Raw genomic sequence first — 55558 nt, forward strand, 5'->3', positions numbered from 1 at the left:
GGCGAGGGCGGCGGCGATGCCGGACAGTGTGGCACCCCCGGCGCGTAACGCTTCGATCCGCGGGAGGACGCGATGGGCCGCGTGGTCCGCGTTCCGCTGGCGCACCGCTGCGCCAGCCGTCGCGCCGCGCTTGCCGTCCTCCGCGGTGAGGACCCGCTGACCGGGACGGACGCCGCCCAGGACCTTCCCGCGCGCCTTGGCGGCGGCGAGGGCGGCCTTCGTGCGGGCGCTAATGGCGCGCGCCTCCTCCTCCGCGACCATCGCCAGGATGCCGATGGTCAGCCGGTTGGCGTTCGGCAGGTCGCACGCGATGAACTCCACGCCGGATTTCTGAAGGCCCAGCAGGAAATGCGCGTCGCGAGCCAAGCGGTCCAGCTTCGCGATCAGCAGGGTTGCTCCCGTGGCGCGGCACCGGGCCAGGGCCTTCGCCAGTTCCGGCCGGTCGTCCTTCCGCCCGCTCTCGACTTCCTCATGGCGCGCCAAGATGTGGTCGCCGGGCCGCAGGAAGGCGGTGATGGCCGCGTCCTGCGCCTCCATGCCGAGGCCGCTGCGACCCTGCCGCGCCGTCGACACGCGGACATAGGCCACGAAGTGGCGGGGTGCGGCGGTCATCGTGCTGCGCGGCTCCGGTCAGGTGCGAGCGCATCCAACGCGGTGCCGCTGCAATTGTCAATATCCGTCAACGAGCGTCGGCGGAAAACGACAAGGCGCTATGCTGCCTTTGAGCGCTTCCGCAGCCGGCGAATGAGGAAGCCAAAAGCCACCGCGGCGCCCCACGCAACGGGCGTGGTAAGCAGCGCTTCGCCCGACACATCGCGCGGCCGAATGGTCTCCGCCAGGATAACCAACGCCACGGGCACGCCGACAATGAACGAGAGCGCCAAGGCGCGAGTGGAGCCGATAATGCCGCCCACTATCCCGGCGACGGCGGTCAGGCTGAGAAGCCGAGCAATGAAGCTGCCAAGCAGTATCCCTGGGTCCATGCCGTCATCCTCCTAGCCTCGCGGGGCCATGGTCGTCGCAGCGCGCGTCGGTTGCCAAGGGGCGGCAGGGTGCGCGCCTCGCGGGGAGTGACCGGGGGCACATGGGCCGGGGTACGGGGGGAGCTTCGCGCGCACGGCGCCCCAAAATCCCACTGCGCATCCCTCGCCGATTTTTGGAACCGGCGCTAGGCGTGAGCACTTTCGAGGCGACAACGCCGCAGCAACAGCGCCACCGGCAAACTACCTGCGAAAAACCTTGTTGAAGTCGATCGACAAGCCGGCTGCCTGCATTTCCTGAGCAAGTTTTAGCTGCCAACCATCCCCATCATCCATGAGCGTGTAAACGACCCCTCGGAAATCAGACGGGACCTCGACATCGCCCTTCTTCAACGCGCAGACATTCGCGCGCCCAAGTCTGCCAATGAAGTAAAATAACTCAGCGACCACATTCTGTCTTGCGCGCTTCCGCAGTTGGTCCGGCGGGGTGCCTTTCGGCCCACCAATGTCGTCGGGCGTCAAAAGGACAACTGCAAAGGCCGCCGACTCGCCGTGCTTCTCGAACTTCTCGATGATCGTGCGGCCTTCGTTCGGCTGCTCATGGAGGATAACGGCATGATACCCGAGTTTCTCGACGAAGCGCGCGACCGCCTCCCGAGCCGCATCGTCGTGGCCATGCACGACAAACACGCGGTTGCTCAATACAACCGGCACACCCATGGGCAGAAGCTTTGGCTCCGGTTCAGCACCCGGAGCGTGTTCGATCTCTTCAGCGAATGTTCGAATTATGCCGCCTAGAATTTCCCTCGCCCTAACAATATTGATCTTAATTTCCTGCCGTATTTCCGAAATCGGCGTTGGCGGCGCCCCTCCAATCAAGAATACTCGCCTATAATCGAGATTAGCGGCCCCAATATATCTATTGAATTCAATTGTGTCGGGTTCAAATATTCTCCCAATAGTATCCTGTATAGATTTCTCCAGCGCCTCTAGTTTTGGATCGTCAGAATCTTTGACGTCGTCCACGTTGAACGCATCGAGGTCCGCCAACCTCCGCTCTAGTCTCGATATCGCAATCCGAATTTCGCTTGCATCAAGGCTAGCACTGCGTCGAGGGGGTGTTGCAGCAGGACGTTTGGCCACGAATCGTCTCTTCGGCTTATCAGGTTAGAGGCGCCCGCCACTATCCTTGAACTTGGCCGCAACGGGAAGTGTCGTGCCGATCCTCAGGGAAGACACCGACCGCCGCTGGACAGCGAACCGCCGCGCTCCCACCATGCTCCCCCAGCCCTCATCCCGCGACGGGGAAAGGCGCTAAGCGGCTGCTTTGGCTGACGGTTCGGCGGTCCTCCAGGTCCCCCAGCCAAAGCATCCCAAGCACCTGACATCGCAGCGACTTTCAGGACGAGCGGTTCGATGGCGCCGGGCTTGTCCGACCCGCTCCGTCCGCCGTCATCGCCCAGGCCGAAAACTCGCGGTCAGCGCATGGGCCGCGCCCGGATAGGTCAGGCGCACGAAGGTCACCGGCTTCTCCTCCAGGCGCGTTCGCCGCTCGACAACCAGACACGCAGCGCCAGGCGCGACAAGGAGTGTCGAAGCCATCTCCTCGTCGGCCTCGCTCGCGCGGATCGTGTGCTCGGCGATGCTCCACGGCACGCGCTCAAGCAGCCATCGCCCGGGCGGCCGCTCCGCGAAGGATTCGCCCGACGCCGTCGGCACGGTGAGGAGGTCGATCAGCCTCTCCTCGCGGCAGAAGGGCCTTGCTCCGGCAAAGTGCAGGCAATCCAGTGCAAGCACAGGCCCGGCGACCTGCGCGCCGAGCAACCGCTGGTCCTGAGCGCTGCTGGTGCGACGGCGGGCCTTGAGCAAGACATAGCGGTAGGCCACGCCGAGCCCCGTCACTTCCTCGCGGATGTCCGATATCTCGAGTATGGCCGACTGCGCCTGTGGCAGACGCACATAAGTCCCTGACTTGCGCCGGCGCTCGATCAGCCCTGCGGCGGCAAGCTGCGTCATCGCCTTGTTCACCGTCATGCGCGAACAGCCGTATTGCGCGGCCAGGTCGGTCTCGATGGGCAGGCGATGCCCCGGCGGCCAGGACCCGGACAGGATCGCCGTTTCCACATCGGCGACGATGCGCGCATGCAAGGAGAGCCGGTCGCCGCCGTCCTCGACCCACGCCGCATGGTTGCCTGCGCCGCTCATCCGCAACGTCCCTCCAATCTCAGCCCAGGCTGTCATGGTCGCACGGAAACCGGCCAAGCCCGCCGGAGCAGCAACGCCCCCGGCCGCGCCCATCACCTTGACGCAACCTCCGCAGAATACGCTTGCGAGGGCACCATTATGTATATACTTAATCGCCAGACGCAAACGGAAACCGCTCCATGCGCGCCAGCCTCCTTACGAATGCCCGCTTGGCCACGCTGGATCCGGCACGCCCCGGTCTCAGCATCGTGGAGAAGGCCGCCATCGCCATCCGCGATGGGCGGATCGCCTTCGCGGGTGCCGCGGCTGACCTCCCGGCCGAGCTTCGCGACGGCGACCGGCTCGACTGCGAGGGCCGCTGGATCACGCCGGGCCTCATCGACTGCCACACTCATCTCGTGCACGCCGGCAACCGCGCGCGGGAATTCGAGATGCGCCTGAACGGCGCCAGCTACGAAGAAGTGGCGCGTGCCGGCGGCGGCATCGTCTCCTCCGTGCGCATGCTGCGCGCGGCGAGCGAAGATGACCTCGTGGCGCAATCGCTGCCGCGGCTCGATGCGCTGATCGCCGAGGGCGCCACCACGGTCGAGATCAAGTCGGGCTACGGCCTCGATGAGGAGAACGAGCTGAAATCGCTGCGCGCCGCCCGTCGGCTCGGCACATTGCGGCCCGTGGGCATCCGCACCTCCTTCCTCGGCGCCCACGCCCTGCCGCCCGAAGCTCAGGGCGACAAGGATGCCTTCGTCGAGAAGCTGGTGACGCGCATCCTGCCCGCCGTCGCCGCGGCGGGTCTTGCAGATGCGGTGGATGGCTTCTGCGAGGGCATCGCCTTCTCCCCCGCGCAGATCGCACGCGTCTTCGACGCGGCACGCGCACTCGGCCTGCCGGTGAAGCTGCACGCCGACCAGCTGTCAAACCTGCATGGCGCGAAGCTGGCGGCCGAGCACGGCGCGCTCTCCGCCGACCACCTCGAATACTGCGACGCGGACGGTGCCGCGGCGCTCGCGCGCGCCGGGACGGTCGCGGTGCTGCTGCCCGGCGCCTATTACTTCATCCGCGAGACCCAGGCGCCACCGGTCGCGCTGTTCCGCCAGGCCGGGACGCATATGGCGCTCGCCACTGACAACAATCCCGGCACCTCGCCGCTCACCTCCCTGCTGCTCGCGATGAACATGGGCGCGACGCTGTTCCGCATGACGGTGGAAGAATGCCTTGCCGGCGTAACACGGGAGGCGGCGCGCGCCCTCGGCCTGCTCGGCGGGACCGGCACGCTGGAACGCGGCAAGGCGGCCGACCTTGCCATCTGGGACGTCGAGCACCCCGCCGAGCTTGTCTATCGCATCGGCTTCAACCCGCTCCATGCCCGCATCTACAGGGGAGCACGCGCATGAGCCTCGTCCTGCTACCCGGCCAGACCACGCTCGCCACGCTCGAACGCCTTTACGACGGCGGCGCGCCGGTATCGCTCGACCCGTCCTGTCGCGATGCGATCGCGCGCTCCGCCACACGCGTGGCCGAGATCGCGGCGGGCGACGCGCCGATCTACGGCGTGAACACCGGCTTCGGGAAGCTCGCCAGCATCCGCATCGACGCCGCCGACCTGGCGACGTTGCAGCGCAACCTCATCCTCTCCCATTGCAGCGGCACCGGGGCACCGCTGCCGGAGCCGGTCGTGCGGCTCGTCATGGCGCTGAAGCTGCTCTCCCTCGGCCGCGGCGCATCGGGCGTGCGGCTCGACACCGTCGCCCTGCTGGAAGGGATGCTGGTGCGCGGCGTGGTGCCGGTGATTCCAGGACAGGGTTCGGTCGGCGCGTCCGGTGATCTCGCACCGCTGGCGCACATGACGGCCGTGATGATCGGTGAGGGCGAGGCACAATTCGGCGGACAGCGCCTGCCGGGCGCCGAGGCGCTGAAGCGCGCCGGCCTCGAACCCGTCGTGCTGGCCGCGAAGGAAGGCCTGGCGCTGATCAACGGCACGCAGGTCTCGACCGCTCTCGCCCTGGCCGGCCTGTTTCGCGCGCATCGCGCACTGCGCGCCGCGCTGGTGACGGGCGCGCTCGCCACCGATGCCGCCATGGGCTCCACCGCGCCTTTCCACCCCGAGATACACGAGTTGCGCGGCCATCGCGGCCAGATCGACACGGCGGCGGCGCTGCGCGGGCTGCTCGGCGGCTCCGAGATCCGTGCCAGCCATGTGGAGGGCGACACGCGCGTGCAGGATCCCTACTGCATCCGCTGCCAGCCGCAGGTGGACGGCGCCTGCCTCGACCTGCTGCGCCAGGTGGCGGCGACGCTGGAACGCGAAGCCAATGCCGTCACCGACAACCCGCTGATCCTGAGCGACGGCAGCGCCGTCTCAGGTGGCAATTTCCACGCCGAGCCGGTGGCCTTCGCCGCCGACCAGATCGCGCTCGCGGTGTGCGAGATCGGCGCCATCGCCCAGCGCCGCATCGCGCTGCTGGTGGATCCCGCGCTCTCCTTCGGCCTGCCGGCCTTCCTCGCGCGCAAGCCGGGACTGAATTCGGGGCTGATGATCGCCGAGGTCACCTCCGCTGCGCTGATGTCCGAGAACAAGCAGATGGCGCATCCGGCCTCGGTCGATTCCACGCCGACTTCGGCGAACCAGGAAGACCATGTCTCCATGGCCTGCCACGGCGCGCGCCGGCTGCTGCCAATGACCGAAAACCTCTTCGCCATCCTGGGCATCGAGGCACTGGCCGCGGCGTTGGGCGTCGAGCTGCGCGCGCCGCTCGTGACCTCGCCGGAGTTGCGGCGCGCCATCGCCGTGCTGCGCGCCGCCGTACCGACGCTGGAGGAGGATCGCTACATGGCGACTGACATTGCCGCAGCCACCGCGTTGGTTGCTGACGGGCGCCTCGCTGCCTCCGTCTCGCCCACCATCCTGCCCGACCTTCGCTGACACATCGCGTCCGCTGACGGAGGATCCCGCCATGACCAACCCACGCCACAATGTCCGTGAGGTCCGCGCCGCCCGCGGCACCGAGCTCACCGCCAAGAGCTGGGTCACCGAGGCGCCGCTGCGCATGCTGATGAACAACCTCGACCCCGAGGTGGCCGAGCATCCGCACGAACTGGTGGTCTATGGTGGCATCGGTCGCGCCGCGCGCAGCTGGGCTGATTTCGACCGCATCGCGGCGACGTTGCGCGACCTCGAGGAAGACGAGACGCTGCTCGTCCAGTCGGGCAAGCCCGTCGGCGTCTTCCGCACGCACAAGGATGCGCCGCGCGTGCTGATCGCCAATTCCAACCTCGTGCCGCACTGGGCCACCTGGGAGCATTTCAACGAGCTCGACCGCAAGGGTCTCGCCATGTACGGCCAGATGACGGCAGGTTCCTGGATCTACATCGGCGCCCAGGGCATTGTGCAGGGCACCTACGAGACCTTCGCCGAGGCCGGGCGCCAGCACTATGGCGGCGCCCTCAAGGGACGCTGGATCCTCACCGGCGGGCTCGGCGGCATGGGCGGCGCGCAGCCACTCGCCGCGGTGATGGCTGGCGCCTGCTGTCTCGCCGTGGAATGCGACGAGAGCCGCGCCGATTTCCGCCTGCGCACGCGCTACCTGGATGAGAAGACCCACAGCGTGGACGAGGCGCTGGCCCGCATCGAACATTGGACGACGAAGGGCGAGGCCCGCTCGATCGCGCTGATCGGCAATGCCGCCGAGATCTTCCCCGAGCTGTTCCGCCGCGGCGTGCGACCCGACATCGTGACGGACCAGACCTCAGCGCATGATCCCGTGCACGGGTACCTGCCGGTCGGCTGGAGCGTGGCGGAATGGCGCGCGAAGCAGGAAAGCGATCCGGCAGCCGTGGAAAAGGCCGCACGTGCCTCTATGCGCAAGCACGTCGCGGCGATGGTGGATTTCTGGAATGCCGGCGTGCCGACGCTCGACTACGGCAACAACATCCGCCAGGTGGCGAAGGATGAGGGGCTGGAGAACGCCTTCGCCTTTCCAGGCTTCGTGCCGGCCTATATCCGCCCGCTCTTTTGTCGCGGCGTCGGCCCCTTCCGCTGGGCCGCCCTGTCCGGCGACCCGGAGGACATCTACCGCACCGACGCCAAGGTGAAGGAACTGCTGCCGGACAACGCGCATCTGCACAACTGGCTCGACATGGCGCGCGAGCGCATTGCCTTCCAGGGCCTGCCCGCGCGCATCTGCTGGGTGGGGCTTGGCGACCGGCACCGGCTCGGCCTCGCCTTCAACGAAATGGTCGCGAAGGGCGAGTTGAAGGCGCCGATCGTGATCGGCCGCGACCACCTGGATTCAGGATCCGTGGCGAGCCCGAACCGCGAGACGGAGGCAATGAGGGACGGCTCGGATGCCGTTTCCGACTGGCCGCTGCTCAATGCACTGCTCAATACCGCCTCGGGCGCGACCTGGGTGTCCATCCATCATGGCGGCGGCGTCGGCATGGGCTTCAGCCAGCATGCCGGGATGGTGGTCTGCTGCGACGGCACCGAGGATGCCGCGCGGCGCATCGGCCGTGTGCTGTGGAACGATCCCGCCAGCGGCGTCATGCGCCATGCGGATGCAGGCTACGACGTCGCGCTCGACTGCGCTCGGGAGCACGGGTTGCGCCTTCCCGCCATCCTCGACAACTGACAGGAGTCGGCAGGGCGGCGCGGAGAAGCGCCCGCCCTGCCCCGTTCCTCAGGCTCCGAACACGTCCTGGTACACGCGCAGCCAGTTGCCATGCGTGATCTTGGCGACTTCCTCCGCGGTGAAACCCACCGCGGCGAGGCCGCCCGCGATCTTCCCGATGTCCTCGACGCGCGGGAACCAGTCCGGCGGCGCGGCCTTGCCGGGCTTGGCCGCCGAAGCAGCGCCGTAATCCACCCCGCGCGTCCAGCGCCCCATGCGCATCCAGTCGTAGTCCGGCTTGGTGAAATTGTGGCTGCGGTCGGTGCCGACGCCGACATGGTCGATGCCGGCGATCTCCACCGTGCGCATCACCATGGTGCACCAGTTCTCGATCGTGGAGCAGTAGTGGTCGCCGGTGATGTTGCGATAGGTCGCGCAGCCGATGATGCCGCCATTGTCGCGCAGCGCATGCAGCACATCGTCCGTCTTGTTCCGCTTGTGCGGGAACAAGCTGTCGGCATTGGCATGCGTGACCGCCACTGGCTTCTTCGAGAACTTCACCGCATCCAGCGTGGAGCCGTTGCCGACATGGCTGAGGTCCACCAGGATGCCGGCGCGGCTCATCTCGGTGATCAGTTCCCGTCCGAAGCGGGAGAGGCCGCTGTCCTCGGCCTCATAGCAGCTGCCGGCGTAGCAGTTCTGGTTGTTGTAGGTGAGCTGGACGGAGCGCACGCCGAGCTCGGCGAAGAGCTCCACGAGGCGGATGCGGTTGCCGAACAGCTCGGTGTTCTGGAAGCCGATGATGATGGCGAGCTTGCCGGCGGCGGTGATGCGGCGGATGTCCGCGGCGCTGCGCGCGATCTCGACAATATCGGCGTTCGCGGCGCAGAGGTCGCGCCAGCGTCCGATGGAATCGAGCGATTCCGTCACGTCCTCCCAGAAGCCGGCAGTGATTGTCACCGCGCCGACATTGCCACGGCGCAGCGCCTCGAAGGCGTCACGGTCGAAATGGCCGCATTGCAGGCCGTCGATGAGCATATGCGCGTTCCTTCCTATTGCGCGGCGGGGACGGCGCGCATGGCGAGCGTCCCCTCGTCGAAACCCGGGGTGAAGGCGATGCCGCGGCGCGCGGCCCAGATCCAGGCGGCCGTGTAGAGCGGGATCAGCGCACCATCGCGCATCGCCGCCTCCATCGCCTGCTGCTGCAGCGCCTCACGCTGGCGGTCGTCGAAGGTGGCGGCCGCTGTCTCGATCAGCCGATCCACCTCGGCATTGGCGTAGCGGCCGCGGTTGAAGCCGCCATAGCCGCGCGATGGATCGACCGAATGCAGCGCCTGGCGCAGCACGATCAGGTTGTCGCCGTAGCTGCCCCAGCCGTTGAGCAACAGGGAGGCATTGAAGGCCGTCATGCGCGTCATGAAGACGGTCTGCGGTTCCGCCTCGGCCGAGGCCTCCACGCCGATGCGCGTGAGCATCTGCGCCGCCGCGAGGCAGGTCTGCCGGTCATTGACGTAGCGGCCGTTGGAACAATGCAGGACCAGCCGGAAACCCTGCGGATAGCCGGCCTCGGCGAGCAGGCGGCGCGCCGCGGCGGGATCGTAGGTGGTCACCGGCAGGCCCGGAGCCCAGCCGAACATGCCCTCTGGCGCAGCCTGGTTCGCAGGCGTGGCAAGCCCTTCCATCGCGCGTTCCGTCAGCGCCTGGCGGTTGATGGCGAGCGCCAGCGCTTGCCGCACCCGCACGTCGCGCAACGGATTCGGATTGAGCGGCTGTCCCTGGCGATCCGTGACGAAGGGCGAGACCTCCCGCGCCGTGTCGGGCACCAGGAACATCGTGCGGTTGCCGTCATGCTGGAAGATCGCGATACGGCCATCGCCGCGCAGGCGCGCGACGTCGTTCATCGGCACCTTGTCGATCAGGTCGACGGTGCCGCTCAGCAGCGCGGCGAGCCGCGCCGCGTCGTTCGCGATCGGACGGAAGGTGACGTTCGCCCAGGCCGGCTCCTGCCCCCAATAGGTCGGGTTGCGCGCGAGTTCCAACCGCTCGCCCGGCGTCCAGCGCGTCAGGCGATAGGGCCCGGTGCCGATCGCCGCGCGGCCCTGGTTGAAGTCGGCCGTCGTGGCCTCCCTCGCCGCCGTTGCGGAGACCATGCGCAGCCGCGAGACGTCGAGCAGCAATTGCGGATAAGGTGTCGATGTCTCCAGCCGCAGGCGGTGCGGCCCCATCACCGTCACCGCACTGATCGGCCGCGCATAGGGGGCATAGGTGCCGGCGCCATGGCGCACGGACTGCACCCGTGCCAGCGAGAAGGCGACGTCATCGGCGGTGAAAGGTGTGCCGTCGGAGAAAGTGACGCCCTGGCGCAGATCGAATTCCCAGGCCGTCTCGCTGACCGCGCGCCAGGATACGGCGAGGTCAGGTTGGATGGTAAGTTTCGGATCCACCGCGACCAGCGTGTCGAAGACATGCTGGTGCAGCGCCGAGCTGGTGAAGGTCGGCGCCACATGCGGGTCCATCGAGGTCGCATCGGTCTGCAGCGCGACGTTGAGGTCCTGCGCACGCGCGATACTCGTGAGCAGCGCGATGCTCGCGGCGAGTGCCGCCAAGCCTGTGGTCCTGCCTGACATGTTGTGTCTTCCCCTCAGGCGGCCCGGGCCGCTTCCTGCGTAATAAGGTGCGCGGCCTCGGGCGCCCAGGCCATCGGCACGACGCTGCCCTGAGTGATGCCGAAGGCAGCACGGCCGGGAATGCGCGCGCGCAGCACGGCCCCGCCGGCGCGGCCGATCACCAGCGCGCTGTCGCCGAACTGCACCACTTCCTCGACGCTGAGCATCAGGCGGTTGGTGGCGCCGTCCTCAGCGGGGATAAGGACCTCCGGGCGCAGAAGCAGCAGCGTCTCGTCCCCAACGCCGGCAAGCCCCGGGGCAACGCGCACGCGGCCAAGGCCCTCGGCATCCAGCAGACCGGCGGCGGCATCGATCACGCGCGCCCGCAGCAGGTTGCTGTCCCCCACGAAGCGCGCGACGAATTCGGTGCGCGGCTGCTGGTAGACCTCCATCGGCGCGCCATTCTGGCGGATGCGGCCGCTCTCGAAGACGATGATGCGGTCGGACATCGCCATCGCCTCGGACTGGTCATGGGTGACGAAAATGGTCGTCACCCGCAGCGTGCGCTGGATGCGCTTGATCTCGAGCTGCATCTGCTCGCGCAGGTTCTTGTCCAGCGCCCCGAGCGGTTCGTCCAGCAGCAGCAGGGACGGATCGAAGACCAGCGCGCGGGCGAGTGCCACGCGCTGCTGCTGCCCGCCCGACAGCGCGCGCGGGTGCCGTGCGCCGAAATCAGCGAGTCCGACCAGGTCCAGCATCTCCTGCGCACGGCGCGCCGCCGTGGGTTTCGGGACGCTGCGCATCAGCAGTGGGAACATCACGTTCTGCAGCGCGGTGCGATGGGGGAACAGCGCGTAGTTCTGGAACACCACGCCGATACCGCGCTTGTGCGGTGGCACGCCATCCATCGCCGCGCCATCCACCGTGATGCTACCGCCATCGGCGGCCTCAAAGCCGGCGATGACCATTAGCGTCGTCGTCTTGCCGGAGCCGCTGGGGCCGAGGAAGGTGACGAACTCCCCCCGCTGCGCCGTCAGCGATACGCGATCGAGCGCAAGCGTCTTTCCATCATAGGACTTCGTCAGGTCGCGGATCTGGAGATGGGCGGCGTCCATGGTTCAGCCCCTTGGGCCCAAGGCAGCGCGGCGGCGCAGCATGGCGGCCAGCGCCAGCAGCAGCACCACGCCAAACAGAAGAGTGGAGACGACGGCGATGACCGGGTCGGCCTGCATGCGGATGCTGTCGAACATCCGCCGCGGCAGGGTCTCGCTGCCGCTGCCGGAGACGAAGATCGCGACCACCGTCTCGTCGAAGGATTGCACGAAGGCGAACAACGTCGCCGCCGCGAAGCCGGGCCAAAGCACCGGCACGGTCACATGCAGGAACACCTTCCAAGGCGGCGCACCGAGGCTCATCGCCGCGCGTTCCAGCGACCGGTCGAACCCCTTGAGGCTGGCCGAGAGCACCAGAAAGGCGACCGGCACTGACAGTGCAGTATGCGCCAGAACGACGCCGGCGAAGCTGTGCAGCAACCCGACATCGGACAGGAAGGCGTAGTAGCCGATCGCCATGACGATATGCGGCACCACCAGCGGCAGCATCAGCAGCAGGTTCACCGCGCCCTTGGCGCCGAAGCGATGGCGTACGACGGCGAAGGTCGCCGGCGTCACCAGCGCCATCGTCACCACTGCGACGGTCGTCGCGATCAGCAGGGAGTTGATGGTGGGCTGGATCCAGCGCGGATCACTGAAGAAGGCGGCATAGTAGCGCAGGCCCCAGGAGGGCGGCGGGAATTCCAGCGACGGCGCGTCGCTGAAGGAGATCGGCACCACGATCAGCAGCGGCGCGGCGACGAAGGCGGCAACGATCCAACCCAGGATGCGCATCACGCCTCAGCCCCAGAGCCGGTCGAGGCCGAAGCGGCGGTGATAGAGGCCAAGCACCAGCATCGTGCTGGCGAGCAGCACGACGGACAGCGCCGATGCCTCCCCGAAGGCGAGGAACTCCTCGACCTGATGCCCGATCACGCCGGCCAGCATCTGTTGCCGCGGGCTGCCGAGCAGCACCGGCGTGACGTAGAAGCCAAGGCACAGGACGAAGACCAGCGTCAACCCGTTCACCACGCCCGGTGCCACCAGCGGCAGCGTCACATGACGGAACACCGACCATGGCGCCGCACCCAGGCTCGCCGCCGATTTCTGCAACGCCGGATCGATCCGCCGCAGCGCCGCATAGAGGCTCAGCACCATGTAGGGGATCAGGATGTGCACCATCGCGACCGTGGCGCTGAAGCGCGTGAACAGCAGTTGCGGCGGTTCTCCAGGCAGGACCAGCCGCAGCAGCCAGGCGATCGGCCCCGCAGTGCCAAGGATGACCATCCAGGCATAGGTGCGCACCAGGAAGCTGGTCCAGAAGGACATGGTGACCAGCACCATCAGCAGGGCCGCGGTGCGCGGGCTTGCCTCCGCCATCGCCTGCGCCAGCGGGAAGCCGAGCAGCAGGCAGCAGGCGGCGACGAGCAGTGCCGTCAGGAAAGTGTCCGCCAGCACACGCAGGAAGAAGCTGTCCGTCACGATGGCGGCGAAGTGGCCGAGACCGGGTTCAGGATCGGTCACGCTCATCAGCAGCACCTGGCCCAGCGGGGCCAGGAAGAAGGCCGCGAGGAAGACCAGCAGCGGCAGCAGCATCAGCCAGGGCCGCATGGTGGCCTTCGCAGTCATCAGGCGCCGACCCAGCGTTCGAAGCGCTGCGTCACCTGCGCGACGTCGCCGCCGAAATTGACGATGTCCTGTTCGAACACCTTGTCGCGGTTCTGCGGCGAGGTCGGCATGCGCAGCGCGTCGGTCTCGCTGATGAAGTCGAAGGCACGGGGGTTGAGCGGACCGTAGCCCGCCTCGACGCAGAAGCCGGCGAGGCGGCGCGGTTCGACCGCAGCCTCAACGAAGCGTCGCGCGAGGTCGCGGCGCGGCGTGCCGCGCGCCACCACCCAGTAGGCGCGATCGACCTCGCCATCCTGCCAGGTCATGCGCACCGGCTTGTTGTCGTCGATCAGTTCCAGCACGCGGCCGTGCCAGATGGCGATCATGTCCACCTCGCCATCGCGCAGCAGCTGGGCGGATTGCTGGCCCTGCGTCCACCACACGCGCAGCGACGGCTTGATGCGGTCGAGCGCACCAAACGCACGGTCAATATTCATCGGATAGAGCCGGTCGCGCGGCACACCATCCCCCAGCAGCGCGATGGGCAGCACGCGGGCGGCATAGCGCTGCATGCAGCGCGTGCCGGGGAAACGCTGCAGGTTCCAGAAATCCTGCCAATTCACCGGCGCATCGCCATACTTCTCGGCGCGCCAGGCGAGCACGGTGGCGAAGGCGTGGCTCGCGACACCGTTCTGGAACGCCGCACCGTCATAGAGCGACAGCCCATCCAGCCCATCGAGCAGCCGCGCCTGCTGTGCGCGGACCAGTTCTGCGAGGCCGAGCGTGGTAACGTCGAATTCATAGGCACCGCTGCGCACCTGCGCCGCGAGCTTGGCGAAGGAGACGGGGGAGACCGGGCGGATCTCGATGCCGGTGTCGCGGGTGAACGGTTCGAACAAATGCTTCGCCGCGGCACGTTCCCAGGGTCCGCCCCAGGTGTTGACGAACAGCGTCTCGGCCGCGCGCAGCCGCCGGAAGGGTGGCGCGGCAAGCGCGGCGACGGTGCCGAGCGCAAGCGCGCCGCGTCGCGTGAGAGGGGTCCCGGTCCTCGTCATATGCGCCTCCGTTCCTTGCTATGCGCCGCGGGTCAGCAGCGAGAAATCGGTGTCGTCGTCATTGTCCTTGCGGCCGACCACCGTGCCGTCCGGCAGCACGATCACCGGGCCGGCATGGCGGCGGGATTCGACGCTGTCCGGTGCGAGCGCAGTGTTCGAAAGATGATGCGCGCGCCACCAGAGATCCGAAGGCACGGTGAGGCCCTCCCGCAAGGCGCGGGCCAGCAGCGGTTCTTCCGCGCTGCCGGCCGGCAGAGGCGCGGCGAAGATCGTCGCGGTCGCGCGAGCGCCGCGTAGCAGGCCCGGTGCGCTACGCTCGGCACAAGGGGCGGCGATGGCCGCCTGCCCCACCGCGGCAAAGACGAGCATGCCCTGGCGCCGCCCGAGCGCGGCGGCCACCAGCAATTCCTCGGGGTCCTCGATGTGGCTGACGGTGACGACGCCGCTGCCATGGCGTGCCACCGCCTCCCCCGCCAGGTCGAGCAGCGAGGGCAGCACTACCCATGCATGCTGCCCGCCGCCATCCACAGCGAAGCGGCCGGGTTCCGGTTCCTCGATGCGCAGCGCGGTCGGTGCCGCCGCCTTCAGGGCGTCAAGCCGGTCCATCAGCAGCGCGATGCCCCCGAATCCCGCGATGGCGGAATGGAAGGCCACGTCGCGCACGGCGGGGACCAGCCCGGCCGGCAGCGAGGTCAGCAGCAGCAGCCGTTCGGCGACCAGGCGGATCTCGCGCGGCAGTAGCACCACGCTCGCCTCGGCCGCGCTCATGCCACGGGCTCCTCGGGGTAGAACCAGGGTTGCGACACGCCGGCGGCGAGGTCGGCGGCGGTCGGCGCGCCATGCAGCAACACGCCGCGCAGGTTGCGGCCGAGGAAGTCGCGCGTCTTGTCCACGCCATGGATCGCCGCGTTCAGCAGCCTCACGATCCGGGCCGGGACGAAATCCGCATCCATGATGTTGGCGTGCGGCGCGTGGTAGCCGAGGCCGCGCAGCCCCTGCACCCGCGCCACCATCTGGCGGAGGTCCGGTCGGTCCACCAGCAGCCGCGACACCGGCTGGTCCGCCGGGCGCGCGGCCAGCGCGGCATCGAGCGCCTGGATCAGGCCCGGCAGGTCGAGGCCGAGATTATGCGTGCCCTCCGGCAGTTCATCGACCGGGCCGCGACGCGGCTCCTCGGCGGTGGCCGATTTGTACCAGGCGTAGCGGCGCGCGCCCGGCGCCGTCAGGTCGATCGCGAAGGCCCAGCCATGGTCGGCCTTCAGCAGCGCGCGCAGCGTGCCGCAGCCCATGGCGGGATCGACGGAGAGTTCCTCGCTGACGATCAGGTCGCCGGCGAGGCGGTCCGCTTCCTCCGGCACCAGGTCGAGCATCAGGGAGAGCAGCGTCTCGATCGTCTCGGGATGCATCTGCCCCTCGTAGCCGTCGGCCAGGGCGGCGAGCGGCCAGGCCTCACTGCGGCCCTGCACCAGGCCGGTGTCGTGCAGCGAGGTCAGCGCTTCGGCCACCTCACCGAGTTCACGGCCCACCAGGGCCGATTCCGCAAAGCCTTCGTAGTGCATGCGGTCCTGGGCACGGAAACGCGCGGCACGCAGCACGGCATCGCGCAGCGACAGGATGCGCGCATCGCCCGCGCGCAACGGCAAGGCCTTGGCGAGCGCGATCGCTTCCTCTCGCGCCGCGATCCAGGCATGGATCAGCCGCGGGTGGTTGTTCACGAAGAACATCAGCCCGAGCGCCGAACCATTGCCGACACCAAGGAAGCGCCGGATCGTCGGTGACAGCGCCACGGCGCGGCCGGGCGCGCGATGCCGGGCGAGGCATTCCACCAAATCGGCGGCGAATTCGCGCATCAGCACCGCGGTCAGCATCTGCGCCGCCAGCGCGCCGCGCAGCGGATGATCCGCTTCGAGCGCCAGGAAGGACCGCGTGCCGAAGGTGCCGTTGCCGTCCAGCCCAGTGTTGCGCATCAGGTAGCAGGCGCTGGCGAGCGTCGCGATATCCGGCTGATGGCCCTCGGCGAGGGCTGCGACAGTCGTCTCGAAGGCGCGCATGCTGCGGTTGGACCGGCACCAGACCAGCGCGCCGGGCGTGGCGCGGCCCTGGTAGAGCTTCGGCAACTCGGTGCGCGTCGCCTCGATCGCCGCCTCGTCCGGCGCGCCTTCGATCAGTGCGCCCTGCATGTCCCAGGCGCGGCCGATGATGCGCCCGGTGCGGCCGGTACGCTGCGGCGACACCGAGAAGGCGCAGAAGGTGAAGGACCGGCCCGGCGTGATGATCTCATAGACCGCGGTGCCGCGCGCCTCGGCATCAACGTCGAAACGACGCATCTCGATCCGCCAATGCTCGCGCAGCGCCTTCAGCACCAGGGCACGGGACAGGCTCAGCCGGCTCGGCTGCATGGCGCCCAGGCGCTCGGGGCGCATGACGAATTCCGGCGGGCGCGGGCGCGGCGCCCCTTGCGTCGCAATGGCGAGAGACGTGCTCATCGGCCCTCCAGCATGGCGCTCAGGCGCAAGGCGGCAGCGCGGATCGGCGGGACACAGGCGGCCGCGTCGAAACGCTCGCTCGGCCCGACCACGGACAGGGCGGCGACGCAGCGGCCATCGGCGTCGAAGACCGGGACAGCAGCGGCGCGGATGCCCTGGATGCTGCGGCCCGAGGAAACGGCATGCCCCTCCTCCCGCACCCGCGCCAGGATGGAGGGGTCGGGCAGTTCGGCGTCGCTGTGGCGAAGTCGGTCGAGCAGCGACGCATCGGCAAAGGCCACAAGCACGCGACCCGAAGCGGATTCCGGCAGGGACATGGTCGCGCCGACGCGCATCTCGACGCGCAGCACGCCCTCCGGTTCCACGCGCTGGATGATGCAGGGCTCGGTGCCATCCAGCACGGCCAGCGAGGCAGACATATGCGTCTCCCCCACCAGCCCTTCGAGGATGCGCATGGCGCGGTCGCCGATGCCGGCCTGTTCGGCGGCGGCCTTGGCCAGCCGCGTGGCGCGCAGGGTCAGGCGATAGCGGCCATCGGGAAGCGATTCCACCCAACCGGCCTCAACCAGGGTGATGAGGCGCTGGTAAACGGTCGCGCGGCCCTCGCCGAGTTCGCGGGCCAGTTCAGCCGGCCGGGCGCTGTCACGGCGTGCCGCCAGGTGGTCGAGCAGAGCCAGCACCTTCATGGCCGATGCCAGAGGGCGCACCGGCGAACCGGCTGGCTGATGTATTCTATCAGAATACGTCGTATCCATCACGAATACATGCTGATCGGCCGCCGCGGTGCTGTCAATCCGGTTTGATCTGAATCAAAGACGAGTGCCGCGGACGGTCCGTGGCACGGGCTGCATGCGGCACAGCGTGGACGCGCAGCGCCGCGGCGCCGGCCATCAGGCCGGCGCCGTTCCACGCTGCATGCGGACGATCAGTCGATCCGTCGCAACCCGCCCGCGAAGCGGCGAGCATTGGCGACATAGTTTCGCGCCGAAGCGAGCAGCCCTTCCGCCGCCGACGGATCGAGGGCGCGAACCACCTTGGCGGGGCTGCCGACGATCAGCGAGAAATCCGGGAAGACCTTCCCTTCCGTGACCAGCGCATTGGCTCCGACGATGCAGTGCCGTCCGATCACGGCGCGGTTCAGGACCGTTGATCCCATGCCGATCAGCGACCCGTCGCCGACGGTGCAGCCATGCAGGATGGCACGGTGCCCAACCGTGACGTCGGCGCCCACCGTCAGCGGTGCGCCCGGGTCGGAATGCAGGACGGCACCTTCCTGGATGTTGGTGCGCGCACCGATCGTCATCGGCTCATTGTCCGCGCGCAGCACGGCGCCGAACCATACGCCGACATCCTCACCGAGCAGGATGCGACCGATGACATGCGCGTCAGGCGCGATCCATAGCCGGTCGGCCTCCGGCAGGGTCGGCATCAGGTCCCCGAGGGCATAGATCGGCATGGTGCGCGCTTCCTCATCCGTGGTGTCTCGCGCGCCATCCAGGCCCAGCTTGCCACTTCGCGCAACCCTTCGCTGGCGGCGTGCCGCTAGGTCAGCGCCAGTTCGCGATACCCGCTATCCGCGATCTCCTCGCATCGCGCACGGTAGTCCGGCGCGCTGCCGCTATACCGCGCGATGGTGCGGGCCTGCTTGCCCTCGACATTGCTGTTCACGCCGGTGAACCAGGAATCCACCTGGTTCGACAGCAGCCCTTCGCCGATCTCCATCACATGGTCCATCCAGGCGGCGACCGCGTCCGGCCTCGCCGCCACATGGGTCAGGTCGTGCTGCTGCATGTGCTGCAGCAGCCGCGTTACCCAATCCACATTGTATTCGATACTGCGGGGGATATTCCCCAGCGCCGTATGCGGGCCGAGCAGCATCAGCAGGTTGGGAAAGTCGCCATCCGCCAGCATGCCCACCAGCGTGCGTGCCCCGCCCGCCCAGGCTTCCTTTAGGCTGCGCCCGTCCCTGCCGCGGATGTCGATCCGGTCGAAGGACCCGGTCAGCGCGTCGAAGCCGGTGGCGAAGACGATGATGTCGAAGGCGTACTCGGCGTCGGAGGTGCGGATGCCGGTCGGCGTGATGCGCGCGATCGGCGTCGCCCTGATATCCACCAGCGTGACGTTGGGCTGGTTGTAGACCTCGTAGTAGCGCGTCTCGAGCGGCACGCGGCGGGTGCCAAAGCCGTGGTTCTTCGGAATCAGCTTCTCGGCAACGGTTTGATCCTTCACGCGGGCGCGGATCTTGCGCGCGATGAAGTCGGACACGATGGCATTCGCGGCCGGGTCGGTCAGCATGTCGCGGAACAGGCCGACCCAGATGCCGAAGCCGGGCTCGCCATACAGCTTCTCGAGGAAAACCTCTCGCTCCTCCGCGCTGACCTCGAAGGTTCCGCGCGGATCGGGCGTGTGCAGAAAACAGGAGAAGGTCTCCTCGCAGCGGCGGAAGATCTCCGGGTAGGACGCCTTGATCCGCGCCTGTTCCTCATCCGTGATCGGGCGGTTGTGCAGCGGCGCACACCAGTTTGGCGTGCGTTGGAACACGGTCAGGCTCGCGGCGGTCTTCGCCACTTCCTGGATGGTCTGCACGCCGGTCGCGCCCGTGCCGATGACCGCGACGCGCTTGCCGGTGAAATCCACCTTCTCATGCGGCCAGTGGTAGGTATGGAAAGACCGGCCCTGGAAACTGTCACGCCCTTCGATCCGCGGCAGCGTCGCCGCCGAGAGCGGACCGACCGCGGTGATCAGGAAGCGCGCAGTGTGGGTGCTGCCATCGTCGAGCGTCACCTCCCAATCCTGCGTCGCCTCGCGATACCGCGCGCTTGCGACACGGCTGCGGAACTGAATGTCGCGACGCAGGTCGAAGCGGTCCGCGACATGATTCAGGTAGCGCAGCGTCTCCGGCTGCGGGGCGAAATGCTCCGACCAGTTCCATTCCTGCAGCAATTCGGGGGAGAAGGAGAAGCCGTAGGAATAGCTCTCGGAATCGAAGCGCGCACCGGGGTAGCGGTTCCAATACCAGGTACCGCCGACGCCGGTGCCGGTCTCAAACACCCGCACGCGCATGCCAAGCTCGCGCAGGCGCAGCAGCTGGTACATGCCGGACATGCCGGCGCCGATGATGATGGCGTCGAAATCCTGGCTCATGGCTGTGTCACACCCACTCGCCGCGGCGCATCAGCGGCTCGGCGCGGCCATCGTCATACAGGCCGTCCACATCCGTCTCGGCCGAACCGATCATCCAATCCACATGGATCAGGCTGCGGTTCGCGCCGGCGGCGTCGAGTTCTGCATCCGACAGGTCGTCCCGCACGAAGCATTTGGAATAGGCCTGGCCGAGCGCGATGTGGCTCGCCGCGTTCTCGTCGAACAGGGTGTTGAAGAACAGCAGACCGGACTGCGAGATCGGATTGGAATGCGGCACCAGCGCAACCTCGCCCAGCCGCCGCGCGCCGTCATCGGTGCCAATCATGCGTTCCAGCACGGCAGCACCGCTGCTGGCGGAGCTCTCGACGATGCGCCCGCCCTCGAAGCGCACCGAGATGTCGCGGATCAATGTGCCCTGGTAGGATAGCGGCTTTGTCGCGCGCACCACACCATCGGTCATCGCGGCGTGCGGCGTGGTGAAGACCTCCTCGGTCGGGATGTTAGGGTTGCCGCTGATGCCGTTCTTGGCAGGGCTGGCGCCGCCCATCCACGCGTGGCCATCGGCCAGGCCGACGCGCAGGTCGGTGCCCGGCCCGCGGAAGCGCAGCGCGCGATACCGCTTCGCATTCAGCATGTCGCGCCGGCGCAGCAGTGCGGCGTTGTGGTCGCGCCAGGCAGCGACCGGGTCCGGCGCATCGACGCGGGATGCCTTGAAGATCGCATCCCACAGCTTCGCCAGCGCGACATCTGGCGCGTCATCGGGAAAGACCGTCGCCGCCCAGGCCGGCGTCGCCGATGCGACCAGCGTCCAGTTGATCGCCGAGGTGACGATCAGTTCCAGCGCCGGCTGATACGCCTTCGACCGCGCCCGATTGGCGCGCGCCACCTTCTCCGGATCTTCCTGCGCCAGCAGGGACGGATCATCGCCAACGACCGCAAGCCGCGCCGCGCCGCCGCGGAAGGCCGCGGCCATGCCGTCGAACAGCCAGCCCGGTGCGGTGTCGAAGCTCTCGTCGCGCGCGAAGCGATACCGCGCCAGCGCCGAGCGATCATCCGACAGCAGCGTCGTCACCAGCGACGCGCCGGCCTTGTAGGCCTGCTCGGTGATGCGGCGCGATAGATCGAGCGCCTCGACCGAAGCCGTCATCACCAGTTCCTGCCCCGGCGCGAGGTTCAGGCCGACGCGCACGGCGAGTTCAGCCAGGCGATCGAGCCGCGCCTCGAAGGTCAGCGCCGCGCCGGTGGCCACGTCATCGTTCATCGATCGTCTCCAAAGCCCCGCGCGCAGGCGCGCCGAGGACGAAACCGTCATAGCCGCGCGCTGCGACATCGGCGCAGATCGCGCGATAGCGCGCCATGCCGCCGGCATAGGGCATGAAGACCCGCGGCTTGCCCGGCACATTCGCGCCGAGATACCAGGAATGGCCGGCCTGCGGCAGCAGCGTCGCGTTCGCCGCGTCGTTCACATGCGCCACCCAGCGTTCGACGGCCTCGGGCGAGGGTTCGATCACCGGAATGCCCTGTTCGCGCAGATGCGCGATGCAGGCGGTGATCCATTCGACATGCTGTTCGATGGCGACGGGCATGTTGGTCAGCACCGAGGGGCTGCCCGGCCCGGTGATGGTGAACAGGTTCGGGAAGCCCGCCACCTGCAGGCCGAGATAGGTCTGCGGCCCGGCATGCCAGGCTTCCTTCAGCGCCAGCCCGTCGCGCCCGGTGATGTCCATGCGCAGCAGTGGCCCGGTCATGGCATCGAAGCCCGTGGCGAAGACGATGATGTCGAGCGGATGCTCGACGCCATCCTTCGTCAGGATGCCGCGAGGCGTGATGCGCTCGATCGGGCTCGCGCGCAGATCCACCAGCGAGACGTTGTCGCGGTTGAAGGCCTCGAAATAGCCGGTGTCGATCGGCGGGCGCTTGGTGGCGAAGGGATGGTCGATATTCGCCAGGATCGCCGCCGTCCCGGGGTCCTGCACCACCTTGCCGATCTGCGCGCGGAGGAAGTCGGCGGCGGTGTCGTTCGCCGCCTTGTCGGTCAACAGATCGCGGAAGGATGCGCGGAACTGCAGCCCACCCTTGTCCCAGGCAGCCTGGTAGATCGCCTCGCGCTCTTCCGGGCTGACATCGTGCGCGGAGCGATCCTGCATCAGGAAGGGGTGGCCATTGGCCGAGGCGTGCATCATCGAGCGGAGCTCGGCCGTGTGGGTTTTCGCCCAGGCCTTGAACTCCCCGGTCAGCGGGGCGTTGCGGGCCGGGATGGAGTAGTTGGCGGTGCGCTGGAAGACGGTCAGGTGCCCGGCCGTCTCGGCGATGGCAGGCGCGGCCTGGATGCCGGTGGACCCGGTGCCGATCATGCCGACGCGCTTGCCGCGGAAATCCACGCCTTCGTGCGGCCATTGGCCGGTGTGGAACCACCGCCCGTCGAAATTCTCGCGCCCCGGAATATTCGGCACATTCGCGGCCGAGAGACAGCCGACGGCGGTGATGAGATAGGTCGCGACGTAGCGCTCCCCGCTCTCGGTGCGCACATGCCAGCGATTGCCTGCTGCGTCGTATTCCGCGCCGGCGACGCGGGCGTTGAACCGAATGTCGCGACGCAGGTCGAAGCGATCCGCGACATGGTTGAGGTAGCGCATGATCTCGGCCTGGCCGGGATAGCGTTCCGACCATTCCCAGTCCTGCAGCAGCGCGTCGTCGAAATAGAAGGCGTAGGAATGGCTCTCGGAATCGCAGCGCGCGCCCGGATAGCGGTTCCAGTACCAGGTGCCCCCCACCCCATCGCCCGCTTCCAGGACCTGCACCGAAAGACCGAGCCGGTCGCGCAGGCAGAGCAGCTGGTACAGCCCGGCGAAGCCGGCGCCGATCACCACGGCATCGACGGTCTTCGCGGGTGACTGGTCCATGGCATCGGGCATGGCTGACACTTCCTTGTCTGCCCACGCCCCTGCCGCCGCCTGGACGGCCGGTCCTGTCGCGCGGGTGCTTCCCTTGGATCGGCCGAAGTTTCCCGCGACGGGCGCCACACCGCAAGCCGCCATGCCTTGATGCGCCGCGCGGGCCTGCGTAGCGTTCCAGGCATACGGGGGAAGCGCCATGCCGATCATCGACGTCCAGGTGCATGTCTATGAACGCGACCACCCCGGACGCCCCTGGGCCGGCGTGCTGCACGGCCCGCCGGAGGTGACCGGCGACGACATGGTGAAGGCGATGGACGAGGTCGGCGTCGATGGCGCCATCATCGTCTCGATCTATGCCATGTATCGCTTCGATGCCTCCTATGCGGTCAATGTGCGCCGCGCCCATCCCAGCCGCTTCGCCCTGGTCAAGCCGGTGGACACGAAGAACCCGGCGGTGGAGCAGGTGATCGCCGACTGGGCCAGGACCGAGGGCGCGGTCGGCATCCGCATCATGATGAACCAGGATGTATCGCCCGACCCGGCCGACCCGGCGGTGAACCGCGTGCTCGCGGCGGCCGGGCGGGCCGGGCTGCCGGTCAATCTTCTGTGTTGGGGGCGGCTCGACCAGGTGGCGGGCCTCGCGGCGCGGAACCCCGGCACGCGGCTGGTGATCGATCATCTCGGCCTGCAGCAGCCCTTCGAGCCGCCGGTGCCGGCCGAACCCTTCGCCGACCTGCCGAAGCTGTTGGCACTCGCCGCGCATGACAATGTCGCGGTGAAGATCAGCGGCGCAGGCACGCTGTCCCACAAGGGTTATCCCTTCCCCGATGTGTGGGACCCGCTGGCACGCATCTTCGACGCCTTCGGCTTCGATCGTTGCATGTGGGGCACCGACTGGACGCGCGCGACGGCCTTCCTGACCTACCGGCAGGGCGTGGATGCCTTCCGCATCACCGACCGTCTGACCGATGCGGAACGCACCGCGCTGATGGGCGGCACGCTGTCGAAGATCTATCGCTGGGCGCCAGGCGGGCGCTGACGCGCAACGGAGGAATGACACGGTGGATTTCACGAACAAGGTGGCGGTCGTCACCGGCGGCGGCAACGGCATCGGCCGCGCTGTGTGCCTCGGCTTCGCGGCGCGTGGCGCGAAGGTCGTGGTGGTCGATCGCGATGCGGATGGCGCGGCGGCGGTAGCCGCCGAGATCGGCAAGCAGGCCATCGCCGTCCCGGCGGATGTGACGAAGACGAAGGACGTGCAAGCCTATGTCGCCCGCGCGCTGGAGGCCTTCGGTCGCATCGACTGCTTCCACAACAATGCCGGCATCGAGGGCCGCGTCGCACCGACCGCCGAATACGACGAGGACATGTACGACGCCGTGATGGGCGTGAATGTGAAGGGCGTCTTCCTCGGCCTGCGCCACGTGCTGCCGGTGATGATCCGCCAGGGCGGCGGCACGGTGGTCAACACGGCCTCGACCGCCGGGCTGATCGGCACGCCGGGGATGCCGGCCTATGTCGCGTCCAAACATGCCGTGATCGGGCTGACCAAGGTGGCGGCCAGCGAGGTCGGGCCGCTCGGCGTGCGCGTGAACGCCGTCTGCCCGGGGCCGATCGCGACGCGCATGATCGCCGACATCGCCAAGCAGGTTTCGCCCAACAATCCGGACGGCGTGGAGGAACGCTACACCGCCGGCCTTCCCCTGCGCCGCTACGGCACGGCGGAGGAAGTCGCGAATGTGGTGATGTTCCTGTGCTCGGATCTCTCCGGCAACGTGACCGGCGCACAGTATGTGGTCGATGGCGGGCGCACCGCGGCGCCAACCGGTGGGGCGTCGCTGGGGCGGATGGAGTAGGCGATTGGAGGGGGCAAAGCCCACTCCGGTTACGCCGCGTCGGCCTCCGGCGCGTCCGGATCGCCGGGCGCCGTCTCCCAGCCCAGCCCAACCAATGCGACTGCACGCCGCCCGGCGCGCTCAGCCCGCAGCACGATCGCGCCGCGTTCCTCGAGCCAGCCGAGCAGCCGCCGCGCGCGGCCGAGGGACCGGCTGCCATAGGCGCGCGCGATGGTCGCATCGGATGGGCACGGTGCGCCGTCCAGCGCGGCGCGAGCGAGCAGCAGATAGACCCCCTGGGCATCCTCCGGCAGCGCATCGGCGCGTTCGACGGCGCGCGGCCAGTCGGTGCCCTCCATCGCCGCTTCGTCGATGCCGGCGAGCTTGGTGGCGAGCATCCGGCGGAAGGCGGGCAATTCCATCGGCGTGCCGGGGATCTCCTGGATCCGGCAGCGCACCAGGAAGTCCTGGTAGAGCAACGCCGCCGGACGGAAGGGCGCCTCCGGATCGGCCATGATCTGCCGCAGGATCGCGGCGAGGCGCCGGTCGCGCTCGGCGATTTCCTCCGCACTCGGCGGCACGGGCGGTTCGGCCGGCGCATCCGCTGCGGCGGGCGGGCGGTATTGTGCGAGTTGCTGCAGGATATCCGGCGCGGACGGGCGCGGTGCGCGGCGCTGGCGCGGCGGCAAGCCGGCTTCCGGTTCGGGTGCGTTCAGGATCAACTCGCGCGCCTGGTCCATCGCCGCCTGGTCGGGCGGCGGCACCAGCTTCGGGCCGGCGCTGCGCGTGGCCGTCTCGACGCCGCCGATGCGCACCGGAAGCGGACGGCGCGACATGGCGGGGCCGAGGGCAACGAAGGTGCCGCGCGGCAGGTCGCGGAACATCTCCGCCTGGCGGCGCTCCATGCCCAGCAGATCGGCCGCGCGCGCCATGTCGATGTCGAGGAAGGTGCGGCCCATCATGAAGTTGGACGCCTCGGCGGCGACGTTCTTTGCCAGCTTGGCCAAGCGCTGCGTCGCGATGACACCAGCCAGGCCCCGCTTCCGGCCGCGGCACATCAGGTTGGTCATCGCACCCAGGGCCAAGCGACGCGCTTCCTCCGACACTTCGGAGGCAGCGGCGGGGGCGAAAAGCTGCGCCTCGTCCACCACCACCATCACCGGGGACCAGGCATCGCGATCCGCGTCGAACAACCCGTTCAGGAAGGACCCGGCGCGACGGAGCTGATCGTCCACCTCTACGGATTCCAGGTTCAGCACGACGGAGACGCGGTGCCGGCGCACGATGTCGGCCGTGCGATACAGCGCAGCGTCGGAATGATCCGCCGCGTCGATCACCAGATGGCCGTGACGATCCGCGAGGGTGACGAAATCGCCCTCAGGATCGATCACCACCTGCTGCACCCAGGGGGCGGATTGTTCCAGCAACCGGCGCAGCAGATGCGACTTGCCGGACCCCGAATTGCCCTGCACCAGCAGGCGGGTGGAGAGCAGTTCCTCGAGGTCGATGCGCGCGGCCTCACCCGAGGTCGCCGAACCCATCTCGATGCCAACCGTCATCCAGCCACCCCTCGTCACCCGGGCGCGGAGTCGCCCGGGCCATGCAGGGGTGCCGTCCTACCGCCGATCTCCGGCGGCCGGAAGCGTCAGCCCGGACGCAGGCCGAGCCGGTCGATCAGCGCAGCTTCCTGCTGCACCATCTCCCGCAACAGGGCGGCGTAGTCGGCGCTGTTGCGGTATTCCGGCAGCATCTCGTAGCGGTCGCGCATCTCGATGAAGCCGGGATCCTGCATGGCCGCAGCGAAGGCTTCGTGCAGGCGGGCCGTGACCGGCGCCGGCAGGCCGGCCGGCGCAACGATGCCGAAGGGCGTCGTCACGACCTTGTTGTAGCCGAGGTCGTTCAGCGTCGGGACATCGGGGAAGCGGCGTAGGCGCTGCGGCGTCCAGGCCTGGACGAAGACCGCCTGGCCGCCTTCGACCAGCCCGGCCATGCTGGTGGAACCCGCCATCAGGTCGATATGCCCGCCGATCATGGCCTGGGACCCGTCCGCATCGCCTCGGAAGGGAACATGGGTGACGTCGAGCCCTTCGCGCTGGCACAGCTCGGCCAGATGCACATGCGGCGTGCCATTGGCACCCGTGCTGCCGAAGGTCAGCTTGCCGGGATTGGCGCGCGCCTCCTCGACAAAGCTGCGCCAGCCATTGGCGAAGCGGCCGGCCTTGGCAGCGACCACGAAGGGATAGCCGACCACGCAGATCACCGGCGTGAAATCCCGCAGCGTGTCGTAGGGCAGGCGCTGGAGGATCTGCACCCGGATCGCCGAGGCCGGGAACTGCGTCAGCGTGTAACCATCGGGCCGCGCCCGGGCGACCTGGGCAGCACCGAGGGTGTTGGCCGCACCCGGCTTGTTCTCGATCACGATGGGCTGGCCGAGCAGCTTCGCCGCGGCCTCGGCCAGCGCGCGCATCGAAATGTCGGTCGTCCCGCCCGGCGGGAAGGGCACGATCAGGGTGATCGGGCGGGTCGGGAAATTGACAGTCTGCGCCTGCACGACCGCCGGCGCGGCGAGCGCGCCAGCCAGGATCGCGCGGCGTCGCAGATGTAAGTTTTTGAACATTCAAGATTTCCTCCGGTTTGACGGCCGGAGGCTACAGCGCCACCCGTGCGGCAACAACCATCAGGCCGGGCGGAAGGTGATGGGCTTGGCGCCGTCCCACAGCACGGACCGGCCGACGACGGCGAGGCGATCCAGCCCCTCCCGAATCGTCAGCACATGGTTGCCGGCGAGTTGGCCGGCCTTGGAGGCGAAGCAGGTTGGGCCATAGGCGACCAGGATCTCGGTCTCGGAAACCCCGCCCGGATAGACGATGACCTGGCCCGGGGCCGGGTATGAGGTGGCGTTCTCGAAGCCGATGCCGAGGTCGAAATCGCCCATCGGGATCCAGCAGGCCTCACCCGACCAGCGAACATGGATGATGCGGTTGCTGTAGGGGACGAAGTCGCGGAAGCGCGCCACGGTCTTGGGCGCGTCCTTCGTTTCGTAGAAGGCCTCGAAGATCTCGCCGCCGATGTCGATGATGACGTCCGCCACGCCGGTCGCTCCTGCTGGGGTGATGCGCCGGTGTAGCGGTTCGGCGCGCGGGGGAAAATCCGTTTCCCCCACGCGCCGGCCGGTATCAGGAATTCGGGCCGCGCTCCATAGAATAGGGCTGCCAGCGGCGGAGGCTCGACTTCTCGAGCACCGTCGGGTTGACGCAGGACAGCGGCCATTTGCCTTGCAGCGTCAGCGCCAGTTCCTGCCCCACGCGGCGCTTGCGCGCCGGGTCGAAGCGCGACGAGGCGGAGGCGTTGTGCGGGGAGAGGATGATGTGCGGCATCCGGTGCAACGGATTGTCCTGGCGGGTCGGCTCGATCTCGAAGACATCGAGGCCGGCGCCGGCGATCCACTTCTCCTCCAGCGCCTTGATCAGCGCAGCCTCGTTCACCGTGGGGCCGCGGCCGGTGGTGATGAAGAGCGCATTCTTCTTCATCTGGCGGAAATGATGCTCCTTCAGGAAGCCGCGCGTCTCGGGCGTGTCCGGCAGGTGCATCGACACGAAATCGGAGGTGGAGAGCAGTTCCGACAGGGAAGCCGGTTCCACGCCGAGCGCGGAGAGGGTCAGTTCCTCCACAAACGGATCATAGGCCTTGAGGTGCAGGCCGAAGGCCTTCGCACGCCGGGCGGTCGCGCGGGCAACACGGCCGAAGCCGATGAAGCCGAGCGTCTGGCCCATCAGGCGCGGGATCTGCAGCAGTTGCGGCCGGCCTTCCGACCAGCGGCCCTCGCGCACCATGCGGTCCTGCTCGATGCAGCGGCGATGTGTCGCCAGCAGCAGCATCATCGCGTGGTCGGCGACTTCCTCGATGAAGGTGTCAGGGCAGTTGGTGACGGGGATGCCCTTCGCCGTCGCGGCCGCGACATCGACATAGTCCACGCCCACGGTGCCGAGCGCAATGTGGCGGCACTTCGACAGCGCGTTGATCATCGCCGCGGAGAACTTCATGCCCTTGGCATAGACTGCATCCGCCTTTGGCGCGGCGGCGATGAAGCCTTCCTCCGTCGCCGGGCATTCGATGATCTCGGCGTCGAGACCTTCGAGCGCCTCCATCTCATAGTCGTAGCCGCCGCCCTGCGTCGTGAAGGACGCGCCCGCGGGCGTCAGGATCGTGTACTTCGCCAAGGGTGTTCTCCTGTTGAGACGCCTATTCCTTCACCGCGCCGGTGAGGGAGGAGACGTAGTAGTCCACGAAGAAGGAATAGAAGATCGCGACCGGCAGGGAGCCCAGCAGCGAGCCCGCCATCAGCGCGCCCCACTGGTACACGTCGCCGGTGACGAGCTCGGTCAGGATGGCGACGGGAACGGTCTTGTTCTCGCTGCTCTGGATGAAGGCGAGCGCGTAGATGAACTCGTTCCAGGACAGCGTGAAGGAGAAGATGCCCGCGCTGATCAGCCCTGGGACGGCCAGCGGAAGGGTAATCTGGCGCAGGATCTGCAGCCGCGTCGCGCCGTCGATCAGCGCACATTCCTCGAGCTCATAGGGGATCGACTTGAAGTAACCGATCAGCAGCCAGGTGCAGAACGGCACAAGGAAGGTCGGATAGACCAGGATCAGCGCCATCGGGCTGTCGAATAGGCCAAGCTGGAACACCATCGTCGCCAGCGGGATGAACAGGATCGACGGCGGCACGAGATAAGCGAGGTAGATCGCCAGGCCGACATACTGGCTGCCCTTGAAGCGCAACCGCTGGATCGCATAGGCGGCGAGCGTCGAGGACAGCAGCGAGAGGAAGGTCGCGCAGACCGCGACCGTCATCGTCGTCAGCAGCCACCGCGGATAGGCCGTGCCGAACAGCAGCAGGCGCAGGTGATCGAGCGTCGGCGAGGTGATCCAGAACGGGTTGTGCGTCCGGTAGTCATAGAGCTCGGCATTCGGTTTGAAGGCCGTGATCGTCATCCAATAAAAGGGAAACAGCAGGATGATCAGGAAGCAGATCAGCGGCAGGTAGATCGTCACCATGCGCCGGGACTTGCTGTCCCAGGTCATCGTCTCCGGCTGCGCGGTGGCAGCGTTGGTCTGCGGGGCTTCGGCGGTCGCGCTCATGGGGCAGCCTCCTCAGTCGTTCGACTCGCCCTGCTGCCACTTCCGGCGCGCCAGGGCGAAGTAGGAGAACAGGGTCGCGAAGACGAGGAAGGGGATCATGGAGACAGCGATCGCAGCCCCCTCCCCCAATTGCCCACCGGGGATGCCGCGCTGGAAGGCGAGCGTGGCCAGCAGATGCGTCGAATTCACCGGCCCGCCACGGGTGATGGCGTAGACCAGTTGGAAGTCGGTGAAGGTGAAGATGATGCTGAAGGTCATGACGATCGCGAGGATCGGCAGCAGCATGGGGAAGGTGATGTAGCGGAAACGCTGCCAGGACGAGGAGCCATCCAGCAGCGCCGCCTCATACAGCGAGGGCGAGATGGTCTGCAGCCCCGCGAGCAGCGAAATCGCCACGAAGGGAATGCCGCGCCAGACATTGGCTGCGATCAGCGACCAGCGCGCCGGCCAGGCGGTGTTGATGAAGTCGATGTTGGTCTCGCGCAGCCCGAGTTCGATGAAGATGTAGGAGATCACCGAGAACTGGGGATTGTAGATCCACCAGAAGGCGATTGCCGTCAGCACCGTGGGCACAATCCAGGGCAGCAGGATGATGGCGCGCAGCATCGACTTGAACGGCAGGTGGTTGTTCAGCAGCAGGGCCAACCACAACCCGAGCCCAAACTTCCCGATGGTCGCAACGCCCGTGTAGAAGACGCTGTAGAAGACCGCGTTCCACCAGATCGGGTCCTCGAGCATGAACTCGAAATTCTCGAGCCCGACCCAGACGCCGCGGCGCCCGATCGTCGTGTCCGTGAAGGCGAGCCAGATGCCAAGGCCGAGCGGATAGGTCAGGAAGACCATCAGCAGGCCCACAGCGGGCAGCAGGCACATCACGACAAGCAGCGGTTTCCAGTCGAACAGCCTGGACAACCAACTCTGGTCCTTGGCCTGTCGGACCCAGCCTTCGGCGGCGGTGACGGACATCGGGGATACTCCCAGGAAGGCCGGCGACGCCGCTGAAGGCGCCACCGGCTCCGTTCACGTCAGCGGCGGAAGATCCGGCGCGCGCGCCGGTCCGCCTCACGCATGGCGGCCTCGGGCGTCGCCTGACCGGAGGCGACCGAGGCGAACATCTGGACCAGCACGTATTCGGCATTGGCCTGGCCGGAGGCTTCCGAGATCGGCCCCTTATACCCGTTCCAGAACTGATTGTTCATGCTGTCACGGAACAGGGCGATCTTCGGATCGCTGCTCCACACCGCGCTGTCCTTGTAGGCGTTCAGCGGCTGCGCCCAATAGCCGAGGTTGGCGTTCAGCCAGGGCTCATATTGCGGCTGCTCCATCAGGAACATCAGCAGCGCCTTGGCCGCATTCGGGTAGCGGCTGTGCTTGAACACCATGGCATTGAGCGTGAGCGGCGCGCTCGGCCAGGAGCTCGCCACACCCAGCGGCATCACGGAATGCTCGGTGTCATCGGCGATGGCGCGGGTCGCGGGGTCGTTCTTCAGCGCGAAATACAGCGACACGCCGTTCGAGGTGACGAACAGCGTGTTCGCCGCATAGGCTTGGTTGTTGCTGATGTCGCCCCAGGAGATGGTGCCGCCATCCACGAAGGTCGGATACAGTTCCTTCAGATAGTTCAGCGCCGCCAGCGTCTCCGGTTTGTTCACCGAGACGGCGCCGGACTCGTCGGTGATGGATGCGCCATGCGTCCACATCAGCCAGTTGGCGAAGCCATTACCGTCACCGACCGCATTGCCGAGCGCGAAGCCTGCCGGCTTGCCAGCCTGGCGCAGCTTCTTGCACATCTCGAGGAAGCCCGGCATGTCCGTCGGCGGCGTCTGGTAGCCGATCGAATTCACTGCCGACTTCCGCCACACCAGCGGCCCCGCGGTGCCGCCGAAGGGCAGGCCGATCCAGTTGTTGGTGCCGTGCTTCTTGCCGAGCTTGTTGCCGACGAACATCCAGCCGCCGTATTTGCGGCCAAGGTATTCGGCGACGTCGGACACCTCGACCAGTTTGTCCACATAGATGTGCGGCGCGTCGCCGAAGCCGATGATGACGTCCGGCCCGGCGCCGGTATTCGCGGTGACCGCGGTCTGCTGGTTGATATCCTCCCAGCCCACGAAATCGACGCGCACCTGCACGCCGGTCTGCTGGGTGAAGCGCGCGCAGTTGGCGCGGAACACTTCCTCATCCGGGGCGACGAAGCGCACGGGGCGCAGCATGCGCAGCGTCGCGCCGCTTTCGATCGGCAGGGCCGGCGCCGCGACGCCGGACGCCGACTGCACGGCTGTCTGCGCATAGACGTCCCCGCCGGCGGCGAGCGCGGCCATGCCGGCACCCGCCCCGAGGATGCTGCGTCGTGTGATGATATTGGCCATTGTTCGTTTCCTCTCCCTGGTTGCTTGCGGCAGCGTCGCTAGATCCGCTGGCCTGTTGCCTTGTCGAAGAGATGGATCAGCGCCGGGTCGGGGTTGACGCGCAGCGTCTCCCCGTGGCGGGTGGCGATACGCTCGCGGAAGGCACCGAGCAGATGCGCCCCGCCGACATGCATGGTGACCTGCGTCTCCGACCCCGTCGGCTCAACCACATTCACCACGCCATCGAGGCCCTGCGGATCAAGCCGCAGATGCTCGGGGCGGATACCGTAGATCACGTCGCCCGAGGCTGGCGCACCCGGGGGCAGCGGCCAAGCGGTGCCGCCCGGCCCGCGGAACGCCCCGCCTTCGATGCGCCCTTCGATCATGTTCATCGCCGGGGACCCGATGAAGCCCGCGACGAACAGGTTGGCCGGGCGGTCATAGAGTTCAAGCGGCGCGCCGGCCTGCTCGATCCGGCCGTGATTCATCACCACGATCAGGTCGGCCATGGTCATGGCCTCGATCTGGTCGTGGGTGACGTAGACCGTCGTCACCTTCAGGCGCTGGTGCAGTTCCTTGATCTCGGAACGCATCTGCACGCGCAGCTTGGCGTCGAGGTTGGACAACGGCTCGTCGAACAGGAAGACCTGTGGGTTGCGCACAATGGCGCGACCCATCGCCACGCGCTGGCGCTGCCCACCCGAAAGCTGGCGCGGAAAGCGGTGCAGCAACTGCTCGAGGCCGAGGATCTTCGCGGCCTTCTGCACTTCCCGCTCCATCACCTCCTTCGGTGCGCCGGCGAGCTTCATGGAGAAAGCCATGTTCTGGAACACGGTCATGTGCGGGTACAGCGCGTAGTTCTGGAACACCATGGCGATGTCCCGATCCTTGGGGGGGACGTTGTTCACCACCCGCCCGCCGATCGAGATCTCCCCGCCCGTGATGTTTTCGAGCCCCGCGAGCATGCGCAGCAGCGTGGATTTGCCGCAGCCGGACGGCCCGACAAGCACGACGAATTGCCCGTCCTCGATGCCCACACTGACCCCATGCAGGATCTGCGTGCTGCCAAACGCCTTCCGCACCTCGCGGATATCGACCGTCGCCATTCAGCCTCCCTGATGCCCGGGCGGGTCGCACCCTGCCTCTTGGCCGTTCATCCCTACAGGCGGGATACGGCAGTTTCCTTGGACGTGATGAATTCGAGCAGCGCCGGAGTTCCGTTCCTGGTCTGCTCGATGCCACGCTGGATCGCGGGGATGATGTCGGCGATCTTGGTTACCCTTTCGCCGTAGCCCCCGAAGGCGCGCGCCATGGCGGCATAGTCGCCCGAAATATCGGTCGAACGGTACTTCTCCGTGCTGACCGGCATGACCTTCAACTCGATCGCCATGGAGAAGTTGTTCAGCAGGATGGACAGGATGGGGATGCGCTCGCGCACCGCCGTCTCGAAATCCATGCCGGTGAAGCCGATCGCCGCATCGCCCCAGACATTGATGCAGAGCTTGTCCGGCGCCGCGAGCTTCGCCCCCATGGCCAGCCCCAACCCATAGCCGAGCTGCGTCGTCTTGCCCCAGCCGAGGTAGGACAGCGGCGTGCGCGATACCCAGAAGGGCGAGAGCTGGTCGCGCGGGCTGCCGGCATCATGGGTGATGATGGTGTTGTCCACATCGACCGTGCGCCACAGGTCGCGCAGCACGCGATAGGGGTTCAGCGGTTCCGCATCGCTGTCGGTCTTGGCCGCCCAGGCGGCGAGCCATTCGGCGCGGTGTTCCTGGATCTCCTTCGCGACTGGCCCGTGGTCGCGCTTCGCCTTCACGCGTCCGGCAAGTTCGGCGATCAGCGCATCGAGCGTCAGCGCCGCATCGCCGACCAGCCCGATCTCGCAGGCAACGTCCTTGTTCAGGTGGTCGGGGTCGAGCGTGGCGTGGATGATCTTCTTCCCCGCCGGCATCTTCACGCCGAAATTCGTCTCCGTGAACGAACAGCCGATGCCGAGGATCAGGTCGGCATTGTCGAGGAAATGCCGCACCGGCTTCGGAATCGCCAACCCGCCCGACCCGAGCGCCAGCGGATGATCCTCCGGGAAGGAGGACTTGCCGCCGAGGCTCGTGGTCACCGGCGCGGCCAGCAGTTCGGCCAGCGCCTTCAGCTGCGGCCAGGCCCGCGCCCAATGCACGCCGGTGCCGGCATAGATCACCGGCCGCTTCGCCGCCGCGATCGCATCCGCCGCGCGGGCCACATCCGCCGGGTCCGGGCCGTAGCGCGTCGCGATGACGGGCGTATAGGCCAGCGGCTCCGGCACCTCCTCGTTCCACATGTCGGTCGGGATCTCGACCAGCACGGGGCCTCCGCGCCCGTTCCTTAGCCGCGTAAAGGCACGACGAAGGATATTCGGCACCTCGGCGGCAGAGGTGATCGGCTCGGCCGACTTCGTGATGCCGCGCATCTGGACCGAGGAATTGAAGTTCGGGTCGATATGCGCGAGCCGGCGCGGATAGCCCATCGGTAGCACCAGCACGGGAATGCTCTCCCCGTAGCACTGAGCAACGCCGCCATAGGCGTTCTCCGACCCCGGCCCATGCTGCATGCAGAACGCACCGATCGTCCGGCCCGAGGTGACACGGCTGATCGCATCCGCCATGTGCAGTCCGATGCGTTCCTGCCGCACCATGACGGGGCGGATGTCGATCTCCGCCGCGTGCTCGATCAGGTGATTGACCGGATAACCCGTGAGGATCTGGATGCCCTCACGCTTCATGATCTCGGCGATTGCCGCGCCCAGCTTCATCGTGCCGTTTCCTCATTGCCGGCACTCTGACGGCCCGGCTGCTATGGCAGCCTAGCCACCGCTTCGCCGTGCCGGCAACCCCTGCCGTGTGCTGCCTAAGCCGCAGGCACCGCTTAGCAAGCGCAGTCACGCACCCGCACGCTTAACAAGTACGGCACGGCCTAGCCTCCGCGCCTGTCCATCGACTAGCCTTCCATCAAGCGCGGTCAAGCCGCGCAGGGGAGGGGCGACAAGATGCATCTGTCGGACCGGGTGACCGGCGGCTTTCTCGTGCTGCTGGGTGCCCTCGCCTTCTGGGGTGGGTCGCGCCTGCCTGCCGTGCCCGGCCAGGATGTCGGCCCGGCCGTCTTCCCGATGGTGGTGGGCGGCGGGCTCGTCCTGTGCGGCCTGCTGATCGTCCTCGGCATCGGACAGAGCTTCGAGGAACCCGACCCGGAGCCGATCGAAGCGCATGAAGGCCTCGCCCGCTGGCTCGGGTCCCGCCGCGTCCTCGCCGCCCTGGTGCCGCCGGCACTGCTGGTTTTCTACGTCCTCGCCTCCGAACCGCTGGGCTTCCTGCTCACGGCCTTCGTGATGGTGCTGGTCGCAGCACTCTGCCTCGGCGCGCCCCTGCGGCTGGCGACCGCCATGGCCGTCGGCGCGCCGCCCGTGGTGCATCTGGTGTTCTACAAGCTGCTGCGAGTGCCTTTGCCCGAAGGGCTGCTGGCGGCGCCATGGTGATCGCATGACCGCCTTCATCGAAGCGCTCTGGATGGTCGCGGCAGCCGATGTGCTGATCGCGATCATGGCCTCCGCCATCTACGGCCTGGTCGTCGGCTCACTGCCCGGCCTGTCCGCCACCATGGCCACGGCACTGCTCGTGCCGGTCACCTTCTACCTCTCGCCCATCGCGGCGGTGGCGACGATCATCACGGCATCTGCCATGGCGATCTTCTCTGGCGACATCCCCGGCGCGCTGATGCGCATCCCGGGCACGCCCGCCTCGGCGGCCTATACCGACGAAGCCTATGCCATGACCCGCAAGGGTCAGGCGGAACTGGCGCTCGGCGCGGGGCTGTGGTTCAGCGCGATCGGCGGCATCGTCGGCACGCTGTCGCTGGTGCTGATGGCTCCGCTGCTCGCGGAGATGGCGCTGTCCTTCTCCACCTTCGAGTATTTCTGGCTCGCCTTTCTCGGCCTGATGTGCGCGACGCTGGTGGCGCGATCCTCGCCGATCAAGGCCATCGCGGCGATGCTGCTCGGGCTGTTGTTCGCCTGCGTCGGCATCGAGAATCCGGGCGGCGTGCCGCGCTTCACCTTCGGCGTGACCGACCTGCTGGGCGGCATCGAGCCGATCCCTGCCCTGGTCGGCGTCTTCGCCGTCAGCGAGGTGATGCGTGCCATGACGACGCCGGAGCCCCCGCCGCTACCGCGGCGGCGCTTCGGGTCGATCCTTGCGGGGCAATGGGGACTGACGAAGAAGTACCAGTGGCCGATGTGGCGGGGGAACATCATCGGCATCATCATCGGCGTGCTGCCCGGCGCGGGCGCGGACATGGCGGCCTGGGTGTCCTACGCCATGTCGAAGAAGTTCTCAAAGGAATCGGAGAAGTTCGGCACCGGCCATCCTGAGGGGTTGGTCGAGGCCGGCGCATCGAACAACGCCTCCCTCGCCTCCGGCTGGGTGCCGGCGCTGCTGTTCGGCATCCCGGGGGACACCATCACGGCGATCGCCATCGGCGTGCTCTACATGAAGGGGCTGAACCCCGGGCCGACGCTGTTCACCGAACGCGCATCGTCGATGTACGCGCTCTACATCATCTTCGTGCTGGCCAATATCATCATGATCCCGCTCGGCATCGCGATGATCCGCATGGCCTCCCTGGTGCTGCGCGCCCCGCGATCCGCGGTCATGCCGGTCATCGTGCTGCTCTGCGCGGTCGGCGCCTTCGCCACCGGCAACAACCTGTTCTCGGTGCTGCTGGTCGGGCTGTTCGGCATCGTCGGCTTCGTCATGGAGCGCAACGGCTACCCGGTGGCGGCGATGGTGCTGGGCATCGTCATGGGCACGATGGTCGAGCAGAACTTCGTCACATCGCTGATCAAATCCGACGGCGACATCCTGCCCTTCTTCGAGCGTCCCGTCTCCTCGGTGCTCGCCGCCATGGCGATCGCTGCCCTGCTCTGGCCCGCCGGCGTCTGGGTGATGCGGCGCTTGCGGCCGGCCGAAGCCGCTTGATAGCGTCGTTGCACTGCCAGGAGGAAACCAAGAAATGACCAAATTCACCCGCCGCGGCGCGCTCGCCGCCGGCGCCCTTGCCGGGTTCGCGCCACTTGCAAGGCCGGCGCTCGGCCAACCCCGCTACCCCGCCCGCCCGGTCCAGGTCATCGTGCCCTGGGGTGCCGGCGGCGGCACCGATGCCACCGCCCGCATCGTCGCAGCGCTGCTTGAGAAGGAGATGGGCCAGCCCTTCAACGTCGTGAACCGCACCGGCGGGTCCGGCGTCGTCGGTCACGCCGCGATCGCCCAGGCCGCCTCGGACGGCTACACGATCGGGATGATCACGGTCGAGATCTGCATGATGCATTGGCAGGGTCTCACCGAGCTCAAGCGCACCTCCTACACCCCGCTGGCCCTGATGAACGAGGACCCGCCGGGCGTGCAGGTGAATGCCAGCTCGCCCTACCAGGACATCAAGCAGCTGGCGGACGCGATCAAGGCGAGCCGTCCGGGTCAGTTCAAGGCATCGGGCACCGGCCAGGGCGGCATCTGGCACCTCGCGCTGGCCGGTTGGCTCGGCGCGATGGGGCTGCGCGCGGACCATGTGCGCTGGGTGCCGTCCAACGGCGCGGCGCCGGCGATGCAGGACCTCGCGGCCGGCGGGCTCGACATGGTGACCTGCTCGGTGCCGGAGGCGCGCGCAATCATCGAAGCCGGGCGCGCGCGGTCGCTCGCGGTGATGGCCCCGCAGCGCAATCCGCAATTCGCGAACGTCCCGACGCTGAACGAGACGCTGGGCATCAACTACAGCGTCGGCGCCTGGCGCGGCATGGCCGCCCCGCTCAACCTGCCGGCGCCCATCGCACAGCAATTGACCGCGGCGATGCAGAAGGTGTGGAACAGCCAGGAGTTCAAGGACTTCATGAACGCCCGCGGCTTCGGCATGGTCTGGGGCGATGCCGCCGGGCTGTCGCAGCACATGGAACGCACCGATGCGACGCTGGGTGCGGCGATGCGCGAAGCGGGCCTCGCCCGCGGGTGATGGCGCGGGCGGCGCCGGGAACACCGGCGCCGCCGTCCTTCAACGGCCCTTGAAGACCGGCTTGCGCTTCTCTGCGAAGGCGGCGAGCGCTTCCTTCGTATCCTCGGTCTTCGCCAGCAGCGCGGTCTGCGTCTGCTCGTACACATAGCCTTCGCGCAGCGGCATGTATTCGTTCAGCGTGAAGGCGCGCTTCGCTGCCTCGACCGCGAGCGGCACCTTGCCTGCGATCTCCTTCGCCATGGCCTGCGCCGCCGGCAGCAGATCCGGCTTCGGATAGCAGCCGGACGCGACATTCATCCGGTACAACTCGACCCCGGACAGCCGCCGCGCCGTCATGAGGAACATACGCGCATCGGACTGGCCGAAATGCCGTAGCACATGTTTCACCCCGCCCGCGAGGCCGACATCGACCTCGGTCATGGACATGAAGGCGTCCTCCGCGACCAGGATGATGTCGCAGACCAGCGCCAGCACGCAGCCCGCCCCGATCGCGGCACCATTCACCGCCGCGATCACGGGCTTGCTGCATTCCATCACGCAGTCGAAGCCCGCGCGCACCGCGCGGCTGTGGCGCGGATACGCACCGCGCGCCGCGGCATTCGGCCTGTCCTTCAGATCCGCCCCGGCCGAGAAGGTCTTGCCCGCGCCGGTCAGGACGATGGCGCGCACCTCGTCGGTCTCGTGCAGCACGTCGAAGATGCGCGTGATCTCGTCACGGAACACGCCGTTCTGCGCATTGACCGGCGCGCGATCCATGAGGACGGTTGCCACGCCCTCCGAAACCTCGATGCGGAAAACCGTCAGGTCGTCCAGTCCGGGCAGCGTGCTCATGCGGTGAAGGCCACGCCCTTCTCGGGCACCAGCACCTTCGCATTCGCCCCTTCCATCGCCGCGACGAAGCCCGAGGCATCCGGCAGCAGCAGTCCGAAGGTCGCGTAGTGGCAGGGGATGGCGGTGCGCACGGATGGCAGGAAGCGCTTGACGGCAAGGGCCGCGCTGCGCGGCCCCATGGTGAAGCGGTCGCCGCAAGGCACCATGGCGATGGACGGCTTATACAACTCGTCGATGAGCGCCATGTCCGAGAAGATGTCGGTGTCGCCCATGTGATAGACGACCGGCTCCGCCTTGTCCTTCGGCGTCACCACGATGCCGTTCGGCAGGCCGAGCGCCTGCGACACGCCATTCGCATCCATCTCCGAGGAGGAATGGAAGGCGATGGTCAGCGACACGCTGAAGTCGCCCTGATCCGTCGTGCCGCCGGTGTTCATCGGGTCGAGCGCGGTGAGACCCTGCCGCGCGAGGAACATCGCAAGGTCGTAGTTCGTCACCAGCTTCGCCCCGGTGCGCTTGCAGATCGCCACCGTGTCGCCGATGTGGTCGCCATGCCCATGCGTCAGCAGTACATGGGTCGCACCGGCGCTGGCCGCTTCGAGGTCGCCGCCGAAGGCCGGGTTGCCGGTCAGGAAGGGATCGATCATCACGACCGAGGAGCCGAATTCCAGCCGGAAGGCGGAATGGCCGAACCAGGTGATCTTCATCCGTCGTGCTCCGTCGCTCAGGGAAAGGTCATGCGGATGGTGTCGGCGATCAGGGCCGGCTTGTCCTTGCCGTCGATCTCCATGGTCTGGCGCACGACGATGCGGTGCGTGCCGCCCGCGCCGTCATCCACGCCGACCAGCGCCTGGCGCAGCCGCACGCGATCGCCGGCCTGCACCGGGTTGATGATGCGCACCTTGTCCGATCCGTAGTTCAGCGTGCGCGACGGCCAGGACACCTTGTAGACGCCGCCGCCGAGCTTCGGCAGCAGCGACAGCAGCAGGTAGCCATGCGCGATGGTCTTGCCGCCCGGCATCTCCTTCTTCGCACGTTCCACATCGACATGGATCCACTGGTGATCACCGGTGACCTCAGCGAAGCGGTCGATCATCTCCTGCGTCACTTCCAGCCAGTCGCCGACACCGAGTTCCTGGCCGATCAGCGCCTTCAGGGCGTCCGGCGTTTCCACCACGCGCATGCGTTCCTCCTTACCTTCGGGGCGCGGAGTGTCGTGCGGGGCCGCGCCGCGATCAACCCCGCTTCCGGCCGTGACGATGCCGGCATAGCCTGCCGCGATGCCCTTGCTTCCCGGTACGCCGCGATTCATCGCCGCCATGGTCGCGGCCCAGGTGCTGACGCAGATCGGCGCCTTCACCCTGCCCGCGTTGTTGCCGGTCTACATCGACCGCTGGTCGCTCTCGGGCACTGAGGCCGGCTGGCTGATCGGCATCTTCTTCGCCGCCTATGTCCCTGCCGTGCCGCTGCTGCTGGCGCTGACCGACCGCGTGCCGGCGCGGCGCATCTATCTGGTCGGCACGAGTGCCACGGCTCTCGCGCATCTCGGCTTCGGGTTGCTTGCGGGGGATTTCTGGTCGGGGCTGTTCTTCCGCGCACTGGCGGGCATCGGCTGGGCCGGCGCTTACATGCCAGGACTGAAGGGGATCGCCGATCCGCTGACCGGCAGCGCGCAGACCCGCGCCGTCTCCTGGCACGCGGCCGGCGTCGGATTTGCGGGCGCGCTGTCCTTCGCCATGGCGGGCGCGGTCGCCGCACTGGCCGGGCCGGATGCCGCCTTTCTCGCCGGGGGCGTCATGGCCGCTGGGGCCTTCGCCATCGCGCTGACCATCCTGCCGGATACACCGCCACCGAAGCGCGCCGGTGGTGGGCGTCTGCTCGACTTCCGCCCGGTGCTGCGCAACCGCCGCGCACTCGCCTGGATCGCCGGCTACTGCGTGCATACCCTGGAAATGGCGGTGCTGCGCGCCTGGGGCGTGGCCTTCCTCGCCGCATCCTTCGCCGTGACAGCGCCACCCGACTGGCTGCCCGGACCGACGGTGCTGTTCACCATTGCCGGGGTCATCGGCATCGTCGTCTCACTGACGGGCAACGAGGCCTCCGAACATTTCGGCCGCGCGCGCATTGTCGCCGTCGCGATGCTGGGCGGCGCCGCATTGTCGCTGGTCACGGGCTTCAGCGCGGGTGCGGCACCCCTGGTCGTGGTGGCGCTGGTGTTTGCGTGGAACGCGGCGATCTACCTCGACAGTTCGGCGCTGACGGCGGGAACCGTGCAGGCGGCAGACCCTGCACTGCGCGGCGCGACGATGGGGCTGCATTCCATGGCGGGCTATGCGGGTGGCTTCGCGGGGCCGCTACTGACCGGCGTGGTGCTGGACCTCGCAGGCGGGGACGGCGCCCTCGCCTGGGGGCTCGCCTTCGGGCAGGTCTCGCTGATCACGCTGGCCGGCTTCGCCGTGCTGCGATGGCTCGGCCGGCAGGCGTGATCGCGTCGGCTCAATCCGCCGCGAAGCAGTAGAACAACCCCGCCCCGCCCGTGCTGCGCAGCCCGTCGGGCGTGCAGCCGCGCGAGGGGTGGGACGTGTTCCAGGACCGCGCCGGCGGCGCGTCGCCAATGCCGATGCGATCGTGATGGCCGACCATCGCCGATCCTTCCGCTTCGCCATAGGTCCAGTTGCGGCAGGTGCGGTCCTCGGCGCCGGCGAAGGCGGTGCCGTCGGCCTGTGACCCCGTCAGGATGTCATGCGTGTTCGGCGTGTCGCCGCGGCCGTTCACCACCGCGCCGCGCTCGGTCAGCGCCGTCTGCTTGGTGAGGTTGTTGCTGTCGCTGTGCAGGTCCTCGACGCTGCGGGCGATGACGACGCCCTGCGCATTGGTCCACGGACCGCGCCCGATCCGGTCACGCGCATTCACCGCCGCCGCACCGCTGGCGGCGCTCGTGCTGAGATAGGCGCGCCAGTTGCGCCCCCCGAACCCGGCGGCCATGGCCAGCGCCTGGCAGTGCGCATCCGCCCCGGCAAGGCCGCCGAGGTCACCACCCCGCCCAGGGCCGACGCTGGTGACGAAGAAGGTCGTCTGGCCCGGCTGGGGCGCTTGGGCGAAGGCGGCAGGGGTGATCGACACCAACGCGGCACACGCGATGGTCAGCGACATGGTCTTGGTCATGCGGCTCCTCCCAATCCGCGCCCTGTGGTCCGGGCGCTGTGGCGGGAGAATGGATCAATCCGCGCCGGCGGACGAATCCCGTTCCTAAACCGGTCCGATCCTCAGGCCATCAGCGCCGCGACGAAGAACAATCCGCCCGCTACCGCCGCACAGACGCCGGTCGCCTCGCGCAGCCGCGGCAGATGCGCCCCCCAGCGACGCGCCAGCAGCATGACGCCGAGGCCGATGGCCGACTGTGTCAGTGCCAGCGCAGCAAGATAAGCGACGAGCACGCCCTGCTCGGCGCCGATGATCGCCTCGGCGAAGGCGTGGCCGTGGAACAGGCCGGCCAAGCCGAAGATGACCGGCAGCAGCGTCGCGGGCAGGCGGCGCCACAGTAGCGACAGCCCGGCCACGAGGACGGAGAGCGCCACGACAGCCTCGACCGGGCCGAGGCCGATCCCCGCCACATGTACCAGGCTGCCGCCGAAGCCGCCGAGCACGAAGGCGATGATGGCGAAGACACCGCTGCGCAACGGCAGGGCCGCCGCCAGAACGCCGGCGGCGATCAGGAAGGCGAGGTGGTCGGGCCCGATCACCGGGTGGCCGACGCCAGAGGCAAAACCCTGCCACAGCGTCGCGGGCGTGGTGCCGCCCATGGGATGGTGGGCCAGGGCGGGCAGCGGCATCAGGGCAAGCAGGGTGGCGAGGCGCTTCATGGTCGTCTCCTTGGCCGCGCATGCTCGCCGCTGCGGGCCGCCCCTGCAAGGGCCGGCCGAAGGCGCTACATCTGTGGCCTATGCTCGCGCAGGAACCCGTCATCCGCTTGTCCGTCTTCGCCGCCGTGCTGGTGACGATGGCCCTGCTGGAGCACGCCTTTCCGCGCCGCCCGCAGCGGCTCGCCTGGCGGCGGTGGCCGTCCAATCTTGGGCTGGTGGCGCTGTCCTCGGTGCTGCTGCGGCTGGTCGCCCCGGCCGGGGCGGTGGGCGTGGCGATCTGGGCGGAGGGGCGCGGGATCGGGCTGATCCCGGCACTGGGCGTGCCGGGCTGGGTGGCCGGGGCCGCCTCGGTCGTGCTGCTCGACCTGCTCGTCTATCTCCAGCACCGGGTCTTCCATGCGGTGCCGATGCTGTGGCGACTGCATCGCGTCCACCATGCGGATCCGGAAATCGATGCATCCTCCGGCCTGCGCTTCCATCCGGTGGAGATCCTGCTTTCGCTCGGCATCAAGGCGGCGGCCGTGGTCGCGCTCGGAGCACCACCGGAAGCCGTGCTGGTGTTCGAGGTGCTGCTGAACGCGACGTCGCTGTTCAACCACGCGAACCTTGCGGTGCCGGCGTGGCTGGACCGGCCGCTGCGGCTTGTGCTGGTGACGCCGGACATGCACCGCGTCCACCATTCGGAGGTCCGCATCGAAATGGACAGCGATTTCGGCTTCTGCCTGTCGTGCTGGGACCGCATCTTCGGCACGTATCGCGCCGAGCCGGCACGGGGACAACTCGGCATGGTCATCGGCGTGCAGTCCTATCGTGCCGACGCCGAACAACGGCTCGACCGCCTGCTCCTACAACCCCTACGGAACGACGAACCGGCCCCAAGGTAACGGCGGTCCAGGCCGCACTGCGGCCTGGCGGATGGGGCACGGGGAAGGCGGCGCCTTCCCGGTTCCTTCAGATGGGACAGACCCCCGCCTCGCATTGCAGCCGCGCGAGGTCCACGGCCTCCGCCAGCCCCGGATCGCGAATACCGGCCACGACCCGGCCGAACTGCGCCTCCGACACCTCCTCCTCCGGCAAATACTCATAGCCGAGGTCGCGGTCGGGCCGGCTCGGCAGCACCGCGCAGCAGCGCAGATGCGGCTGATGGGTCCGCAGCAGGGCGCGGAAGTCGTCGAGCCCAACGCGATCGGTCGCGATCTTCAGCGTGTAGGAGACCTGGTTGCCGCGCTCCGCGCCGATCCAATGGCGTTCGAGCAGCATCAGCCAGCGATACTGCTCATCCGGCGTGGCCTCGGGCGCCGTCACCAGGCGAGCACCGATGCCCAGGCGCTGGATCAGCGGCAGCGTCGGGAAGCCAACGACGGTCACGCCCGGAAAGGTGGCGAGCGGACGCAGCGGATAGCCGCGTTCGGCGTAGTGCGCGATCAGCGGATCGCCATCGGGCAGGAAGCCGCCCTGCCCGTCCGGCCCGCCACGGAACTGCACCCAGCGCAGATATTGCCGGCGCGCGGGCAGATGGGCGCCCTCGGTCAGGCCGAACAGCTTGCTGGTGGTACCGGCAGGCTTGACGGTCGTCACCGTCACCGGCGGCGCCATGCCAAGCGCGGCGGCGTACCGCGTCGCTTCCTCCTTCGCTGCCGCCGACAGATGCGCGAGCGCATCCCAGAACGGCTTCGCGCGGGCCTCGTCGAGCAGGTCCCGGAAGTCGAGGCCGAAGCGCGCCCAGGCCCATTCATGCAGCCCGGTGGGGCCGATGCCGATACGGTTGGTACGCGCGACCTCCGCGGCATAGAGCGAGTCCATCCGGTTCACCCGGATCAGGAACCGCACGCCGAGGCGCACCGCATCTTCCACCCGCGCATCCCAGGCGCGCGCGACATCCTCGGGCAAGGCGCCGGGGACCAGGGCATCCAGTGGCACCGGGCAGGCCAGCAGCGGCGCGAAGTCGGAAATCACGCAGTAGCCGCCCGTGACATGCAGCACGACCTCGCCGCACGGGTTGGTCGTGACCGGGAAATGCGTGGTGGCCGCGCGGCGGGCGACGTCCTCGAGCAAGGCGGCGCCGTCCTCGACGCGATAGCGGGCGGAACCGGCCTCAGCCGTGGCGGGCTTCGCCCGCGCGAAGCCGGTGCGCGCATCCTCCAGCCTGTCGCCATTGATGAAGCCAGGCTCGCCGTTGACGTAGGCGCAGGCGGTGGCGGCTTCGAACAGCGCGCGGGCATGGCGCGTCAGGGGCTCGTCGTCATCGCCCCCGAGCCGTGCCCAGAACTCCGCATCGACCATCAGCGAATGGTTCGCGGTCCACAGCCCGCCTTCTGCCTTCAGTCGCACGAATCGCAGCGCGCCGGGATCGCGCCAGGATTTCGTCGCCATGCGCGCCGCACGGCGCGCGCCGCCGACCTGCACCTCGGTGGACAGGATGTGATCGGCGCGCAGCGCCTGTTCCCAGGGGCGCAGCGTCTCGCCATCGAGGTCGCGGTCGCGCGCGGCCTCGATGACATCCCGCCGCAGGTTGATGAAGGCGCGCAGCAGCGACAGCGGGCCGGAGGCCGGGCGCCCCTGCATGCCCTGGATCGGCGCGCCGAGCGGGCGCACCTGCGACAGGTCCAGCAGCAGGGTGCGGCCACGCTCGCGCCGGAAGGCCATGCCCTCCAGGATCTCGACCGCCTTGGCCCAGCCCTCGCGCGTGTCGGCGATGACATGGTGCTGCGCATCCGCCGGCACGCGGGTGAGGTCGTGGACCATCTCCCGCGCCAGGAAGTTGCGCACATCGGCTTCCTCGATGTCGCCGAAGGCGTCGGGCCCCATGCCCCAGCGCAGCAGGCCGAACTCCACGCCGAAGCGGTGCAGCGATGCGCGATCCTTCGGCCAGTCGGGATGGCTGGGCGAGAGGTACAGCAGCAGCGACGGCGCATCGGCCCAGTCGACCGGGCAGAGATCGTCGTCATAGGCGCGGCCGACACCGGCGCCGTTCAGCAGCAGGTAGAATTTGGTGAAGGACGCACCGGCGGTGGCGCAGTTGGTGAAGACCTCCATGTTGCGCAGGGCCTGGCTAGGATCGCCGTGCTGCAGATGCCGCCCCGAGGTGACCAGCGCGCCGGTGGCGATGGCGTTGCGCAGCCGCGCCTGTTCCTGCCGGTCAGCCGCGGATGGCGGGCGACCGAGTAGCGCCAGGCTGCCCGCCGCGACACGGTCGGCAACGCGGCCGAAATCCTCGGCATCTTCGGTGCGCAGCACGGTGCGCCGCGCGACGGCCAGACCCATGCCGGGATCGAAGCCGCGGGCCGGCAGCGGCACATCGCCAAAGGAAGCGCCGGGCGGCGCAGCATCAGCCTGGGGGGCGGGGGTGAAGCCGTCCATCATGTCCTCCGCCGTCGGACGGCGGGGGCTCCGACAGCACACCCAATATAGGGGGTCGGCTCGCCGATTTCACACCACATCTCGACATTGTGGGTCATGGACATGGGACGGACCGCCGCGCAGGCTGGCCCGTCGCGCCTGCTTCGCCCGAGGTCGCCATGACAGCCCTTCCGCCGATCCCTTCGCCGAACACCGCGTCGCGCGTCGCGCATCGGCCTGCCGGCATCGGAGGTGAGATCGCATGACCACGCCCGACACTCCGCGCATCCGCGCCCGCGCCCTGCTGCTGGGCGAGCGGCTCGATCACCGGGGTCTGCCGCGCGAGGGCGCACCGACTATCGACCCGGTGCCGCTCGCGACACCAGAAGGCTTCACCGCCTTCGCCTTCCGCTGGGGCGCGGTGGTCTTCATCGGGGCGAATGCTGAGCAGGAGGCCGCCGTGGTGGAGATGCTGAAGCCGCGCCTGACCAATGCGCTGCCGAAGCCGATCGAGGAGGCCGCGCCGATCACCGAAGGGGCCGAGCAGGACGGCGTCGATCCCGACGGCGTGATCCGCCTGCGCGACCTGTCCATCGCGCGGCTCGCGGTCGTGGCCGATGCGCTGGCAAAGAGTGCCGCGCTCGCGCATCAGGAAATCCTGCTGGCCGAGGCGCTGGACCGGCTGGAGCCCATCGTGACGACGCTGCGCACCGAAGGTCGGCTCGCGGCGTCATCGCGCGCCCTGCACCGGCAGATCGGCCATGCGCTGGCCGCGCGCAGCCGCACCACGGCACGCGTCGAGGCCGAGGACAAGCCCGAGTTGCTGTGGGATCACCCGGCGCTGGAACGCCTGCATGCGCGCCTGGCGGATGAGTATGAGTTGAAGGAACGCAGTGCGGCGCTCGACCGCAAGCTGACGCTGATCTCCGACACCACGGAAGGCGTGCTGTCGTTGATCCATGGCCGCCGCGCACTGGGGCTTGAGGTCGCGGTGGTCGTGCTGGTGGGCATCGAGGTGGTCTTCACCGTCTGGCAGTACGTGGTGAAGCCCGTGCTGGGACTGTGACGCTGCCATGTCGCGCGCGGCCCGCTGCTGGTGCTGATGCAGGCGCTGCGACGGCACCGCCGCGCGGTGACGGCGGCCGACCTGGCCGCGGAACTTGGCGTGTCCCTGCGCACCGTCTATCGCGACATCGCGACGCTGGCCGCCGAGGGCGCATCGATCGAAGGTGCGGCGGGTTTAGGCTACCGGCTGCGCGAGGGCTTCTTCCTGCCGCCGCTGATGTTGACGGAGGAGGAGGCCGATGCGGTGATGCTCGGCCTGCGCCTGGTCGCGGAACGCGGCGACGCCGCACTCGCGGAGGCCGCCGGGAAGCCTTCGCGAAGATCGCCGCGATCCTGCCGCCGGCGATCGAGGAGGCCGCGGCGGCGAGCCCGCTGCGCGCCGGCCCATCACCGGAGCGCGGGGCATCCCCATTCCTGGGTGCGATCCGCGCGGCGATGCGAAGCGAACACAAGGTGCGCCTACGTTATGTCGATGGCGCCGGTGCCAGGAGCGAGCGCACGGTCTGGCCGATCGTCATCGGCTTCTTCGCCGCCACCGAGGTGCTGGCCGCCTGGTGCGAGCTGCGCCAGGACTTTCGCCACTTCCGCCTGGACCGCATCGCCACGGCGACCACCCTGCCGGATCGCCTGCCGCAGCGGCGCCGCGTGCTGCTCGCGACCTGGCGAGCGCAGGCGGCACCCGACGACGCGCCGTGACGCCTGCTGACAGATTCCGACGCGGCTGCCCGGCATGCTCCGACCCGCAGCAAAGGAGCAACGGCCATGGCCGATCCCACCCTCGTCATCCTCTATGTCGATAACGTCGCGCGCAGCGTGGCCTTCTATGAAGACCTGCTCGGCACGCCGCCGGACGAGGCTTCGCGGGGCTTCGCCATGTTCCGCCGCCCCGGCGGCATGGGCCTTGGCCTGTGGATGCGGGGCGGCGTGGAACCGGCGCCGGGTTCCGCCGGCGGCGGGGAACTGGCCTTCGCGGTCGCCAACGTGGATGCGACCCACGCGGATTGGACGGCTCGCGGCGTCGCCATCGCGCAGGCACCGACCGACATGGATTTCGGCCGGTGCTGCGTCGCCCTTGACCCTGACGGTCACCGGATCCGGGCCTTCACGCCGGGCGCGGGGTGACCTACCGGCGCGGCTCGCGCCGCGCGGGCGGGGCTGGGGCGGCAAGGCCAAGGGCATCGATCGGCACTGCCTCGGCCATCGCCATCAGCCCGGCACGGTTCGGATGCAGCCGGTCGCCGGCCCCGCCCACCGTGCTGTTGGGAATGAAGGGCGGTTTCAGCTGCCCCGTCGCCTGGTCGATCGTCACCGCGTCGAAATCGGCGACGGCGTCGAAATTGCCGGGCGCGCGGATCCAGGCATTGATGGCGCGGCGCCGCTCATCGACCTGCGGCGTGCCGTGCCCACCATTGTAGCCGAGCGCCGTCGTCAGCGTCGCGCCGACGACGCGAATGTTGCGCTCACGCAGCCGGCGGACGCCGTCGCGCAGCCCCGCGATCACTTGGTCCGCGGTTGCCTCGGCGGAACCGAGGTCGTTGATCCCTTCCATCCAGATCACGGTCCGCACGCCTGAGACCTGCAGCACGTCGCGTTCCAGCCGCGACAGCGCGGAAGGCCCACCCGGGATCGGATCCTGCGGCGTGTAGTTGGCCGGGCTCTGCACACGGTTGCCACCGATGCCGGCATTCACGACCGACACGCGGTTGCCAAAGCGCGCACGCAGCCGGCGCGACAAGGTGTCGGGCCAGCGATCATCGCCGTTCATCGTGGTGTTCGTGCCGTCCGTGATGGAATCGCCGAAGGCGACGATCACCGCCGTGCCGGCTGCCGCGCGCATCTCGACCATGTCGAGGAAGAACCAGGAGGCCGTGGTGTAGGGGAAGGCGGCGTCGCTCTCGCCGCGGGCCTGATCGCCCGCGCCGGGCGGGGTCAGGTAGCTGGTGGTCAGGGACTTGGCGTGCCAAGTCATCGGCCCGGTCGGACCAGGAAGATGGAAGCTGACCGCGAGGCGCCGCCCCTCCAGCAACGGATCGCCCAACCCGCGCACGAAGGGCAGCGCGACGGCATCGCTCCAGGCCGTTGCACCGGGCGCGATGGTGACGCTGGGTGCGCCGCCAAAGGTGACCGGGCGGTTGGTGCCGCGCGCGACATTGCCCCCCACACCTTGCAGACCGACCTGCAGGCCCTGGATCACCAGGGGCCGCGTGCCGAAGGCGTTGCTGAAGCGCAGCCGTGCGGCCGGCCCCCAGATGTCGGGCCGGACCATCATGCGCATCGTCTGGTCGCGCGCCCCTTCCGCCGGGACCGGGAAGGCGAAGGCCTGGTCGGGCTGGGCCGATGGATTGCCCGACGGATAAGGCCCATGCGCCGAGGCAGCCCAGGCGCCTGCCCAGACGCCATCGCGCGGCGGCCTGCGACGCTGTTCCTGGGCGATGGCAGGGCTGGACATCACGGCGAGCGCGAAGGGCGCATGCAGCAGCGGGCGACGGCCGAAGCTTCGCATGAAGGTTTCCTCCTTGTCCGGCGTCTGGCGCGGCCGGTGGCGAAAACCTGGACCCGGCATGCATCGCGCGGCAAGGGGCGCGGACGAGAGTCCCGGCGCGCTGGCCGCGAAGCGCGCCGGGACTGCGTGTCAGCCCGCCATGGCTGGGCGCCGCGCCCGCCAGGTCGTCGCCTGTTCATAGGCATGCCCGGCGCGCAGCACCGTCGCGTCCTCGAAGGGCCGGCCAACCAGTTGCACGCCGACCGGCAGCCCGCCCGCCCCGAAGCCGGCACAGACAGTCAGCGCCGGCTGCCCGGTCAGGTTGAAGGGCATGGTGAAGTTGGGCGACTGGAAGGACGCCCATTTGCCCATCTCGGTAATCAGCCGGGCCTCGCCCGGTGAACTCGCGGTCAGCAGCAGATCGCAGCCTTCCATCGCCTTCGCCACCGCGTCGCAGAGCTCCCGCCGCCGCCGCTGCGCCTGCAGGTAGTCGGCGGCCGAGATGGTGCCGGCCAGTGCCAGGCGTTCGCGCAGGACCTCGCCATAGTCGCGGAACTTCGTGCGCAGCCAGGGCTCGTGCACCGCGAAGGCATCGGCGGCGAGGATCAGCCACCCCGCCGCGTTGAAGTCATGCAGCGAGGGCAGCGTCACCTCCGTGACCGTCGCGCCGAGGCCCTCGAGCGTCTGCACCACATGCGCGATACCGGCGGCCATGCCCGGGCTAACCGGGCAATCCACCTCGTGGAAGTGCCGGATCACGCCGATGCGCAGGCCCTTCACGCCATTGTTCAGCCCCGACCGCAGGTCGGGCTTCGGGCGGTTGGCCGAAGACGGGTCGGCAGGATCATGGCCGGTCAGCGCATCGAGCATGATGGCGCAATCCTCGACCGTCCAGGCGAGCGGCCCGACGGTGTCGAGCGAATGCGACAGCGGCAGCACACCGCGCCGCGAGCACAGCCCATAGGTCGGCTTGATCCCCGCCGTGCCGCAGAGCGAGGCGGGCATGCGGATCGACCCGCCGGTGTCGGACCCCGTCCCGCCCAGGATCACGCCCGCCGCCAGCGCCGCCCCGGTGCCGGACGAGGAACCGCCGGTGAAATGCGCCGTGTTCCAGGGGTTTCGCGCCGGCGGCCAGGGCAGGTCGAAGGACGGCCCGCCCCAGGCGAATTCGTGCGTCGCCAGCTTGCCGAGCATCACGGCGCCGGCCTCGGCCCAGGCCGTGACCGCGGCGGCGTCGGCGGCGGGCACGTGGTCGATCAGCACGCGGGAATGCGCGGTGGTGGGGATGCCGGCGGTCTCGTAGATGTCCTTGTGCCCGATCGGGATGCCGTCGAGCGGCCCCTTCAGCGTGCCGGCCATCTGCCGCGCCTCAGCGGCCTTGGCCTGTTGCAGCGCGGCCTCCGGCGTGAAGCGGATGAAGGCGTGAATCTCCGGATTCAGCGCCTCCGCCTTGGCCAGGCGGTCCTTCATGAACTCGACGGGCGAAATCTGCTTCGCGGCGATCTGCTTCGCCGCCTCGGCGATGGTCGGGATCATCGCGTCGCCCCCTTCGGGGCGAAGGTCAGCGCCATCTCGGCGCCAGCGTTGCGTGGCGTGCGCACGCGCCGGGCCATTTCCAGCATGTGGCCGGAGACGGCACGGATGCCCTCCTTCTCGGCTTCCGTCAGCGGCAGGCCGTGTCGCTCCATCAGCGCGTCGAACTGGGGCTTGTCCATCGGCTCGGGCATCGCTCTCTCCTCGCGGCAGGCGTCCAGTATGGACGCCGGCGCGCGGACGGGAAGCCCTGGGCCGGTGCGTCAGGCCGCAACCAGAGCCGCCGCGACGCGCGTGCAGGCGGTGCGCAGCCGTTCCTCGCTCTGCGCGAAGCACAGGCGCAGATGCCCCTCCCCGCCCGCGCCGAAGGCCGCGCCGGGGGCAAGGCCGACGCCTGCGCTGCCCAACAGCGACTTCGCCAGCGCCAGGCTGTCGGTGCAGCCGGCCACGCGCAGGAACAGGTACATCGCCCCTTCGGGCCGCGGCGCCGTCACCCCCGGCACCGCTCCCAGGATATCGAGCGCAAGGTCACGGCACGCGCGGTAGCGCGCCCACGTCTCGGCGATGAAGCCATCGCCCTGGTCGAGCGCCACGACGCCCGCATGCTGCACGAAGGTCGGCGCGGAGGACATGTTGAACTCGTTGAGCTTCGCCAGGCTGTCCATCAGCGCCGGGGGTGCCGCGATCCAGCCCAGCCGCCATCCCGTCATCGACCAGGACTTGCTGAAGGAATTCACCGAGACGACGCGATCCTCAGCCGTTGCGATGGACAGAAAGGACGGCGCCGCGTCGCCCGCGAAGTACAGCCGTTCATAGACATCATCGGCCAGGATCCAGGTGCCCGTCCGGCGACAATGGTCGAGGATGACGCGCTGCTCCTCCGCGCTCAGCGTCCAACCAGTCGGGTTGCCCGGGCTGTTGAGGAAGATCAGTCGCGTCGCCGGCGTGACCGTCGCGAGCAATTCATCCATGTCCACGCGCCAGACACCATTGACGATGCGCAGCGGCAGCGGCGTGACACGCGCGCCCATGACCCGAGCGATGCCATCCATGTTCGGCCAGGCGGGCATCGGGATCACGACCTCGTCACCCGGGTCCAGCAGCGCCTGCGCCACGAGCATCAGCGCATTGACGCCCGAGGCAGTGACCGCGATCCGTTCTGGCCCCATCGGCCGGCCGTTGCGGTTCAGATAGCGGGCGATCGCCTCCCGCAGCGGGGCGATGCCGGGATTGGGGGCATAGAAGGTCTCCCCGGCATCGAGCGCGGCCTTCGCGGCATCCCGGATGAAAGCGGGGGTGACGGTGTCGGGCTCGCCGAAGAACAGGCGGATCAGGCCAGGAATGTCGCGCCCGGCCTCCGACACCTCCCGGATCAGGGAGCCGGGGATGTCATCGAGGGTGGGGCGCGGACCGTTCTGGAAGGGCATCATGGCCATGGTGGTAGCCAAGCACGCCGCGCCTGGACAGGGCCATGCCGCCCGGGCTTAACCTCCGTCATGCCCACGCCCGTCACCTTCGCTGCCCCGCACGCCTTTCTTGGCGCTCGCCCCGACGACCGCGGCGCTGCCTTCTGCGTCGCGGGCGTGCCGCTCGACATCGGCACCACCAACCGCGCCGGGACGCGGGACGGGCCGCGGGCCGTCCGCGCCGCGGCCCGCATGCTGACCGATGGGCGGCATCCCGAAAGCGGCGTGGACCCGACCGCGCTAGACCTGTCGGACCTCGGCGAGTTCGGGATCGCCCTCGGTGACATTCCCGAAAGCCTGCGCCTGATCGAACAGCAGGCAGCGGGGCTGCGCCATCTGCTGGCCTTCGGCGGCGAGCACGGCGTGACGCTGCCGCTGCTGCGGGCCCTGACGAAGCGCATCGGCGGACCGGTGGGCCTGGTGCATATCGATGCCCACCTCGACACCTCCGAGGATAATTTCGGCCAGCGCTTCGCCCATGGCTCGGTGTTCTGGCACGCCATCACCGAGGGGCTGATCGCGCCGAAGCGCATGATCCAGGTTGGCATTCGCGCCCCTGCCTGGCCCGAGATGTACGATTGGACGCGCGGCCAGGGCGTCACGATCCTTTCGGCGCAGCAGGTCCATGAAAGCACGCCCGCCGCCGTGGCGGCGCAGGTCTGCGAGGTGGTGGGCGGTGGGCCGGCCTATCTGTCCTTCGACATCGACGGGCTCGACCCTGCCTTCGCGCCAGGCACCGGCACGCCGGAGGTCGGCGGCCTCGCGACCTGGCAGGCGCAGGGGATCCTGCGGCGGCTCGGCGCGCTCGATTTCCGTGGCGCGGATGTCGTGGAGGTCGCGCCGGCCTATGACGTGGCGGAGATCACCGCGCTGGCGGCGGCGACGATCGGCTGGGAATACCTCTGCCTGCAGGCGGCGAAGGGCTGAGCTTCGGCTTGGAAGCCGCCACCGGCCGGAGACTTTCCGGCAAGGCCGCCCGTCCCCCCGGCCGATATGCGCGCCATTCATGGCGCCTCCGCGCAATTTCACTTGAATTCGCCGGATCGACTGCATAGTTTCCGGCCCGCGCCCCCGGTGGGGCGCTGACGCCATCGCACGTGCCGCGAGGCCTGGAGCATCCGGGCCACAAGCAACGACGGGACGCGTCCTTTGTTCGATCCGGCCATTCGCGTGGGCCGGAAGGTTCGAGGGAGCCGCCTGTGTCGCCTGTCCGCCGCCTTGCGATGGAGACCCATCGCATCAGACGCAGCGCCTGATCCGCGCCGTTGCGCCGGCGTCCCGTCCCTAAGCCCGTTCCGCGGGCCGAGGGGGGCGCGGGGCGTCGTCCGTGGCGGACTGCCGGCAGGCTCCCTCATTCCCCGCCGCCGCGCCCACCCGAAGGGTCCGAGGCGCGGCGGCGGGCGCACACTTCTTGCCCTGAAAGCCTTGATGCGATGAACCAGATCCGCCCGCGCGGCGCCGTCGCGCCGCTCCGCCGCCCCGCCGTCCCGGCCCGCCGCCCGAGCGTCGATGCCGTGGTCGCCTCGCTGCGCCCGGAGGAGCCGGTGCACTGCCTGCGCCCGCAGGCGGTGACCGCGGCCGCGCGCGCCTTCGTCGCCGCCTTCCCGGGCGATGTGCTCTACGCCGTGAAGTGCAATGCCGAACCGACCATGCTGCGCGCCATCGCGGCGGGTGGCGTGACGCATTTCGACTGTGCCTCGGACGCCGAGGTGCGGCTGGTGCGCAGCCTGTTCCCCGAGGCCACCATCCACTTCATGCACCCGGTCAAGTCGCGCGGCGCGATCCGTAGCGCCTGGACGCAGCATGGCGTGCGCGACTTCGTGCTCGATACCGATGGGGAGCTGACGAAGATTCTCGAGGAAGCGGGTGGCGGCGACGAGCTCGGCCTGGTGGTGCGGCTCGCCCTGCCCAAGGGCAATGCGGCCTATGACCTGTCGGGCAAGTTCGGCGCCGCGCCGGTCGATGCGGCTGCACTTCTGCGCGCCGCTCGCCCGCATGCCGCACGGCTCGGCCTGTCCTTCCATGTCGGCTCGCAATGCCTCGACCCGGCGGCCTGGACGCGCGCGCTGGCGCTGGCGGCCGAGGTGATCGCGGCGTCCGGCGTCACGGTCGAGATCGTCGATGTCGGCGGCGGCTTCCCGGTCGCGTATCCCGGCAGCGAGCCGCCGGCGCTGGCCGCCTTCATGGACGCGATCCGCGCCGGCGCGGCGTTGCTGCCCGAAGGCGTGCGGCTGTGGGCCGAGCCGGGCCGCGCGCTGGTGGCGGGGGGTGCATCGGTGGTGGTGCAGGTACAGCAGCGGCGTGGCGATGCGCTGTATGTCAACGATGGCGTCTATGGCGCGCTGTCGGATGCCGGCGCGCCGGGCTTCCGCTTCCCCCACCGGCTGATCCGCCTGGATGGCCAACCGTCGGAGGTCATGCGCGCCTTCACGCTGTTCGGCCCGACCTGCGACAGCGCCGACGTCATGCGCGGCCCCTGGATGCTGCCGGCCGACGTGCGGGAGGGCGACTGGATCGAAGTCGGCCAGCTCGGCGCCTACGGCACCGCGCTGCGCACCGCCTTCAACGGATTCGATCGTGCGCTTGTCACGGAAGTGTCCGATTCGCCCATGCTCGCCACGCCGGGCTATGAAGCCGCCGCGGCACGCGCCGCCTGATTCTCAGGGGAAGACAGAACGATGAAGCACGCCGCCTTCTCCGGGCGCTTGGTGATGCTCGGCTTCGGTTCGATCGGCCAGGGCGTCCTGCCGCTGATCCTGAAGCATATCGACATGCCGAGGGACCGCATCGAGATCGTCACCTCCGATGACCGCGGCGCGGCGATCGCGGCCGAATACGGCATCGCGCACACGGTGCTGCCGCTGACCCGGGAGAACTACGAAAGCGTCCTGCGCGGCCGCCTGGTGACGGGCGACTTCCTGCTGAACCTGTCCGTGGATGTGTCCTCGGTG

General features: G+C 68.7%; 52 protein-coding genes and 1 pseudogene (2 of these 53 only partly in view). 17 read left to right on the plus strand and 36 right to left on the minus strand.

Annotated features, from left to right (window positions below):
- The 4 genes from AC2YHJ_RS05255 to hutC form a co-directional block, all read right to left on the minus strand.
- A protein-coding gene (locus AC2YHJ_RS05255) for a recombinase family protein (RefSeq protein ID WP_487394443.1) crosses the window boundary here: on the minus strand, positions 1-612 show its 5' portion. Its footprint begins 99 nt before the window's first position; 612 of the gene's 711 nt are visible here — the first part of the coding sequence; it begins with the start codon at positions 610-612; its stop codon lies off the left edge, out of view.
- Positions 613-710: 98 nt separating this feature from the next.
- Positions 711-983, minus strand: a complete 273-nt coding sequence (locus AC2YHJ_RS05260) for a hypothetical protein (RefSeq protein ID WP_487394444.1) — start codon at positions 981-983, stop codon at positions 711-713.
- A gap of 240 nt (positions 984-1223) precedes the next feature.
- Positions 1224-2030, minus strand: coding sequence for a TIR domain-containing protein (locus tag AC2YHJ_RS05265; RefSeq protein WP_487394445.1), 807 nt, complete (start codon positions 2028-2030; stop codon positions 1224-1226).
- A 402-nt stretch (positions 2031-2432) separates the two neighbouring features.
- Positions 2433-3185, minus strand: a complete 753-nt coding sequence (gene hutC, locus AC2YHJ_RS05270; protein ID WP_487394446.1) for a histidine utilization transcriptional repressor HutC — start codon at positions 3183-3185, stop codon at positions 2433-2435.
- 179 nt (positions 3186-3364) lie between these two features.
- On the opposite strand from hutC, the gene hutI reads away from it, so the two are divergent.
- The 3 genes from hutI to hutU are packed head-to-tail and all read left to right on the plus strand — an operon-like array spanning position 3365 to position 7810.
- Positions 3365-4576: an imidazolonepropionase gene (hutI, locus tag AC2YHJ_RS05275; protein WP_487394447.1), complete on the plus strand. Its 1212-nt coding sequence runs from the start codon at positions 3365-3367 to the stop codon at positions 4574-4576.
- A complete protein-coding gene (gene hutH / locus AC2YHJ_RS05280; RefSeq protein WP_487394448.1) occupies positions 4573-6105 on the plus strand; it encodes a histidine ammonia-lyase in 1533 nt (510 codons plus the stop codon). Before hutI ends, hutH begins: the two co-directional genes overlap by 4 nt.
- Positions 6106-6136: 31 nt before the next feature.
- On the plus strand, positions 6137-7810 hold the full coding sequence (gene hutU / locus AC2YHJ_RS05285) for a urocanate hydratase (protein WP_487394449.1): 1674 nt from the start codon (positions 6137-6139) through the stop codon (positions 7808-7810).
- 48 nt (positions 7811-7858) lie between these two features.
- Here the strand turns inward: hutU and AC2YHJ_RS05290 are convergent, their stop codons facing one another.
- The 13 genes from AC2YHJ_RS05290 to AC2YHJ_RS05350 form a co-directional block, all read right to left on the minus strand.
- Positions 7859-8827, minus strand: a complete 969-nt coding sequence (locus AC2YHJ_RS05290) for a membrane dipeptidase (protein WP_487394450.1) — start codon at positions 8825-8827, stop codon at positions 7859-7861.
- A 14-nt stretch (positions 8828-8841) separates the two neighbouring features.
- Positions 8842-10416: an ABC transporter substrate-binding protein gene (locus AC2YHJ_RS05295; RefSeq protein WP_487394452.1), complete on the minus strand. Its 1575-nt coding sequence runs from the start codon at positions 10414-10416 to the stop codon at positions 8842-8844.
- 14 nt (positions 10417-10430) lie between these two features.
- Positions 10431-11510, minus strand: a complete 1080-nt coding sequence (locus AC2YHJ_RS05300) for an ABC transporter ATP-binding protein (RefSeq protein WP_487394453.1) — start codon at positions 11508-11510, stop codon at positions 10431-10433.
- Positions 11511-11513: 3 nt separating this feature from the next.
- Positions 11514-12281, minus strand: a complete 768-nt coding sequence (locus tag AC2YHJ_RS05305) for an ABC transporter permease (RefSeq protein ID WP_487394455.1) — start codon at positions 12279-12281, stop codon at positions 11514-11516.
- Between the two features lie 6 nt (positions 12282-12287).
- Positions 12288-13115, minus strand: coding sequence for an ABC transporter permease (locus AC2YHJ_RS05310; RefSeq protein WP_487394457.1), 828 nt, complete (start codon positions 13113-13115; stop codon positions 12288-12290).
- Positions 13115-14149, minus strand: a complete 1035-nt coding sequence (locus AC2YHJ_RS05315; protein WP_487394458.1) for an ABC transporter substrate-binding protein — start codon at positions 14147-14149, stop codon at positions 13115-13117. Before AC2YHJ_RS05315 ends, AC2YHJ_RS05310 begins: the two co-directional genes overlap by 1 nt.
- Positions 14150-14167: 18 nt before the next feature.
- A complete protein-coding gene (locus tag AC2YHJ_RS05320; RefSeq protein WP_487394459.1) occupies positions 14168-14917 on the minus strand; it encodes a hypothetical protein in 750 nt (249 codons plus the stop codon).
- Entirely contained in the window at positions 14914-16635 is a 1722-nt protein-coding gene (locus AC2YHJ_RS05325) for a hypothetical protein (RefSeq protein WP_487394461.1), read from the minus strand. Before AC2YHJ_RS05325 ends, AC2YHJ_RS05320 begins: the two co-directional genes overlap by 4 nt.
- On the minus strand, positions 16632-17321 hold the full coding sequence (locus AC2YHJ_RS05330; RefSeq protein WP_487394463.1) for an IclR family transcriptional regulator: 690 nt from the start codon (positions 17319-17321) through the stop codon (positions 16632-16634). The genes AC2YHJ_RS05325 and AC2YHJ_RS05330 overlap by 4 nt, the downstream gene beginning before the upstream one ends.
- A 239-nt stretch (positions 17322-17560) precedes the next feature.
- Positions 17561-18091: a gamma carbonic anhydrase family protein gene (locus AC2YHJ_RS05335; protein ID WP_487394464.1), complete on the minus strand. Its 531-nt coding sequence runs from the start codon at positions 18089-18091 to the stop codon at positions 17561-17563.
- An 86-nt stretch (positions 18092-18177) separates the two neighbouring features.
- On the minus strand, positions 18178-19779 hold the full coding sequence (locus AC2YHJ_RS05340) for a flavin-containing monooxygenase (RefSeq protein WP_487394465.1): 1602 nt from the start codon (positions 19777-19779) through the stop codon (positions 18178-18180).
- Positions 19780-19786: 7 nt separating this feature from the next.
- A complete protein-coding gene (locus AC2YHJ_RS05345) occupies positions 19787-21040 on the minus strand; it encodes an aminopeptidase (RefSeq protein ID WP_487394466.1) in 1254 nt (417 codons plus the stop codon).
- Entirely contained in the window at positions 21030-22694 is a 1665-nt protein-coding gene (locus AC2YHJ_RS05350) for a flavin-containing monooxygenase (protein WP_487394468.1), read from the minus strand. Before AC2YHJ_RS05350 ends, AC2YHJ_RS05345 begins: the two co-directional genes overlap by 11 nt.
- A gap of 178 nt (positions 22695-22872) precedes the next feature.
- On the opposite strand from AC2YHJ_RS05350, the gene AC2YHJ_RS05355 reads away from it, so the two are divergent.
- The gene (locus tag AC2YHJ_RS05355) at positions 22873-23715 is read left to right on the plus strand and encodes an amidohydrolase family protein (RefSeq protein WP_487394470.1); all 843 of its coding nucleotides are present in this window, start codon (positions 22873-22875) and stop codon (positions 23713-23715) included.
- Between the two features lie 22 nt (positions 23716-23737).
- Positions 23738-24532, plus strand: coding sequence for an SDR family NAD(P)-dependent oxidoreductase (locus AC2YHJ_RS05360; protein WP_487394471.1), 795 nt, complete (start codon positions 23738-23740; stop codon positions 24530-24532).
- A 29-nt stretch (positions 24533-24561) separates the two neighbouring features.
- Here AC2YHJ_RS05360 and AC2YHJ_RS05365 read toward each other — a convergent pair whose 3' ends face one another.
- The 9 genes from AC2YHJ_RS05365 to AC2YHJ_RS05405 form a co-directional block, all read right to left on the minus strand.
- Positions 24562-26070 carry a helicase HerA domain-containing protein gene (locus AC2YHJ_RS05365; protein ID WP_487394472.1) on the minus strand — a complete coding sequence of 503 codons (1509 nt, stop codon included), beginning with the start codon at positions 26068-26070 and terminating at the stop codon, positions 24562-24564.
- An 86-nt stretch (positions 26071-26156) separates the two neighbouring features.
- Positions 26157-27128, minus strand: coding sequence for a Bug family tripartite tricarboxylate transporter substrate binding protein (locus tag AC2YHJ_RS05370; RefSeq protein ID WP_487394473.1), 972 nt, complete (start codon positions 27126-27128; stop codon positions 26157-26159).
- Positions 27129-27188: 60 nt separating this feature from the next.
- On the minus strand, positions 27189-27602 hold the full coding sequence (locus AC2YHJ_RS05375) for a DUF3830 family protein (RefSeq protein WP_487394475.1): 414 nt from the start codon (positions 27600-27602) through the stop codon (positions 27189-27191).
- 85 nt (positions 27603-27687) lie between these two features.
- Positions 27688-28731 carry a C-terminal binding protein gene (locus AC2YHJ_RS05380; protein WP_487394476.1) on the minus strand — a complete coding sequence of 348 codons (1044 nt, stop codon included), beginning with the start codon at positions 28729-28731 and terminating at the stop codon, positions 27688-27690.
- Positions 28732-28753: 22 nt separating this feature from the next.
- Positions 28754-29653, minus strand: coding sequence for a carbohydrate ABC transporter permease (locus AC2YHJ_RS05385; protein ID WP_487394478.1), 900 nt, complete (start codon positions 29651-29653; stop codon positions 28754-28756).
- Positions 29654-29665: 12 nt separating this feature from the next.
- Positions 29666-30619 carry a carbohydrate ABC transporter permease gene (locus AC2YHJ_RS05390; protein WP_487394480.1) on the minus strand — a complete coding sequence of 318 codons (954 nt, stop codon included), beginning with the start codon at positions 30617-30619 and terminating at the stop codon, positions 29666-29668.
- Positions 30620-30678: 59 nt separating this feature from the next.
- Positions 30679-32019: an ABC transporter substrate-binding protein gene (locus AC2YHJ_RS05395; RefSeq protein ID WP_487394481.1), complete on the minus strand. Its 1341-nt coding sequence runs from the start codon at positions 32017-32019 to the stop codon at positions 30679-30681.
- Positions 32020-32057: 38 nt separating this feature from the next.
- The gene (locus AC2YHJ_RS05400) at positions 32058-33104 is read right to left on the minus strand and encodes an ABC transporter ATP-binding protein (protein WP_487394482.1); all 1047 of its coding nucleotides are present in this window, start codon (positions 33102-33104) and stop codon (positions 32058-32060) included.
- Positions 33105-33157: 53 nt separating this feature from the next.
- A complete protein-coding gene (locus AC2YHJ_RS05405; protein WP_487394483.1) occupies positions 33158-34786 on the minus strand; it encodes a thiamine pyrophosphate-requiring protein in 1629 nt (542 codons plus the stop codon).
- A gap of 234 nt (positions 34787-35020) precedes the next feature.
- Here AC2YHJ_RS05405 and AC2YHJ_RS05410 point away from each other — a divergent pair, with 234 nt between their 5' ends.
- From AC2YHJ_RS05410 to AC2YHJ_RS05420, 3 genes are read left to right on the plus strand one after another with little or no spacing between them, the layout of a single operon-like run.
- Positions 35021-35506: a tripartite tricarboxylate transporter TctB family protein gene (locus AC2YHJ_RS05410; RefSeq protein WP_487394484.1), complete on the plus strand. Its 486-nt coding sequence runs from the start codon at positions 35021-35023 to the stop codon at positions 35504-35506.
- Positions 35507-35510: 4 nt separating this feature from the next.
- Positions 35511-37004 carry a tripartite tricarboxylate transporter permease gene (locus AC2YHJ_RS05415; RefSeq protein ID WP_487394485.1) on the plus strand — a complete coding sequence of 498 codons (1494 nt, stop codon included), beginning with the start codon at positions 35511-35513 and terminating at the stop codon, positions 37002-37004.
- Positions 37005-37038: 34 nt separating this feature from the next.
- A complete protein-coding gene (locus AC2YHJ_RS05420; RefSeq protein WP_487394487.1) occupies positions 37039-38028 on the plus strand; it encodes a tripartite tricarboxylate transporter substrate binding protein in 990 nt (329 codons plus the stop codon).
- 39 nt (positions 38029-38067) lie between these two features.
- On the opposite strand, the gene AC2YHJ_RS05425 is transcribed toward AC2YHJ_RS05420, so the two are convergent.
- From AC2YHJ_RS05425 to AC2YHJ_RS05435, 3 genes are read right to left on the minus strand one after another with little or no spacing between them, the layout of a single operon-like run.
- Positions 38068-38859, minus strand: a complete 792-nt coding sequence (locus AC2YHJ_RS05425) for an enoyl-CoA hydratase/isomerase family protein (RefSeq protein WP_487394488.1) — start codon at positions 38857-38859, stop codon at positions 38068-38070.
- Positions 38856-39566: a metal-dependent hydrolase gene (locus tag AC2YHJ_RS05430; protein ID WP_487394490.1), complete on the minus strand. Its 711-nt coding sequence runs from the start codon at positions 39564-39566 to the stop codon at positions 38856-38858. The genes AC2YHJ_RS05425 and AC2YHJ_RS05430 overlap by 4 nt, the downstream gene beginning before the upstream one ends.
- A 17-nt stretch (positions 39567-39583) precedes the next feature.
- Positions 39584-40042 carry a MaoC family dehydratase gene (locus AC2YHJ_RS05435; RefSeq protein WP_487394492.1) on the minus strand — a complete coding sequence of 153 codons (459 nt, stop codon included), beginning with the start codon at positions 40040-40042 and terminating at the stop codon, positions 39584-39586.
- A gap of 97 nt (positions 40043-40139) precedes the next feature.
- On the opposite strand from AC2YHJ_RS05435, the gene AC2YHJ_RS05440 reads away from it, so the two are divergent.
- Positions 40140-41345 carry an MFS transporter gene (locus AC2YHJ_RS05440; RefSeq protein WP_487394493.1) on the plus strand — a complete coding sequence of 402 codons (1206 nt, stop codon included), beginning with the start codon at positions 40140-40142 and terminating at the stop codon, positions 41343-41345.
- A gap of 10 nt (positions 41346-41355) precedes the next feature.
- On the opposite strand, the gene AC2YHJ_RS05445 is transcribed toward AC2YHJ_RS05440, so the two are convergent.
- Together AC2YHJ_RS05445 and AC2YHJ_RS05450 are read right to left on the minus strand one after the other, a co-directional pair.
- Positions 41356-42024: a hypothetical protein gene (locus tag AC2YHJ_RS05445; RefSeq protein ID WP_487394494.1), complete on the minus strand. Its 669-nt coding sequence runs from the start codon at positions 42022-42024 to the stop codon at positions 41356-41358.
- Between the two features lie 101 nt (positions 42025-42125).
- On the minus strand, positions 42126-42722 hold the full coding sequence (locus AC2YHJ_RS05450) for a HupE/UreJ family protein (RefSeq protein WP_487394496.1): 597 nt from the start codon (positions 42720-42722) through the stop codon (positions 42126-42128).
- A 107-nt stretch (positions 42723-42829) separates the two neighbouring features.
- On the opposite strand from AC2YHJ_RS05450, the gene AC2YHJ_RS05455 reads away from it, so the two are divergent.
- On the plus strand, positions 42830-43606 hold the full coding sequence (locus AC2YHJ_RS05455) for a sterol desaturase family protein (protein WP_487394498.1): 777 nt from the start codon (positions 42830-42832) through the stop codon (positions 43604-43606).
- A 67-nt stretch (positions 43607-43673) separates the two neighbouring features.
- Here the strand turns inward: AC2YHJ_RS05455 and AC2YHJ_RS05460 are convergent, their stop codons facing one another.
- The gene (locus tag AC2YHJ_RS05460) at positions 43674-46085 is read right to left on the minus strand and encodes a recombinase (protein WP_487394499.1); all 2412 of its coding nucleotides are present in this window, start codon (positions 46083-46085) and stop codon (positions 43674-43676) included.
- Between the two features lie 238 nt (positions 46086-46323).
- On the opposite strand from AC2YHJ_RS05460, the gene AC2YHJ_RS05465 reads away from it, so the two are divergent.
- The 4 genes and pseudogenes from AC2YHJ_RS05465 (at position 46324) to AC2YHJ_RS05480 (ending at position 48248) form a co-directional block, all read left to right on the plus strand.
- Entirely contained in the window at positions 46324-47127 is an 804-nt protein-coding gene (locus AC2YHJ_RS05465; RefSeq protein WP_487394500.1) for an RMD1 family protein, read from the plus strand.
- 36 nt (positions 47128-47163) lie between these two features.
- A pseudogene (locus tag AC2YHJ_RS05470) lies at positions 47164-47301 on the plus strand (helix-turn-helix domain-containing protein); the annotation flags it as partial.
- A gap of 248 nt (positions 47302-47549) precedes the next feature.
- Positions 47550-47822 (plus strand): helix-turn-helix transcriptional regulator, encoded by a 273-nt coding sequence (locus tag AC2YHJ_RS05475; protein WP_487394656.1) that lies wholly within the window; start codon positions 47550-47552, stop codon positions 47820-47822.
- Positions 47823-47888: 66 nt separating this feature from the next.
- Complete coding sequence (locus AC2YHJ_RS05480; protein ID WP_487394502.1) at positions 47889-48248, plus strand: VOC family protein; 360 nt, start codon at positions 47889-47891, stop codon at positions 48246-48248.
- Position 48249: 1 nt separating this feature from the next.
- Here AC2YHJ_RS05480 and AC2YHJ_RS05485 read toward each other — a convergent pair whose 3' ends face one another.
- The 4 genes from AC2YHJ_RS05485 to AC2YHJ_RS05500 form a co-directional block, all read right to left on the minus strand.
- On the minus strand, positions 48250-49629 hold the full coding sequence (locus tag AC2YHJ_RS05485) for a GDSL-type esterase/lipase family protein (RefSeq protein ID WP_487394503.1): 1380 nt from the start codon (positions 49627-49629) through the stop codon (positions 48250-48252).
- A 129-nt stretch (positions 49630-49758) separates the two neighbouring features.
- The gene (locus AC2YHJ_RS05490; RefSeq protein WP_487394504.1) at positions 49759-51144 is read right to left on the minus strand and encodes an amidase; all 1386 of its coding nucleotides are present in this window, start codon (positions 51142-51144) and stop codon (positions 49759-49761) included.
- A complete protein-coding gene (locus AC2YHJ_RS05495; RefSeq protein WP_487394505.1) occupies positions 51141-51335 on the minus strand; it encodes a hypothetical protein in 195 nt (64 codons plus the stop codon). The genes AC2YHJ_RS05490 and AC2YHJ_RS05495 overlap by 4 nt, the downstream gene beginning before the upstream one ends.
- A 69-nt stretch (positions 51336-51404) precedes the next feature.
- Positions 51405-52589, minus strand: a complete 1185-nt coding sequence (locus AC2YHJ_RS05500) for a pyridoxal phosphate-dependent aminotransferase (RefSeq protein WP_487394507.1) — start codon at positions 52587-52589, stop codon at positions 51405-51407.
- A gap of 48 nt (positions 52590-52637) precedes the next feature.
- On the opposite strand from AC2YHJ_RS05500, the gene speB reads away from it, so the two are divergent.
- From speB to AC2YHJ_RS05515, 3 genes are all read left to right on the plus strand, one after another.
- Positions 52638-53534 (plus strand): agmatinase, encoded by an 897-nt coding sequence (gene speB / locus AC2YHJ_RS05505; protein ID WP_487394508.1) that lies wholly within the window; start codon positions 52638-52640, stop codon positions 53532-53534.
- 506 nt (positions 53535-54040) lie between these two features.
- On the plus strand, positions 54041-55264 hold the full coding sequence (locus tag AC2YHJ_RS05510; RefSeq protein WP_487394510.1) for a type III PLP-dependent enzyme domain-containing protein: 1224 nt from the start codon (positions 54041-54043) through the stop codon (positions 55262-55264).
- Between the two features lie 21 nt (positions 55265-55285).
- Positions 55286-55558, plus strand: the 5' portion of a protein-coding gene (locus tag AC2YHJ_RS05515) for a homospermidine synthase (RefSeq protein ID WP_487394512.1). It continues 1134 nt past the right edge of the window; only the first 273 of its 1407 coding nucleotides appear in the window; it begins with the start codon at positions 55286-55288; its stop codon lies beyond the right edge, outside the window.

Source organism: Roseomonas sp. SRI_022, from assembly GCF_057586215.1.

Excerpts from the sequence above, each read along its gene's own strand:
- AC2YHJ_RS05260 (WP_487394444.1), bottom strand. The coding sequence starts at position 983 with ATGGACCCAGGGATACTGCTTGGCAGCTTCATTGCTCGGCTTCTCAGC.
- hutI (WP_487394447.1), top strand. The coding sequence starts at position 3,365 with ATGCGCGCCAGCCTCCTTACGAATGCCCGCTTGGCCACGCTGGATCCG.
- AC2YHJ_RS05315 (WP_487394458.1), bottom strand. The coding sequence starts at position 14,149 with ATGACGAGGACCGGGACCCCTCTCACGCGACGCGGCGCGCTTGCGCTC.
- AC2YHJ_RS05390 (WP_487394480.1), bottom strand. The coding sequence starts at position 30,619 with ATGTCCGTCACCGCCGCCGAAGGCTGGGTCCGACAGGCCAAGGACCAG.
- AC2YHJ_RS05405 (WP_487394483.1), bottom strand. The coding sequence starts at position 34,786 with ATGAAGCTGGGCGCGGCAATCGCCGAGATCATGAAGCGTGAGGGCATC.
- AC2YHJ_RS05490 (WP_487394504.1), bottom strand. The coding sequence starts at position 51,144 with ATGATCCCGACCATCGCCGAGGCGGCGAAGCAGATCGCCGCGAAGCAG.
- hutU (WP_487394449.1), top strand. The coding sequence starts at position 6,137 with ATGACCAACCCACGCCACAATGTCCGTGAGGTCCGCGCCGCCCGCGGC.
- AC2YHJ_RS05425 (WP_487394488.1), bottom strand. The coding sequence starts at position 38,859 with ATGAGCACGCTGCCCGGACTGGACGACCTGACGGTTTTCCGCATCGAG.
- AC2YHJ_RS05510 (WP_487394510.1), top strand. The coding sequence starts at position 54,041 with ATGAACCAGATCCGCCCGCGCGGCGCCGTCGCGCCGCTCCGCCGCCCC.
- AC2YHJ_RS05355 (WP_487394470.1), top strand. The coding sequence starts at position 22,873 with ATGCCGATCATCGACGTCCAGGTGCATGTCTATGAACGCGACCACCCC.
- hutH (WP_487394448.1), top strand. The coding sequence starts at position 4,573 with ATGAGCCTCGTCCTGCTACCCGGCCAGACCACGCTCGCCACGCTCGAA.
- AC2YHJ_RS05430 (WP_487394490.1), bottom strand. The coding sequence starts at position 39,566 with ATGAAGATCACCTGGTTCGGCCATTCCGCCTTCCGGCTGGAATTCGGC.
- speB (WP_487394508.1), top strand. The coding sequence starts at position 52,638 with ATGCCCACGCCCGTCACCTTCGCTGCCCCGCACGCCTTTCTTGGCGCT.
- AC2YHJ_RS05485 (WP_487394503.1), bottom strand. The coding sequence starts at position 49,629 with ATGCGAAGCTTCGGCCGTCGCCCGCTGCTGCATGCGCCCTTCGCGCTC.
- AC2YHJ_RS05385 (WP_487394478.1), bottom strand. The coding sequence starts at position 29,653 with ATGAGCGCGACCGCCGAAGCCCCGCAGACCAACGCTGCCACCGCGCAG.
- AC2YHJ_RS05365 (WP_487394472.1), bottom strand. The coding sequence starts at position 26,070 with ATGACGGTTGGCATCGAGATGGGTTCGGCGACCTCGGGTGAGGCCGCG.
- AC2YHJ_RS05320 (WP_487394459.1), bottom strand. The coding sequence starts at position 14,917 with ATGAGCGCGGCCGAGGCGAGCGTGGTGCTACTGCCGCGCGAGATCCGC.
- AC2YHJ_RS05450 (WP_487394496.1), bottom strand. The coding sequence starts at position 42,722 with ATGAAGCGCCTCGCCACCCTGCTTGCCCTGATGCCGCTGCCCGCCCTG.
- AC2YHJ_RS05445 (WP_487394494.1), bottom strand. The coding sequence starts at position 42,024 with ATGACCAAGACCATGTCGCTGACCATCGCGTGTGCCGCGTTGGTGTCG.
- AC2YHJ_RS05295 (WP_487394452.1), bottom strand. The coding sequence starts at position 10,416 with ATGTCAGGCAGGACCACAGGCTTGGCGGCACTCGCCGCGAGCATCGCG.
- AC2YHJ_RS05465 (WP_487394500.1), top strand. The coding sequence starts at position 46,324 with ATGACCACGCCCGACACTCCGCGCATCCGCGCCCGCGCCCTGCTGCTG.
- AC2YHJ_RS05305 (WP_487394455.1), bottom strand. The coding sequence starts at position 12,281 with ATGCGCATCCTGGGTTGGATCGTTGCCGCCTTCGTCGCCGCGCCGCTG.
- AC2YHJ_RS05335 (WP_487394464.1), bottom strand. The coding sequence starts at position 18,091 with ATGCCGATCTATGCCCTCGGGGACCTGATGCCGACCCTGCCGGAGGCC.
- AC2YHJ_RS05460 (WP_487394499.1), bottom strand. The coding sequence starts at position 46,085 with ATGATGGACGGCTTCACCCCCGCCCCCCAGGCTGATGCTGCGCCGCCC.
- AC2YHJ_RS05440 (WP_487394493.1), top strand. The coding sequence starts at position 40,140 with ATGCCCTTGCTTCCCGGTACGCCGCGATTCATCGCCGCCATGGTCGCG.
- AC2YHJ_RS05395 (WP_487394481.1), bottom strand. The coding sequence starts at position 32,019 with ATGGCCAATATCATCACACGACGCAGCATCCTCGGGGCGGGTGCCGGC.
- AC2YHJ_RS05410 (WP_487394484.1), top strand. The coding sequence starts at position 35,021 with ATGCATCTGTCGGACCGGGTGACCGGCGGCTTTCTCGTGCTGCTGGGT.
- AC2YHJ_RS05310 (WP_487394457.1), bottom strand. The coding sequence starts at position 13,115 with ATGACTGCGAAGGCCACCATGCGGCCCTGGCTGATGCTGCTGCCGCTG.
- AC2YHJ_RS05435 (WP_487394492.1), bottom strand. The coding sequence starts at position 40,042 with ATGCGCGTGGTGGAAACGCCGGACGCCCTGAAGGCGCTGATCGGCCAG.
- AC2YHJ_RS05480 (WP_487394502.1), top strand. The coding sequence starts at position 47,889 with ATGGCCGATCCCACCCTCGTCATCCTCTATGTCGATAACGTCGCGCGC.
- AC2YHJ_RS05345 (WP_487394466.1), bottom strand. The coding sequence starts at position 21,040 with ATGAACGATGACGTGGCCACCGGCGCGGCGCTGACCTTCGAGGCGCGG.
- AC2YHJ_RS05340 (WP_487394465.1), bottom strand. The coding sequence starts at position 19,779 with ATGAGCCAGGATTTCGACGCCATCATCATCGGCGCCGGCATGTCCGGC.
- hutC (WP_487394446.1), bottom strand. The coding sequence starts at position 3,185 with ATGAGCGGCGCAGGCAACCATGCGGCGTGGGTCGAGGACGGCGGCGAC.
- AC2YHJ_RS05330 (WP_487394463.1), bottom strand. The coding sequence starts at position 17,321 with ATGAAGGTGCTGGCTCTGCTCGACCACCTGGCGGCACGCCGTGACAGC.
- AC2YHJ_RS05415 (WP_487394485.1), top strand. The coding sequence starts at position 35,511 with ATGACCGCCTTCATCGAAGCGCTCTGGATGGTCGCGGCAGCCGATGTG.
- AC2YHJ_RS05300 (WP_487394453.1), bottom strand. The coding sequence starts at position 11,510 with ATGGACGCCGCCCATCTCCAGATCCGCGACCTGACGAAGTCCTATGAT.
- AC2YHJ_RS05290 (WP_487394450.1), bottom strand. The coding sequence starts at position 8,827 with ATGCTCATCGACGGCCTGCAATGCGGCCATTTCGACCGTGACGCCTTC.
- AC2YHJ_RS05325 (WP_487394461.1), bottom strand. The coding sequence starts at position 16,635 with ATGAGCACGTCTCTCGCCATTGCGACGCAAGGGGCGCCGCGCCCGCGC.
- AC2YHJ_RS05420 (WP_487394487.1), top strand. The coding sequence starts at position 37,039 with ATGACCAAATTCACCCGCCGCGGCGCGCTCGCCGCCGGCGCCCTTGCC.
- AC2YHJ_RS05370 (WP_487394473.1), bottom strand. The coding sequence starts at position 27,128 with ATGTTCAAAAACTTACATCTGCGACGCCGCGCGATCCTGGCTGGCGCG.
- AC2YHJ_RS05495 (WP_487394505.1), bottom strand. The coding sequence starts at position 51,335 with ATGCCCGAGCCGATGGACAAGCCCCAGTTCGACGCGCTGATGGAGCGA.
- AC2YHJ_RS05350 (WP_487394468.1), bottom strand. The coding sequence starts at position 22,694 with ATGCCCGATGCCATGGACCAGTCACCCGCGAAGACCGTCGATGCCGTG.
- AC2YHJ_RS05400 (WP_487394482.1), bottom strand. The coding sequence starts at position 33,104 with ATGGCGACGGTCGATATCCGCGAGGTGCGGAAGGCGTTTGGCAGCACG.